Here is a 56,121-nt window from a genome sequence, read left to right on the forward strand (position 1 = left end):
CGTCGTCGCCCGGCTGCCGCACGGCTACGAAACGGAGATGCTGCCGGGGAATACCTTTTTCTCTGCCGGGGAGATGCAGCGTCTGGTTCTGGCGCGCGCCCTGTACAGCCAGCCTAAGCTGCTGCTCTGCGACGAAGTGACGGCGAACCTGGATAAAACGACCGCGCAGAAGGTGCTGGCGAACCTGCGTAGCCTGGGGATTGGCCTGGTGTTTGTCACCCACTCGCCGGACGTGGTGGGCTGCCAGGGGCGTCTCTATACCATGGAAAACGGCACCCTGCGGGAGAATGCGCCATGATGTTTCTGCCGCGTCTCTATGCTCGCCTCTGCGCGCGCCAGAACCAGACGCTGCATCTCCCCGGCAGAGAAAAAGGTATTCCCCGGCAGCATCTCCGTTTCGTAGCCGTGCGGCAGCCGGGCGACGACGTGGTCCACCTCCGCCAGCCGACACGCGGCAATGACCTGCTCTTTATCCGGTGCGCTGTCAAAGCAGGCGATGTTGTCCAGAATCGAGCCGGTGAAGAGAATATCGTCCGCATGGACGATGCGGATGTGCTGACGCAGCGAGGAAAGATCGCACTCCTCAATGGGGATCTTATTGATCCGCAGCGTGCCAGACGATGCCAGCAGCATGCCGGAGATCAGACGCAGCAGCGTGGTTTTTCCCGACCCGCTCTGGCCCACAATCACCGCCTCTTCGCCCTGCTTCAGGGTCATGTTGATATGCTGTAGCGTGGCCTCCCGGCCAGGATAGGCAAATGAGACATCCTCAAATTGCAGACAGACCGGCGAGGTGACAATCCGCTTCCCAAACTGGCTGGTTTCCGAGGGGGCAAACAGCAGATCGCCCACGCGATCCAGCGGCCCCTTGAGGGCATTTTTGTCCAGCAGCTTCTGCGCCACCTGCACCATGGCATCGGAAAAATAGCGCTTATAGCTGATATAGGCGTAAAGCATCCCGATGCTCATCTGCCCTTCCAGGATCAGCCACGCGCCAAAGCAGACCACCAGCAGCTGCTCGGCATTGATCACCAGCAGTGAAGCCACGTCAAAACGGGCCAGCAGCCGCTCTTTACGCATCAGCCCGGCGATGTGTTCGCGCTGGGATTTGTCCATCACCGCGTCCCGGGCCTGCTCCATGTTGTTCGCCTTGAGCGTAATGATCCCTTTCTGTGTCTCTACCAGCAGAGATTCATACTGGGCGGTGCGCTCGATGGAGTCATCCACGGCGCGTTGATAGGGGCCGATCAGCGAAAAGCGGATCAGGAAGAACACGCCCATCAGCAGCATCGTCAGCAGCGCAATTTTGACGTTATACAGCAGCATAAACAGCAGGCTGGTGACGGCGATCAGGCTGGAAAAGAGAATTTGCACGTAACCATTGCTGATGAACTCCGCGCAGGCGTGGAGCGATTTCTCAATAGCCAGCACGATGCCCGGCGGGCGCGAGCGGAACCAGCTGGTCTGGGTGCGCAGCATGTAGTGGCGCACGGACTGGCTTAAATCGTCATAGGCAATGTTACGCATCAGGATCTCAAGCAGTTGCTTGAGAAATTTACCGATGACTTCAAAGATAAAGACGATAGCGAAGATCGCGGTGAGCAGGATCACCAGATCGCTGTCGCTGCGGGAAATGGCCTCATCCATAATCAGCTGCACGTAGGTGGGGCTCGCCAGCATGGTGATGAGGGTAAAAATACAGAGCACAAACAGCAGCAGCTGGCGCTGGAACAGGCTCGGGGATTTATTGGCTAACCGGCCAAGCGTGAGCTTTTCATCCGGGGATTTCTTTTCGAAACACGGCGTGGGCTTAAGCTCAAGCACATAGCCGGAAAAGAGTTTTTCCGCCTCTTTCAGACGGTAACGGCGCACGCCACTGGCCGGGTCGTGAACGGTCACGCTGCGGCTGTCGATCTTCACGATGACCACGAAATGGTTGCCGCGCCAGAAGGCGATGAGCGGCAGCTCAGACGTTTCTATTTCAGTGATTTCGCCTTTAAGCACCCGGCCAGACATATTTTTATCGCTGGCAAGGGTCATCAATTCCGCCATTGAGGTTCCCGCATCGGCGGAAACGGAAATCTCCCGGCGCAGCTGGCTGACGGAGACATGGTGGTCGTAGTGCCCCAACACCATCGCCAGGCAGGCCAGTCCACATTCGGTAAATTCATGCTGGCGAATAACAGGGGTCTTACCCTGTTTTTTATACTGAAAGAGCGAAAACATAATGATCCGTGGCTGAAATAAAAAAATGGCCCGGCAATGCGGGCCATGCGTACAACGTGCTTCTCGCTTAGGCGCTGAAGAAACCGCCGATGAAGCCGCCCACCAGGCCGAACACGCCGCCGATGGTGCCGCCCAGCGCGCCTAACATCTGGCTGCCCGCGTTATAGCCCGCGCTTGCGCCCTGAATAGCGGCAGCAAACGGATCCCAACCACCGATGATGGCCTGTGCTTTTTTGAAATCGATAACTTGCATGAGTCTTTTCCTGTTAACGTGAATTAGTTGTAGCTACCAACCAGCGCGCCCAGGAAGCCCATTGCGCCACCCAGAACTCCGCCAACCACACCGCCAACCATGCCCATGATGCTTGCGCCGGTGTCGTAACCCAGCTGTGCACCTTTAACCAGACCAGCGAACGGGTTTAACGCGCCGCCAATAATGTCTTTCGCTTCTGTGAATGAAATCGCTTTCATTTTTTTCTCCTGTAGTGATGGATCTTTAGCATGATGCTAAAGGCTAATTTCCTTTTATGAAGGAAAGCGGTTGCTACGGGCAGGTGGTCAGCGGAATGATTTTATTGCCATAAATAATCATTCGCCTTGCAGCCTGCCCGGCATTATCTATTTCCAGCCGTTGCCCCGGTGGAATATATTTTGAATTGTTGTATTGCGTACTGCACCCGACCGAGGAAACATATTTAAAATAGGTATTCCCGGTATTACTCACCACCCCGTTGCTAAACGCATAATCAAAATGTCGTGTCCATGGTCGGACAATCAAAATAGCCTCAAGCGAGACCACCACATCCGACTGGATGCGCTGGCCTTTGCGCGTGATAACCTTTGCCTGGAGCGGCGTCTCGGTGAATTTTACGCGATAGTATCGCTCTTTGTTGTCATGCGGGCCGGTATAATAAAATTTAAAACCCGCGCGTTCACCGCTCCCCAGCGTTAATTGCTTAGGCGAATACATGACTTCGCCGTCTTTTATTTCGGTTTCTTTTCCCTTCTCTTTAGGAACGTCTACCTGAATAAGCGAAACGGTATAATTCTGACGCTCGCTGGTATCGTTTTTTATCGGCTGAAAAACAACTTCTTTCTCAGGCAAAAAATCAATATTCAGACTTTCGATAATTAAAGCATTTGCCCCTGTGGAAATGAAGCAATTTATTGCAAAAATAGCCAGGAATTTTCCAGTCATGGTTGATTAATTCCAGGATGCGCTAACATCTATTCTTCCCTGCGCGGTCACTTCACCAAACCAGCTATTTCCGTCATAGGTGGTTTTCGATACCGGATTATCCATAACGAACTGGAGGATCAGCGGCGTTTTCCAGAGCCACATATCGGTCACGCCGGAACTCATTTTGTCCCACTCTTCCGCATGGGTGGCCGGCGCCGGGATCGACAGTACTTCGCCTTTACAGTTATGCGCCATCAGCGTCTGGCTTTTCCCCACCAGCACGTTGCCCGGAATCGGAACCGTGAAGCCGTTACCGCTAAAGGCGCAGTAGTCCACCCCATTCAGGCTTTGGGTAGGCCCGGTGACTTTTACCGTGACCGCAATCGCCGCATCTTTTTGCGCCCCGCTGTAGGTGATGGTGTAGGGGATCTCAATGGGCGCTTCGCCGATAATGCCTTTCCCGGAGCCGCCCAGACCGTCAGGATCGAGGGTGTAATCCGGGTTGTCTGGCACAATCTCCAGCCCGGGCTCGATAGGGTTAATCACCAGGCCGCCCCCCGGCTGGAAGCAGAAATCCGCCGCCAGCGAGCTGTTGCCGGGCGTCAGACACAGGCTGACGATATTGCCAATGCTGCTGCTGTCCCCCGCCTGCGCCACGCTCAGAATTAACGCTTTCGGCAAAAAGATTTTAAGGGACGCTTTGCCGCCATTTTTCTGCGGCGCTGCAAGGAAGGTGTTCGCCAGGACACGCGTATCGCTCAGGATACCGCCGGAGATACTGTACCAGGTGTTTTCATCGAAGGTCAGCTCGGCGGCAAGCCCGGTGCCGCCGCTCATGTGCGATTGCAGCACGCTGTTGACGCGGGAAGAGGTGAGCGCCAGCCCCCCGTTGTAACCGGAGATATCTTCCCCAACAAACGTGTATTCGAGCAGGTCGCACAGGACGCCAGAGACCGTGTTGCGGGTGTATTTGGTGCAGGTGGCCCCCGTTGATTCATCGACAATCGTCACCTCACCGCTGATCGGGTCAATCCCCAGGTTAAGCGCCCTGGCGTTGGTCATGGTCAGCGTGCCCACCTTGTGAAGCGTATTGGTGGTGGTCACTTTGTTGATGGAGCTGATTTGCGGCGTGGAGGTGATGGTCACTTCATCCCCTGGCGCGGCGTTGAGCAGATAGTTAAAGAACGGATCGCCCAGGACCCAGCGCCCGTATGACGTGCCGGGCTCCATCACCGGCGGCTTGACCACCATCGACGTGTCGGTATAACTGGTCGTCGGGGTGTACCCCGTGTTGCCACAGGACGAGGAACACGCCGTCCCTTTGAAGAACGGAGAGGCGCTGGAACCGGTCACCGAAAAGTCGATGGTCAGCGCGCTGCCTGCCGGACCGCTGTAGCTGTTGTCCGGGATGTAAGTGGCGATACCGTTATTCGTTTTCGCACTCAGGGTCGGCCACTCGCGCGAACCGTGTAAAAACGCGGTCGACGTGCTGTTCAGACTAAACAGCCCCGCGCTGTTTCCCGTCCCGTTATTGTCCGGGTTATTGATGGCGAAATAGGGTAGCTCCTGCGCCTGGACCGCCGCGCTCATCAGCAGTAAATTAAGAGCGAATATCTTTTTCATCGTCACGTTCCTGCGTTCCTTTTGCTTCCTGCCAGACGAAATCGCCTTTGTCGCAGGAGATGTCCCCGAGCCACAGCGCACCGCGGTTAGACTCAATGTCCAGGCGCACTTCGCAGACGCTGTCGTCCGGCGTGGCGATACTCAGGACAGGGTTGTTCTTATCAACGTCGATCACGAAGCGTCCGTCGCTTTCCGTCCGGGTCAGCCCGACGTGGTTTTTGATCTGCATGGCGCCAACCGGGGCCCCGTTTGCATCCACAAGACGACCAAACAGGGTGACGATTTTCTTCACCTGCGGCTTCATCACCACGGTATTGCCCGGATAAACCGTGATATGGCGACGCGCATTCGCGCCAATCTCATAGCTTTCCGTACCGGTTTCACTGTTCATCACTTCCAGGTCATAGGCCTGGTATGCCGGCAGCGACAGCCAGGTTTTATCCCCTTTGATGCGTTCCGCCCGACCGTTAAGCTTCAGGGTCAACGCTTCATCAGATTTGAGACCGGTACTGACAATCACCCCTGCGCTTTCAGTGCCTTTCCCGGCGGCGATGGCCTCTTTGGACCAGCCCACGCTGCCGTCACTGGTTAGCGTGGAGTTCCAGCCTTTGCTCATGCCGCTCTGGACGCTGAGGATGTTGCTGTTCCACGGCGTGTCGAAGTTCACGCTGCCGCCGCCGCTTACGCTGCGATCCTGGCGGCTGTTAAAGGCTTTCGAGACGTTGGCGGTAGCCGATTTCAGGTAATCGCCCTCAAACTGGCGGCTGGCGCTGACGTTCAACGCCGTGCCGGTATCGCGATTGTGGGAAACGCCAACCGACACGGTATTGCCGAGCGGTATGGCGAAATCGAGCATTACGTAACGATCTTTCTCTTCGTAATACCCGTCGTATTTGTTGCGCGACATCCCCACCCGCAGGCGCGCCGTACCGTAGCGACCGGCGTATAACCCCTGGGAGTAGTCCAGCTGATAGCGTTTATAGCGATAGAGGTCGTCTTCCTGACGCATCAGGCTCAGGTTGCCTGCCGAGGGCAGGCCGAATGACGGCAGGCTAAAGGAAGCGCCCCAGGTGTTGCCCTTGCTCTCATAGATATCCAGGAACTTGCCGCTGGAGAGCTGTTCATGGGAGTACCACACCGAGCCGATCTGCCACGGCAGGCTGAGATTCGCCCCATAGTTGGCGCGATACGTTCCGTCGGAGGCGGCCATGGTCTGGGTATTCACCGAGAAATAGCCCGTCAGGTTCAGGGAGGCCCACAGCTCGCTGACGATGTGTTCCCGCATCATGTAGGTAGAGGCGTTCCAGTCGACCATCCCGCTGCGCTTGCTGAACGAGGCTCCCACCAGCGACATGGTGTCTTTATGTTTGGTGTCGTAATCGTAGTAGTAGGTGTTATCCTGCTCGTTTTTGCGTTTCGCGTATTTTTTATAATTGACGACGGATTTATCGCGGCTATACATCCCGCCCCACATCTGCCAGCGCAGCGTTTCCGACACGTTGCTGGAGAACGGTTTATTTACGGTGTACATGCTGCGCGACACGGTGCGGCTTCCGCTCACCACTTCAACTTCGACGCTGTAGATCCCGTAGGGCAGGCTGCTGGTGTCAATTTCATGGTTGCCGACGTCAAAGCGCTGAATGCCGATAAGCTGCCCGTCACGACGAATACGGGCCTCGCCCGCCGTGGGGAAATAGACCACCACCGGCGTCAGAGAGAGGGTGTTATCGCGCTTGCGGGAGTTGGCCTGGTTGCCCATGGAAACGCCGTAGACTTCCCCGCCGGAAATCCCGCTGACGCTCGCCAGAGACTGCATCGCCCAGCCGTTCAGCATGCCCGCGGCGTAGCGCATCCCCTGATAGTCGCGCTCCCACATGACCGCGTTCATCTGGGTATCGCTGCTGCTCTCGTTGACGTAGCCAGAGCCGTCGATCAGCACATGATCGACGCCCATTGAGATCCAGTTTCTCGCGTTCAGATAACCCGACGACCAGCTGTCACCGTAGCCGCTCTCGGTATGATACGCCCCGAGGTTGTAGGAGAACGTGCCGCTCAGGTCGTCGGACGTCGGGGCATCAATATCCACCTCACGCGGGCGAATATTCACCCCGTAGTCGCTCTGCGACAGATTCAGCAACAGGCGCATTTTTTTCTGATCCAGCTCGAACGCCGAACCCGCACTTACGGGAATGCGCATCTGGTCATCGAACTGCTTGTCGTTAATGCTCTGCAATAACGTTCGCATCTCTTTTGACAGACGAATGCCGTTATCAGACTCCTGGACCTGAACATCTCTCAGCCCCAGCTTCAGATCTTTTGCAAAGAGCGTCACGTCACCGATACGAACATATTCGCTCGCCGTGCCTTCGTGGTTCCCTTGTTGTGCTGAGTGTGGACGCGTATTCACCAGATAGACGGGAATTTTGATCCCCTGCTCCAGCAGTGCATAAAGCGAGTCGGGAAAACGGTAATTAGCGATAACCACGGAGCTTGAGGCTGCATGCGCAAGCGCGGGCAGCGTGCCGGATGCGCAAGCCATCATCACCGGCAACACTAATTTATTTTTCACCATGCATCCTTACTTAACAGGAATGAACTGTTTCAGGTCCCATATTCCGAGATGAAAATGGTTATCCGTAACGTTGATATCCTCGATAGCGCGCGAGGTCTCTGGCATCAGGTAGAAGTTTTTGCTACACGGCGTGCCGGGGGATTCCGGATTCGGCTTCAGGCAGGTCCCGGTCGCATTGACGCGAAACGAGGTGTTCCCTTTATTGGTTATTTTTCCCGCCACATAGACGAAGTCGATCTTCTTATCCCGGGGCTGAACCACCAGAATGGTGCTCACCACCGCACGCGTCATCCCGGTACCGTTTTTTGGCGAACCGCTGTCCACCTCTTCGCTTACCCCTTCATCCGTGAAGGTAATGCGGTAGTAACGCTCTTTGTTATCGGCGTTCCCGTGATAGTAAAATTTGACGATATTGCTGGTACCGGCGGGCATTACCATGCGCGTGGGCGTCAGCAACAGTTCGTCCACTTTCTCCGGATTAATGACGATCCCTTCATCCATTGGGCTGCTGATCCGCTGTGCGCGAACAGAAACAATACGCACGCTGTCTGCTTCGTTTTTTATTTCCTTGGCGGTAGAGTCAGCATCCGCAGGAATAATGGTGGTGACTTTTCCCACATTAATGGCCAGCGCGGAGGAAGAGATAAATAATAAAAATAAGAAGGCGGATTTGAGGTTAAACATGCTATTTCCCTAAACAGGGGCTTGCGCCCCTGGATCGATCAGGCCTTAGCCCCAGGTTGCGCGGAACGCAACAGACACGGTCCCTTCCCACAGGCTGTTGGTCAGGTCTTTGAACTCTTTCGCCGTACCGGCGTTGTCCTGAGCGGAGTCAACGTAGAAGACGAATTTGTCCTGGCCGGTAATTTCGGTATCTGCCGCCGCGCCTGCGCTGGTGGTCAGGTTCCACAGGCCAGAAGAGACGCCGGTGTTAGAAGAGGAATCAACCAGCGTGGTCCATGCGGTTGATTTTGCCCCCACGGTGCCACCGATAGAGCCCAGGTCGTTACCGCCCCAGCGCGCGCCTACCTTCAGTTTGGTCGCTTCACCACCCACGCTGAACAGCGTGTTGTTTGAATCGTCGAGGATAGCTTCGAGTTTGAAGCTGGTCGCCGTAGAGTGATCGCCACGGATAGCCACATCAAACAGACCGGTATCGGTGTTGAAAGATTTGGTATTGGCGCTGTAAACGAAGTTCAAAGCACGCGTTGGCGTAACAACCAGATCGGATTCGCTGTCTTTGGTCGCGGTTGCCTGCCAGGTGGCAGAAGCCGTCGTTTCAGCTGCATTAACTGCGCTCAGGGCAGAAACAGACAGCAGGGAGCCCAGAACGATAGCGTTCAGTTTGTTCATTTATTTAGTCCTTCAAAAAAGAATCCACGTGTATAAAAAGGGGAGCCCCTTTTTCGAGGCGGAGTATAGACAGCCGCAAAATAACGAGGCAATACAGAAAAATTCACTCGACGGAGAGCAACAATAAAAATATAAATAAATTTCTCGTATCTTATTGTTACGTATTGAGTAAATTACTCAATTTCCCGAGTAATAGATAAATATCGATTTTTCAATAAAGAGAAATATCAGGACGTCGGGACAGCCACACACATCATTACAGGCAACACCAGCCCCTTAATTAACCACGCATGTTTTTTTACGCTGGTTATATAGAAGAAGTTGATATTATCAAGTAACATTTCGTTTACAACGCCATCCGGCGCCGCATCATCTTCAGATTTATTCAGCTTTTTATCCTTAATATAAAAGATATTGCTTCCGTCGACTTTTTCCACGCTGAGCGTGTAATTTCGGTCAATCAGGTAGCTTTTGCCCTCTTTCTTGAGTACGCCTTTATGAATAACCGTCACAACATCTTTGTTGTTAAACAAGAATAGCGTGGTTAGCGACATATCGGTTAACTCACCCGTGGAATAGGTTTTCCAGGAAACGGTATCTGACTGGCAGCCAAACCCCTCATCCTGCGTTCTGGTAAAATAGATCCACAACAACGCGATGACAGACAGCGCCAGTACGATACTGAACAGTACACTCATTTTAGTCCTTGACATATTTTAACTCCCGGTCAGGCTTCTGTAAGAAATGCAGTTCTTATAATCGTCGATACTGTCCTGCTGATAACAGATGGCCAGGAAATAATTTTCTATCTGCGACTTTTTAAACCTGGAATAGTAAGCATCTGCAACCTGGTGTTGACAGTCGATATGTTGACTGGCAATGACCTCTTTTACGTGATTAAAGTAGTGCTGTCGCGGCTGATACATATTCTTATCGATCAGGTATACCGTACACCGGTCCACTTTACCGAGCAGATGCATATCAGAATCTTTCAGGCTCTCGGCATAGGAATCCCTTTGGTGCAACAGTAAAACAGCGGTGCCGATAACGGTAATCAGTAATAACGTGCAGAGAGAAATAAAGAGTCTGTGCAGCGATATTATTTGTTTAGGCGGATCGGCATCTTTCTTATGCGCCAGCGTATCGAATGCGTCAGAGGCAGATTGTTCACTAACCGTTGAAACAACCGGCGGCCTGACCGTGTGATGTTCAATATGCGCGGCAAGGCTAAATCCCTTGCCACGTATCGTTTTTATCAGTAAAGGGTCGCATCCTAATGTACGAAATGCTTTTCTGATTTCACTTATGGCAACATTCAGACTCACCGAAGAACCAGAGAAACCATGATCCTCCCAGACCTTCTTTATCAGGTCATCTCTGTCGAGTGTTTTACCATTATTGATGATAAGTTCATAAAGCAGACGACCCGCCTGGTTAGATAACTTAATGGATGACTCTTCCTCTCCATTAATCATGATCATACCGGTGTCGACTTCATAAAGCATTGTGAGATCAATGAGATACTTCATATTATTATTACGCCATTGTTAAAATTTTGTGCATTTGCCAGGCAATAATAAGTCTAAAGTTTGTGTGGTCAAGTCGCGTGATATTAATTAAGAGATGAATTTATAAAGCTTCATTAATTAACGATTATTAAATCATTAATAAAAATCTTCGAACTTCTGCATTTAGGTTAAAACATTAAAAAAAACGCCACCGCAAGATTATAATCTTAAACTTTCGAAGTTGTTGGAATAATGTTTTGTTATGTACTTTTTTAGTGCAACATAATATCGTCAAAGCATTCTCCCGAGTCGCCATGCATCTAGCCGGTACATCAGGGACATGTGTAGCCGTATAACATTCATTTTAAATAACACAAATCTTTATGGAGTTTATCATGTTCAAATCGATCATGACCGTATCACTGCTGGCCGCCGCTATTGCTTCTACCAGCGCAGTGGCCGCAGACAATTCGGCGGGTGGTATCATTAACTTTACCGGCGCAATTACCGATACAACCTGTACCATTAACGGCGGTAAAAGCGCGGACTTTACCGTTGCGCTTTCCCCTATTTCGGTAAAAGATGCAGGCACCACGGTTGGCCTGATCACTAAGAATAAAAAATCTATTGCGCTGACGTTCTCTGGTTGTTCACCAGCAGCCGGAACAACCGGTACTCCGCTGAAAGTGTATTTCTCCAGCGCGGATAATATTTCCACTGACGGTAAATACCTGCTGAATAACAGCGTGAACGAAAGCGATGCCAGCGTGGCACGTAATGTCGGCTTTGCGTTAGTGGAGCCAGGTTCGTCTACGCCTATTACCCTGAACCAGCCTTACACGACAAATATTATGGGTACAGCGACCGCGCCAGATTCCGAAACGCTGACGCTGGATGTTTATTACTATAAAACGAACGCCGCTGCCGCCACCGTGGGCGAGTTAAGCTCCAACGTAACGTATACCATTTCCTACCTGTAATAGTGATTATTCAGGCTCTGTTTTCGCAGAGCCTGTATTTAAGGTTGCAATCATGCGCAAGGCAATTTTGCTGGCAGGCTTACTGCTAAGCACGGGTCACTCATGGGCCAATATTGTCATTAATGGCACCCGTGTCCTTTATCCTGAAAATAACAAAGAGGTGATCGTCCAGTTAATGAATACGGGCGATGCGCCCGCTCTGGTGCAATCCTGGATAGATGACGGTGATATTAATTCCACGCCGGAAACAGCCAATGTGCCGTTTCTGCTGTCGCCGCCGGTGATAAAGGTTAACGAACATAATGGTCAACAGCTTCGTATTAAAAAGCTGCCGTCCAGCTTGCCTGCGGATCGCGAATCCGTCTTTTTCCTGAATGTCCTCGACATTCCGCCCAGACCTGAAAATCTGCAAAACCAGAATACCGTCCAGCTGGCGATTAAATCCCGTATCAAACTTTTTTACCGGCCCGCTGCGCTGAAAGGCACGCTGGATGACGCGGTGGCGAAACTGACGCTCGCCGCCGACGGCGATCGCTTTCGCATTACAAATATCAGTCCGTTCCATATTACGGTCGCCAATATTTCGCTGGGTAAAACGAAATTGCTCCAGGAGTCCCCGATGGTTTCCCCGTTTGGGCAGCTGACGGTCGCCGCCAAAAATACGGTTAAGCGCGGACAGACCTTCCAGCTGATGTATGTGGACGATCTTGGCGCGTATAAAACCCGGACTTTCACCAGTCAGTGATCGGAAAGACTCACCATGAAAATGAAACAAAACAGACTCTGTCTGCTGGCAGTCTGCACGCTTCTGCTTTCGCATAAATCAGGGGCCGTCTCGTTTGATCCCTCCCTGCTTGCTGGCGCATCCGGTGAGTCCGATCTGTCTCGCTTTTCCGAAAACAACGCCATGCCTGCCGGCAGTCAGGAGATGGATATCTACGTAAACGGCAGCTGGAAGGGACGTTATACCGTCATCTACGGCGAGCAGCGTGACGACATCCGCCTTGCCTGGAAAGATGCCCGGTCGCTGGGCATCAACACCACGTCCGTGCCTGCGCCCGCCATTGCGCACGGGCAGGTCCAGCTGCGCGATCTGGTTCAGGGCGGTGAAGTCAAAACCGATACCAGCACCCTGAGTCTGGCGCTTACCGTTCCGCAGGCGGCCGTGCTGCGTACTGAAGAAGGTTACATTGCCCCCCAGTTCTGGGACGAGGGGATACCGGCGCTGATGCTCTCGTGGAACACGACCTGGTATAACACCCGCGCGAAAGGCACTGTGAAAGACACAAATGATGATTTTTATGCCGGGCTGGATTCCGGCGCCAACCTGTTCGGCTGGCAGTTTCGCGACAGCAGCGCCTGGCGGAAAACCGCCAGCGGAGAGAGTAGCTGGCAGAATAATACCCGCTACCTGCGCCGTCCCCTGGCCTCGCTGAAATCCAACCTGACGCTGGGTGACTTTTATATTCCTGGCGATCTGTTTGATTCCCTGCGCGTGCGCGGCGTGTCGCTGGCGTCGGACATGAAGATGCGCCCAAATTCACAGCAGGGTTTTTCACCGGTGGTTCACGGCGTGGCGCGGACGAACGCCCTGGTGAAAGTTATCCAGAATGGCAACGTGATCTATCAGGAGAACGTGCCGCCGGGCCAGTTTACCCTCGACAGCATTCAGCCTACCGGCTCCGCGGGCGATTTGCTGGTGGTGGTGCGTGAAGCGGACGGTTCACAGCAGTCCTTCACGGTGCCGTTTTCCGCCGTGCCCGGGATGCTAAAAGAAGGGGTGAGTCAGTACAGCGTGGTGGCGGGTAAAGTGCACCAGAACACGCTCGATGCCGAACCCGCATTCATGCAGGCCACGCTGCGCTACGGGTTTAATAACCTCATCACCGGGTATACCGGGACGATTATTAGCGATAACTACCAGGCCGGGCTTGTCGGTACCGGGTGGAACCTTCCCTTTGGCGCGGTCTCGTTTGATGTCACCCACGCCAAAACCACCCTACAGGATCGCACCAGCAGCGGTCAGAGTTATCGCGTGTCGTACAGCAAATTTATCGATACCACCGCCACCAACTTCACCCTGGCAGCCTATCGCTATTCCACTAAAGGCTATTACAGCTTCAGCGACGCGCTCTATTCGCGCGAAGGGTATCAGCGCCTGAGAGCGCAGTACGACGACTATGAAGATCGGTTTGGCGTCGCGCCTGACATGTCGCTAAGCACCTGGGACGCCCTGCGCGCGGCGCAGCCCAAGAATACCTTTACGCTTAACCTTAATCAGCGCCTGCTCGATAACTGGGGCACGGTGTTTGTCTCCGGCACACAGCGCGATTACTGGAACTCACAGCAAACCACGCGCGAATATCAGATGGGCTATTCCAACGCCATCGGCCGCGCCAGCTATACCCTGTCGGCCAGCCGGGTACGGAACAGGGACAGTGAAGAAGAGACGCGCCTTTACCTCTCCCTCAGCCTGCCGTTCTCGCTGTTTGATAATAATGCGTGGATCACCTCCAGCCTGACGGCCAGCGATTCGCATTACGAACAGAGCAATATCAGCATGAGCGGAAACGCGCTGGCGTCGAACCGCCTGAGCTACACCCTCTCCGGCAGTAATGCGCGGGGGGGTAAAAATGCGGCAAGCGTTAACGCCGCGTACCGTTCGAACTTCGCGACACTCGGTGGCTCTTACAGCGAATCCTCCGACTACCGCCAGACCGGGCTCAGCGGACGCGGAAGCCTGGTGGCCTACCCGTGGCACGTTCTCGCCTCAAACGAAACCGGCACAACCATGACTATCGTCGATGCGCCAAAGGCGGAGGGGCTGATGGTGAACGGCGATGAAAGTATTATGACGAACCGCGATGGCGTGGCGCTGGTGCCTTACGCCACCCCGTATCGCAAAAACGCCATTACGTTAACCGAAACGGAAAACAGCGCAGGCGCGGAGGTGATCGGCAATATGGCTAACGTGGCGCCTTACGACGGGGCGGTGAGCTATATCCGCTTCGAAACCGACAAGCGCCAGTCATGGGTACTTCATGCGACGCGCGCCGACGGCAAACCGCTGCCCTTTGGCACCGAAGTGCTGGATGAACACGGTGGATCTGTCGGGTATGTCGGCCAGGCCAGCGTACTGTATATCCGCGCTGAACAGCCGCCACGCACGCTCAACGTGCATCTCCGCGGCGGGAAGTGCGAAATCTCCTCCCCGGCCTGGGGGCTGAACAGCCCCTCATCGGTTTGCCATTAATTACGGATTATCAAAATGTTACGATCATTCATGTTCCTGCTCCTCACCAGCGTTAGCGGGATGAGCTATGCCACCTGCTCCGGCAGCAGCATCGTTTATGGCACACCGATTACTATTGATTTATCGGATAAGCTGAGCCCGGCCACGCCCACATGGACCGGCAGCTTCACCACCCAGTACAGCGGCTCGTTCAACTGTACGACGGGTAACAGTGAATTTTCTTACACGCCGATCCTCTCGACCGACAGCAAATACGCCACCATCCTCGGGTTCAGCAACAACAAGTATATGGTGCGGGCGGAGATCACCAATCCCCCGGCCAATAAAACCCTGTCTGCCAGCGGTAGCCATACGGCGTCTGAGCTGAACACACCGTTTACGGTTCGCTTCACCCTCGTTAACCAGAGCGGCACCACCCTGACGGGGGATACGGCCAACATGAGCGACGTTCTGTTCGTCAGCGACATGAGCGGATTGTCGATTTTGGAAATCATCCTCTGGCCAATTAATCAGGTCATCAAAATCGCCCAGTGGTTATTCAGCGGGTTCAAGTGGCCTTACGACAACCGTGATATGTTTGGTCAGCCGATGATCATCAAATACGCGCCAAAACTGACTACCTGTTCCTTTGATAATGCGGGGCTGACCGTGGCGCTGCCGACGCTCGGCATTCCCCAGCTCAGTGCATCCTCACAGCCGGGGCTGACGCCTTTTTCACTGAATATGAGCTGTCAGAACGTCGGGGTTAACGGCAATTCCGATCGGTCAATTGAGATGTTTTTGTCCAGCACGCAGCTGCTTTCGACCGACAGCTCGGTGCTGATCGACAGCAGCAGTAGCGCGGCGCAGGGCGTGGGGCTACGCCTGATAAAACGTGACGCCCCGCAAACGCCGGTGACCTTCTCTACCTCGACCACCAGCCGTGGCAACGCCACAATGATTTTCAGCGTGGCGGCTGGCGCGGCGCTGGACGAACATTTCACCCTTCCGATGGCGGCGTACTATTACGTGTGGGCGCCCGCCCAGGTGAGCCAGGGTAAGATCAATACATCGGCTACGCTGAATATTATCTACCCCTGATGTGGACTATTCCTCCATCTTTCCAACCGTTTGCACATACTTAATCAGTTCGCTGTGGTTGGAAAGATTCAGCTTTTTCATCGCATTGTGTTTCTGTGTCGCAATGGTACTGACCGAACGGTTTCGATGACGGGCAATCTCCGTCGTTGAAAATCCTTCCACAATAAGATGAAGCACCTCCCACTCTCTGGCCGAGAGGATGGAGCGCGCCCGGGAGCCGGACCGCATTACCCGCCTGAGCCACGAAGAGATCGACGGTTTTTGCCCGTCCGCCATGAGCAACGCGGGTAATTCCTTTTTCAGTTCAGTCAATTCATCCTGCTGACTGATGGTTAATTCAAATTTCATCTCCAGAACTTTTTTTAACAGCCCGTAAGGCAGCTCGGGCACCAACAGAACACGCCTGACGTGATGGGTTTTACATAAAGATGTAAAACGGCTGCTGACCTCCGCACTCCACTCTTTATGATTAAGCAGATAATTAAATTCAGTGAAGAAAACATCCACGTTATTATCCGCCACCGCCGCCAGCGCCTGTTCAGTGGAATCGACCTGAGTAATGTTCAGTACGTAATCGGGTAAAAGATCATGGAGCGCCCGGAATATTATCTCTTTAAATATATTTATTTTGTAAAACACCATTACCCTTACGATACGTTCAGTATTATTCATGTCTTTTCTAAGTTCTCGTGACCGGAGGAAAATGATAATAGTTTATGTACTCACCACTCACAACCTCTTCGCGCCAGGATTTTATCCTTCTCAGGCCTAAAAATCTGAACAAGGACATTAAATTTATAGAAAAAATTCTATTTTATTCTGCACGTCGTTTCCTCTCGCAGATTAAGCCCTGTCGATAATCCTGCCACGATCACAACTTTTCTTACAGAAACAGCAGTAAACTACTGAAAATGCGGTGGATTAACCCCATTAATCAACTACCTGACACTTAATATCCACTCCTTTACAGAATAAAAACCTGTCATGAATATTATTAGAAGATTAAAACAATTACATATACCATTAAAACCATTTTTCAATTTTATCTTCCTCTAATAATTGGCATCAGCTTTACTCGACGGTTTGTATTGGCTTACATTGATGCCATCGCATCGCGTTATTTAAAAAGTGCTCGCTATTCTTTTAATAAGAGAGTGCGAACCGCCATTTTCTCTTATATGGACTGTTTACTCAGCGAAAGGAGAATGCCAATGCAAAATAAAAAAACAATTCACGTTGCCGTTGTTGACAGCTGCGAATTCACGATGATTGGCCTGCAATCGCTTGGAAAGCGTGAGCCTGATGAAAAACATGACATTATTTTCCATGGGTTTACCCATATCGAAGAACTTGCTTTGAGTGAACAACTCTTTGATATCATCATTTATGATCCGTTGAATACGCGCCATTTCCGGGTGACGACGAATGACGACATTCTCTGCATTAAACAGAAACAAGTGACGGCGAAGATCTATATCTATTCGTTATCCGCTGGCTATTTGAAATTCAAACATGTTGATGGGGTAATCAGCAAAAGAGTCTCCCTGGGGGATATCAAAGCGCTGTGGCAAATACTGATGAGCCAGACGCCGCAGGAGTCTGGCCGTTACAACGTAGGCATGACGACCCGCTTACGCACCCCGGCGAGGCTGTCCAGCGAGGAGGCCAGCGTATTGCGCGGCTATTCCTGTAATCTCAAAACCAAGCAAATCGCCCGTCAGCTGGGGTGTAACGTCAGGCTGGTTTACTTTTATAAGAACAACGCCATGAACAAGCTTAAGGCCGTGCGTGGCCCCTCGTTTTACCAGAGCATTCGCTGGATCCTGAATTAAGAATTTGACCGTGTGTCGTTTGCCTTTTGTTCCCGTGTCCGCGGGAACCTTTTTTCATTTCCTGAAGGCTGTTCCATGTATACCGTTCTTCCCTCTCCCCTGTTGCAACGTATCTCAGGGCTGCGATTCCAGCCGCTTGTCGATCTTCATTCGGGCCAGGTGTTCGCGCATGAAGTTCTCGTGGAGATCCATAACGTCAATCTTGAGGTGCTGTTTGCCTCGCTGCCCTCGCGCAGCGCGCTGCAAATCTTCTTCTGGCAGGCCAACACCCTGTTACAGATACCCGCCCGGGACGCTTACTGGCTAAACCTTCCGGCAGAGCACCTTCTCGACGAACGCGCTATCCGGTTGTTGCTGGCGTTACGCCATCAGCAACGGTTAACGATTGAAATTCAGGATCCCCTCACCATCACACGGCTGAGTGAGGCTGAGCAACGTCGTCTTCATGCCACGCTTGTTCGGTTAAAAGAGGCGGGATGGCAAATCTGGCTGGACGATTTAACCCGGGAGTTGGCTGAGGCGTTCGCGCGGCTTGCGCTGCCGCTGGATGGGGTAAAAATTGACCGCTCAGCGCTGCGGGAACGCGCGCCGCTTGCCCCGTTTGTGCAGGAGGTCAGGGCAGGTATCGCGCAATCAATTCTTATCGAAGGCATCGAGAATTCGCGGGATCTGGCGCGCGCCCGCGCGTCCGGCGCACAGTCTGGTCAGGGTTTTCTGTGGCCCGAAAGCCGAACCGATGCCCGCGTAACGCTTTGACGGCCAGCGGAGCGCTGGCCTTTTTACCGGGACTTACCAGCCCGGCACCGCGCCACCGTTAAAAAGGGTCTCTGCCGCTTTCGCCACTTCCGGCGACTGATAGGACTGGATAAATTCCTTCACGTTTTCGGCGTCTTTGTTGTCCTCACGCGTGACCACAATATTCACGTAGGGTGAGTTTTTGTCTTCGATAAAGACGCTGTCGTGTACCGGAGAAAGCCCCGTTTGCTGGAGATAGGTGGTACTGATAATGGCCACATCCACTTTCGGATCGTCCAGCACGCGCGGCAGCTGCGCCCCTTCCAGCTCCATAATCTGTAAGTTTTTCGGGTTCGCAGTAATATCCAGCGCCGTTGGCAGCAGGCCAACATCCGGTTTAAGGGTAATCAGCTTCTCTTTTTGCAGCAGCAACAGCGCGCGACCAAGGTTGGTGGGATCGTTTGGAATCGCAATGGTTGCGCCGTCCTTCAGCTCAGACACCGATTTAATCTTTCGGGAGTAACCCGCCATCGGGAAGACGAAGGTATTGGCCACGGCGACCAGCTTGTAATTGTGCGCCTTGTTATCTTCCGCGAGGAATGGGCGATGCTGGAAGACGTTGGCGTCCAGTTCGCCCTGGTTGGTGGCATCGTTGGGTAGCAGCGAGCCGCTAAAGCCCACCAGCTCAACATCCAGACCGTATTTCTCTTTTGCCACCTTTTTGGCGACTTCCGCCACGTCCTGCTCAGCGCCATTGATCACGCCGACTTTAATGTGTCTGGCATCATTGCCGCCCTGGTCACAGCCTGCGAGCAGCAGGCCAGTCAGGAGAAGCGCACCCAATCGAAGTTTCACGAGACAGTTCCTTTTGATAGACGTTTTGAAGACTATATCGACAACGAGACGGCAGGCTAAAAAACGAAAAGGAATCAGTAAGACGGATAGGTTATATGCGGCCTGTTACCGGGTGGCGCTGCGCTTACCCGGCCTACGTGACGGGGGAAGTGTAGGCCCGGTAAGCGTAGCGCCACCGGGCGATGGGCATCAGGCGACGGTAGTCCAGTCCTCAACCGTAAGATCCTGTACCATCCCGAACGCATGATCGTTCGTGACAATCGTCGTGCCCCGGCTGATAGCATGTGCGGCAATCAACTGATCGAGATCCCCCATCACGTTCCCTTTCTTTTCCATTGCCGCACGCAGTTCACCGTAGGTGGCTGCGGCTTCGCTATCCCAGGCGCAGACAGTGATGGTTTTAAGAAATTCCATTATGGTTTCGTGCAGCTTGTTGTTTTGCTTTTTGGCTACGCCGTAAAGCAATTCCGCTTCCGTTACGCTTGAAATACACATCTTTTCAGGCGTAATTTGCGAATATCGGTTTACTACTTCAGGATGCTGCCTCACCAGATGGCTTACGATGTTAGTGTCCAGCATATGCAGCATCTTCTACAGCCCTTCCAGAGGGTTTCTTGTCGTATAGCTCTGATTGCGCTCCTCTTTACTTAGAAAGGTATCAGGCACATGCGTTTCTTTTAACATGCGCAAAAAGTTATCCCTGTGCCGTGCTTTCTCGGACCTTGCCGTCAAAACCACATTCCCCTCGTCATCCCGGCGGATATAAACACTCTCCGTTTCAAACGCAAATTCCGCAGGCAAGACCACGGCCTGGTTTCGTCCTTTTTTGAATAGTTTCGCTGTGCGTTCCATGGCAACCTCTGTCGGTTTATTGACCAGCCCACAGCATGCGCTAACGCCCCGGAAAGCGACAAGAGAGACATTGAAAAATCAGAAAGCGACTCGCAATAAATAGCAGAACCGCTAACCTCACGCCTGCCGACGCAGCGGCGCTTCGCGCAAAAACCACGACAGCACAAACGCCAGCACCATAATCCCCGCCGCCAGCATGAATACCGCATGGATCGCCGAGCCGAACGCATCCAGATAGTCCAGACGCAGGGCATCAGGCAGATGGTGTATGGCAACGGGATTAAGTTCGCGCGGCAGTTCCGCCCCTTCCGGCAGCCTGTCGATCAGGCCTGATTGCAGAATATGGGTGAACACCGCGCCAAACAGCGCAACGCCAATCGCCCCGCCAATGGAACGGAACAGCGTCACCCCAGACGTCGCGACGCCGTATTGATCGGCTGACACGCTGTTCTGCACCGCCAGCACCAGCACCTGCATCACCAGTCCCAGCCCCATGCCCAGCACGCCGGTAAACAGGTACAGCTGCCAGGTTGGGGAGGTGATTGAAATGCGCGTCAGTAATACCATCCCCACCACGCCGAGCAGCGTGCCGAGGATCGGGAACAGACGATATTTCCCGGTACGGCTGATGATGCGCCCGCTGATAATGGAGGTGAGCAACAGCCCCCCCATCAGGGGGATCAGCTGCAAACCGGCCTGCGTCGGCGTGGCGTCTTTTACCACCTGTAAATAGAGCGGCAGGAAAGTGACGGAGCCAAACAGCGACATGCCGATAATAAAACCGATCAGGCTACAGAGCAGGAAGCTGCGGTCGCGGAAGAGCGACAGCGGGATAATCGGCTCCCACGCCAGCCGCTCTTCGTAGATAAACCCGGCGATCCCCGTCAGGCCGAAGGCCAGAATGCACCACAGCTGCGGGTCGCTCCATTGGCGGATCGTCCCGCCCTCGGTGGTAAACAGAATGATGCACAGCAACGCCATGCTGAGGTAAATCGCCCCCAGGTAGTCAATCTCATGCTTGCTGCGCCGCGCGCTGCCGTGGAAAACCGCGCCAATCACCAGCAGGGCAAACAGCCCCAGCGGCAGGTTGATGTAGAAAATCCAGCGCCAGGATGCGTGCTGAACGATAAACCCGCCGATCAGCGGCCCTATCACCGTCGCCAGGCCAAACACGCCGCCAAACAACCCCTGATAGCGACCCCGATCGGCTGGCGGGATCACGTCCGCCACGGCAGCCATGCTGATCACCATCAGACCGCCGCCCCCCAGCCCTTGCAGGGCGCGCATCAGCACCAGCTGGGTCATGTTCTGCGCCAGACCGCACAGCGCGGACCCTACAAGAAACAGCACAATCGCGATTTGCAGAACGATTTTTCGGCCAAACAGATCGCCGAATTTGCCGTACAGCGGCACCACGATGGTCGAACTGAGGATATAGGCCGTTACCACCCACGAGAGTTTATCCAGCCCGCCCAGCTCACCCACAATGGTCGGCAGCGCGGTGGAGACAATGGTCTGATCCAGCGCAGAGAGCAGCATCACCAGCAGGAGTGCGCTGAACAGCAGCTTAATCGACGGCGCCTTTTTCGCAGGTTGAGTCATTACGTCGGACTCCATAAGACATCACTTGAAATTAATTAATCGTATAATTAATATTTGTGGAAGTGATGAATAAGATCAAGAGATACGGTGACCATGCCAGCACAAAAGGACAATTCTGAACCCCGCCGCCCCGGTCGGCCACGCGGCGGCAAGCGCGTTACCGCCAGCCGTGAACAGCTGCTGGACATCGCCCTGAACCTCTTTTCCCGCCAGGGGATCGCCAATACGTCGTTGAACGCCATCGCCCGCGAAGCAGGCGTGACGCCCGCCATGCTGCACTACTACTTCAACTCCAGAGAACAGTTACTGGATGCGATGATTGAGGAGCGCTTCCTGCCGTTACGCGAGCGGATCGGGGCGATTTTCGCCGACAACCGGGATTCGCCGGTGGATGCCCTGACGGAAATGATCAGGGTGCTGGCCGAACTGGCGGAAAAGTATCGCTGGTTTGCCCCGCTGTGGATGCAGGAGGTGATTGGCGAGATGCCGGTACTGCGCACCCATTTGCAGGCACGCTTTGGCGATGAGAAATATCACACCACGCTGGCAACCATCAAAGGCTGGCAGCAGGAAGGAAAGCTGAATCCGGCGCTGGCCCCCGAACTGCTGTTCACAACGCTGCTGAGCCTGGTGCTGGTGCCGTTCTCCCGCATGCGCAATGACGAGAGGCTTAGCGCCCTCTCGCCGGAGATCGTGGTGCGCCACGTGTTAGCCGTGATAGGCACCGGGATCGGCGGTTAAAGATTTTTGGACAGATAGTGTCTCTGCATTCCCTGATAAGGGTAATCCTGCAAGGACATCTGCACCTGATAACCCTGCTTTTCATAGAACGGACGCGCCTGGAAGCTGACCGTATCCACCAGCGCGTGACGACAGCCTTTGCGACGGGCCTCCTCTTCAGCCGTTTTGATAAGCTGGCTTCCCACGCCCGTTCCCCGCACGCTGTCGCTGACCCACAGATAGTCGATGTTCAGCCAGTCGCCTTTCCGTACGCCGATTAACCCGCCCAGCATGACGCCATTGTCGTCTCGCATATATACGCCAATATCGCCGCCAAACGTCGCCAGATCTAAAAACTGCGCGTTATAGGCTCTTAGCCCCGTTAATAATTCTTCTTTTTCTTCGGCTGTGACATTATCTGTAATGCTCAGATGCATAATTCTCTCCTTATTTTCAGCGCAATCTGAATATCTCACAGCTTAACCTTCATAAAAACTCCTTATTTTCTCCATTGTTTATAGCTGGAAATATTCATTCAATATGTAAATAAAAAAAGCCTTTCCAATAGGCTCCGAAAACGTATAATGAGAACGATCATTCTCACTTTTTACGGTAGCCGACAATGAGTACAAAGCTGGAAGAACGACAAAAACTGCGGCAGGACGAAATCATCACCGCCGCGCGCCGCTGCTTTCGCGCCAGTGGATTTCACGCTGCCAGCATGTCGCAGATCGCCAGCGAAGCCAGGCTCAGCGTCGGACAAATCTATCGCTATTTCAGTAACAAAGACGCGATTATTGAAGAGATGATCCGGCGCATTATCGACTCACGTATCGAGGAGATGCAGGGCAAAACCCTGGTTGAAGGGATGCCGCAGGCGCTTGCCTGGCGCCAGACGCTTAACGAAGACGATGACGCGCTGATGCTCGAAATGTCCGCAGAGGCCACGCGCAATCCGCTGGTGGCAAACATGCTGATCGAAGCCGAAGCCCGCATGTTCGCCAACGCCTGTGAGCACCTGAAAAAGCAGTTCCCTCACCTGAGCGATGAGCATATTCGCTGCTGCGTGGAGATTACCGCCGTGATGATCGAAGGCACGATTTACCGTCGACTCACGCCTTTAAAAGTACCGTCAGAACAATTAGAGCCTATATACCAGAATATTTTAAATATGATTTTCTCTGCGAAGTAATCGCATGTGAATAATTAGCGGAAATAAGTAATTTCCCTTTTTTCATTTCTGGCTCAGCCAGAGATGCAGGATCGCTGTGCTTTTAATTAACCCTCCTCCCTGTTAAGCAATTAACAGGGCAGGCTTCGTTCACCCTGGAAAAAGATTATGAAAACCATAACAACCTCCATCGCGGCATTACTCCTCCTGACAGGGTGCGATAATGCGCAAACATCTGCTCCCCAGCGTCCTCTTCCGGAAGTGGGGATTGTCACACTCATGAGCCAGCCGGTGTCCGTTGTCAGCGAGCTGACCGGACGCACCGCCGCCGCGATGAGCGCCGAAGTGCGCCCCCAGGTAGGCGGCATTATCCAGAAGCGCCTGTTCACCGAAGGCGATACGGTCAAGGCCGGGCAGGCGCTGTATCAGATCGATCCTTCCAGCTACCGCGCCGCGTATGATGAAGCCGCCGCCGCACTGAAACAGGCGCAGGCGCTGGTGCAGGCCGACTGCCAGAAAGCCCGGCGCTATGCGCAGCTGGTGAAGGACGACGGCGTATCACGTCAGGATGCGGAAGACGCGAAGTCCACCTGTGCGCAGGACAAGGCCAGCGTCGAGTCAAAGAAAGCCGCGCTGGAAAGCGCCCGCATTAACCTCAACTGGACCACCGTCACCGCGCCGATTGCCGGACGTATCGGCATCTCCTCTGTGACCCCCGGCGCGCTGGTGACCGCCCAGCAGGATACCGCGCTGGCCACCATTCGCGGGCTGGACAGTATGTACGTCGATTTAACCCGTTCCAGCGCCGATCTGCTGCGATTACGCAAGCAAACCCTCGCCAGCAACAGCGATACGCTGAACGTGTCGTTGATCCTCGAAGACGGCAGCAGCTACAGCGAAAAAGGCCGCCTGGCGCTGACCGAAGTGGCGGTGGATGAGTCTACCGGCTCCGTCACCCTGCGCGCCGTCTTCCCGAACCCGCAGCATCAGCTTCTGCCGGGCATGTTCGTCCGCGCCAGAGTGGATGAAGGCATCATGAATGACGCGATCCTCGCCCCGCAGCAGGGCATCACCCGCGACGCCAAAGGCACCGCCACCGCGCTGGTGGTGAACGCCAGCAACAAGGTCGAACAGCGTCAGCTGGAGACGGGCGACACCTACGGCGACAAATGGCTGGTGCTGAGCGGCCTGAAGGCGGGCGATAAGCTGATTGTGGAAGGCACCGATAAAGTCACCGCCGGGCAGGAAGTGAAAGCTGAAGAGATGAAAACCAACGGAGGAAACGCCTGATGTTTTCCCGTTTCTTCGTGCGTCGCCCGGTCTTTGCCTGGGTTATCGCCATTCTCATCATGCTCGCCGGGATGCTGGCGATCCGCACGCTGCCCGTTGCGCAGTACCCGGACGTGGCTCCGCCGTCGATCAAAATCTCCGCCACCTATACCGGCGCTTCTGCGCAGACGCTGGAAAACAGCGTGACGCAGGTGATCGAGCAGCAGCTCACCGGGCTGGATAACCTGCTCTACTTCACCTCCACCAGCAGCTCGGACGGGTCGGTGAGCATTACCGTCACGTTTGAACAGGGCACCGATCCGGACACCGCTCAGGTGCAGGTGCAGAACAAAGTCCAGCAGGCGGAATCGCGCCTGCCAACCGAGGTGCAGCAGTCCGGGATCACCGTTGAAAAATCCCAGAGCAACTTCCTGCTGATCATGGGCGTATATGACAAAACCGACACCGCCAGCAGCTCGGATATCGCCGACTGGCTGGTGAGTAATATGCAGGACCCGCTGGCGCGCGTGGATGGCGTCGGTAGCCTACAGGTGTTCGGCGCGGAATACGCGATGCGCATCTGGCTCGACCCGGCGAAGCTGGCGTCGTACTCGCTGATGCCCTCCGACGTGCAGAGCGCGATTGAAGCCCAGAACGTGCAGGTCTCCGCCGGTAAAATCGGCGCACTGCCCTCGTCGAACGCCCAACAGCTGACCGCCACCGTCCGCGCTCAGTCGCGTCTGCAAACGGTCGATGAGTTCAAAAAGATCATCGTCAAGAGCGAGTCCAACGGTGCGGTGGTGCGCATCAGCGACGTCGCGCGCGTGGAGATGGGCAGCGAAGATTACACCGCAACGGCGAAGCTGAACGGCCACCCGGCGGCGGGTATGGCGGTGATGCTCTCACCGGGCGCCAACGCGCTTAATACCGCCACGGCGGTAAAAGACAAGATCGCCGAGTTCAAAAAGTCGATGCCGGAAGGCTACGACGTGGCCTACCCGAAAGACAGCACCGAGTTCATCAAGATCTCCGTTGAGGACGTGATTCAGACCCTGTTCGAAGCCATTATCCTCGTGGTGGTGGTGATGTACCTGTTCCTGCAAAACATCCGCGCGACGCTGATCCCGGCGCTGGCGGTGCCGGTGGTGCTGCTGGGCACCTTCGGCGTGCTGGCGCTGTTCGGTTACTCCATCAACACCCTGACGCTGTTTGCGATGGTGCTGGCGATAGGGCTTTTGGTGGATGACGCCATCGTGGTGGTGGAAAACGTCGAGCGTATTATGCGCGACGAAGGGCTGCCCGCCCGGGAAGCGACCGAAAAATCGATGGGCGAAATTTCCGGCGCGCTGATCGCCATTGCGCTGGTGCTCTCTGCGGTATTTCTGCCGATGGCCTTCTTCGGCGGCTCCACCGGGGTGATTTACCGTCAGTTCTCGGTCACCATTATTTCGGCGATGTTCCTCTCCGTGGTGGTGGCGCTGACCCTGACGCCCGCGCTGTGCGGCTCGATCCTGAATCACACCGCTCCGCACAAAAAAGGTTTCTTCGGCGCGTTTAACCGCTTCTACAGTAAGACCGAGCACGGCTATCAGAATAAGGTTCTGCGCGCCCTGCGCCGTTCCGGTGGCATGCTGGTGATCTACGCCCTGCTCTGCGGCGCGATGGGGTTCGCCATGCTAAAACTGCCGGGCAGCTTCCTGCCAACCGAAGACCAGGGTGAAATCATGGTGCAGTACACCCTGCCCGCCGGCGCAACCGCGGTGCGTACTGCCGAGGTAAGCCGCCAGGTACGCGAGTGGTTCCTCACCAAAGAGAAAGCCAATACCGACGTGATCTTCACCATTGAAGGCTTCAGCTTCAGCGGCAGTGGCCAGAACGCCGGGATGGCGTTCGTCTCCCTGAAAAACTGGTCAGAGCGCAAAGGCGATGAGAATACCGCTCAGGCCATTGCCCTGCGCGCCACGCAGGAGCTGAGCACCATTCGGGATGCCACAATTTTCGCCATGACGCCCCCGGCGGTGGATGGTTTAGGCCAGAGCAACGGCTTTACCTTTGAGCTGATGGCCAGCGGCGGCACCGACCGCGACGCGCTGCTGAAACTGCGTAACCAGCTGATTGGCGAAGCCAACCAGGACAACTCGCTGCACGCCGTGCGCGCCAACGATCTGCCGCAGATGCCGCAGCTTCAGGTGGATATCGATAACAACAAAGCCGTGTCGCTGGGGCTCTCCCTGAGCGATGTTACCGACACCCTCTCCAGCGCCTGGGGCGGCACCTACGTGAACGACTTCATTGACCGTGGCCGCGTGAAAAAGGTCTACATCCAGGGCGACAGCGACTATCGCGCGGTGCCATCGGATCTTAACAAATGGTATGTGCGCGGCAGCGACAGCACCATGACCCCGTTCTCCGCCTTCGCCACCACCCGCTGGGAGTATGGCCCGGAAAGCCTGGTGCGCTACAACGGCTCGGCGGCGTATGAGATTCAGGGCGAGAACGCCAGCGGCGCCAGCTCCGGTACGGCGATGAGCAAAATGGAGCAACTGGCGAATAACCTGCCGTCCGGCAGCACCTGGGCATGGAGCGGTTTGTCGTTGCAGGAAAAACTGGCGAGCGGTCAGGCGATGAGCCTCTATGCCCTCTCCATCCTCGTGGTGTTCCTGTGTCTGGCGGCGCTGTATGAGAGCTGGTCGGTGCCCATTTCGGTCATCCTCGTGATCCCGCTTGGGGTGCTGGGCGCAGCCATTGCCGCCTCCCTGCGTGGCCTGAGCAACGACGTCTACTTCCAGGTGGCGCTGCTGACCACCATCGGTCTGTCGTCGAAGAATGCCATTCTGATTGTCGAGTTTGCCGAAGCCAAAGTCGCCGAAGGCTACTCCCTGACGCGCGCCGCCCTGCGGGCCGCCCAGACGCGTCTGCGTCCGATCATCATGACCTCGCTGGCGTTTATCGCAGGCGTGACGCCGCTGGCGATTGCCACCGGCGCCGGGGCCAACAGCCGCGTGGCGATCGGTACCGGCATTATCGGCGGGACGCTGGCCGCGACGCTGCTGGCCATCTTCTTTGTTCCTTTATTCTTTGTACTGGTGAAACGTCTGTTCTCCGGTAAGCACGCAAACCGGAGGTCATAATGTTTCGTGTAACTGTTTTAGCGTTAGCCCTGCTGAGCGCAGGCTGTGTGTCATTAGATCCCACGTATCAGCGCCCGGACGCGCCCGTTCCGGCCACCCTGCCCGGCGCGCACGGCGAAGCCAACGCCGTGGTGAGCCAGTGGCAGCAGGTGATGAATGATGCGCGGTTGAAAAGCGTGGTGACGATGGCGCTCAACAGCAACCGCGACGTGCAGAAAGCGATAGCGGATATCGACGCCGCCCGTGCCCAGTATGGCGAAACGCGCTCGTCCCTGTTCCCGACGGTGGACGCGGAACTGAGCCACACCCGCAGCCGCACGCTGGCGAGCGGCGTCGCGACAAGTGACGAAGCCAACGGCGCGGTCTCCAGCTTCGAGCTGGATCTGTTTGGCCGCAACCAGAGCCTGTCGCGCGCCGCGCGTGAAACCTGGCTTGCCAGCGAATTCACCGCGCAGAACACGCGCCTGACGATGGTCAGCGAGCTGACCACGGCCTGGGTGACGCTGGCGGCGGATAACAGCAATCTGGCGCTGGCGAAGTCCACCCTGGAGAGCGCCGCAAACTCGCTCAAGATTGTGAAGCGCCAGCAGGAAGTGGGCGTGGCGGCGGCAACGGACGTCAGTGAAGCGATGGCGGTTTACCAGCAGGCGCGCGCCAGCGTGGCGAGCTACCAGACGCTGGTGATGCAGGACAAAAACGCTCTCAACCTGCTGGCGGGCGATACGGTGCCCGAGAACCTGCTGCCCGGCACGCTGGAGAGCCTGAGCGACAACGCCATCACGCTGATCCCGGCGGGCGTCAGCTCCAGCGCGCTGCTGCGTCGTCCGGACATTCAGGAGGCGGAACATAACCTGCTGAGCGCTAACGCCAACATCGGGGCGGCGCGCGCCAACTTCTTCCCGACCATCTCGCTCACCGCCAGCGCGGGCGTCGGCAGCGATTCGCTGTCGTCCCTGTTCAGCCACGGGATGAAGGTCTGGTCGTTTGCGCCGTCCATCACCCTGCCGCTGTTCAGCGGCGGCAACAATATGGCGCAGCTGCGCTATGCGGAAGCCGAGAAAAAAGGGTTAATTGCGACCTATGAGAAAACCATCCAGAGCGCGTTTAAGGACGTGGCCGACGCGCTGGCCCGGCGCGAAACGTTGAGTGAACAGCTTGATGCCCAGCGTGAATACGTGGCGGCGGAGCAAAAAACGCTGGATGTGGCGACGCGCAGTTACAAGGCTGGCGCGGGCGATTATCTGACGGTGCTCACCGCGCAGCGGTCGCTGTGGTCGGCGCAGGCATCACTGATTGCCTTGCAGCAAACCGACCTGGAAAACCGCATCACGCTGTGGCAGTCGCTGGGCGGCGGGATTCAGTAACATCACTGCCGGGCGGCGCAACGTTGCCCGGCCAACAGAGTAAATACCTATGGCAAAACTCTCTTTTTCTTTCGCGGCCATCCTTGGCCTGCTGACGGCGATCGGGCCGCTGTGTTCCGATTTTTATCTTCCGGCGCTGCCGGAGATCGCCTCCCAACTCAATACCTCCACAACGCTGACGCAGCTTTCTCTTACCTCGGCGCTGATTGGCCTGGGGCTGGGACAACTCTTTTTCGGCCCGCTAAGCGATCGCATCGGACGTAAAACGCCGCTGCTGTTCTCACTTTTGCTGTTTGTACTGGCTTCAGTGCTTTGTGCCAGCACGCAGAATATTTACGCCCTGATCGGCTGGCGATTTGTGCAGGGCGTTGCCGGGGCGGGCGGCTCCGTACTTGCCCGCTCCATCGCCCGTGATAACTATCATGGCACGATGCTAACGCAGTTTTTTGCCCTACTGATGACGGTCAACGGCATCGCGCCCGTGGTGTCTCCGGTACTCGGTGGCTATATCGCGTCGCATTTCGACTGGCGGATGCTGTTCTGGGTAATGGCAGGGGCGGGTCTGGCGCTGCTGATCGCCAGCCAGCTTTTTATCCGCGAGTCCCTCACAGAGAAACAGGGCGGGGGATCGCTGACGCAAACCGCCAGGACGGTACTTAATAATCGTCGCTTTATGCGCTACTGCCTGATCCAGGCCTTCATGCTGGCAGGGCTGTTCGCCTATATCGGGGCATCCTCCTTTGTGATGCAAAACGAGTATGGCCTGAGCGCCATGCAGTTCAGCCTGCTGTTCGGTGTGAACGGTATCGGCCTGATCGTCTCAGCGCTGATTTTCTCCCGTCTGGCACGCCGCCATCTGGCGGAAAGATTGATGCGAACAGGCCTCGTTCTGGCGGTGTCCTGCGCGGGGCTGACGTTGCTCTTTGCGTGGATGCAGCTTTCCGTTCCGGCACTGGTTGCACTCTTTTTCACCGTCGCCTTTAACAGCGGGATCAGCACCCTTGCGGGTTCAGAAGCGATGAGCGCAGTCGACACGAAGGAGTCCGGCACAGCGTCAGCCATTCTGGGCATGCTGATGTTTTTATTCGGCGGGATCGCAGCGCCTCTCGCGGGTATCGGCGGAGAAACGATGCTGAAAATGAGTCTCGCGGTGTTAGTAAGCTATGGCATTGCACTGGCGATCGGATCCCGCACGCAGAATGCGTAAATTCATACTTTTGGCTTGAATCGCGCTGATGAATGTAACGATATATTTCAGGGGAAGCATGTGACGTTCAAAGGAGGTTTCGATGAAATCTGCACACCTGGTTTGCCTGCTCGTTTGCCTGATTTTCGCTGCGTTTGTTCACGCGCAGGAGAAGAGCGCTCCGGAGAAAGAGGCGCAAATAAAACAGCAGGTCCTGAAAGATGTGAAGAAAACCTGTACCCCGCAGAAAAAGCAGAGCGATAAGGCCTGGCAGGCGATGATTTTGTCGTCTGAGGCCAATCAGCTGCTGATCAAAAACGCCATCACCGCCGTGAAGCGTGACAACCTGGACGCCTACTGGGATGCAGTAAGCCAGGTGGATTGTATGGAAGATTACTGAGGGCTGAGCGCCGGGTGGCGCTGCGCCTTACCCGGCCTACATCACACATTTAACGCTTCCGCACATCCGGAATAATCAAATCCCCGCGCAGAACGTAGGACCCGAGCATCTGCGTTTTCTCCGTCAGCCAGCTCACGATGCGCGCCGCCATGGCGTCCATGGAATACTCAATGGCCGGGATCACCGGAACACCCGGCAGATGCAGCGAACCGCCGAGGCTAAAGACCATGATGTCTTCCGGTACCGATTTATTAAACGCCTGTAACTGCGGGATCACCCGCTGGGCTTCCTGCTCGTCCGCCACCAGCAGCGCGTTGAAGTTCAGCGTGGACGCGTTGTTGAGTAATTCCTGAAGCGCAACGGACGATGAAGTCGCGTCTATAAACACGAGGTTGCGATTAAAGGGCAGGAAGTTTTTCTCCAGCGCGTGTTTGTAGCCCAGCAGCACCTGATCGGCAAAGCCGCTGCCTTGCGGGTGGATCAGCGCTATCTGGCGACGCCCCTGGCTGGTGAGATAGTTACAGGCCGTTTCAGCCGCGAACGCGTGATCGAACTGAATGCTATTGGCGTTATCGGCTTCCATACAGTCGACCAGAATCACGTTGTCCATGTCCACGTCCAGCGGGAAACGCGCGCCAATCACCAGAATGTCATCACATAAGCCGCAGGAGAGTTCTTCAAGGGCGTTCATCACTTCTGTTTTTGTGTGTGCGAAACGCAACAGCAGATGTTTTTGATGCTGGCTGAGGTGTTTTTCCAGCGCGTACAGGTAACCGGTGGTCTGGTTAATGTTTTCCTGCGCGCAAATCACCCCAATGCAGCCCGTCGACTGGCTGAGCAGCGACTGGGCGATCACGTTGGGACGATAGTTCAGCTCGTCCACCGCTTTCAGAACAGCCTGGCGGCTGGCTTCCTTCACGCCACGCGACCCGCTCAACACCCGTGATACCGTGGCTTTGGACACCCCGGCCAGACGCGATACATCGTTGATTGTAGACATCTCTCTCCCCTGTCAGACGCAACTGGCGTCTGTAATTTCCATCACCGCTACGGCTCACATTATAGCCAGAACGGAGTATATCCGTTTCCGTTTTCCATGGAAACCGATTTTCCGTTTCCACTCAACTTGATGCCAAAACAGCCAAATTATGTGACCCACATCCGGTTAATTAGCCTCATAAGTAAGGGATCTTGATGGTTGTCACACTTCTGTCTTTTATAAATGGAAACCGGTTTCCGTATCATGTCCAATCATCCTCGCAATAACTTTTTACATTTTGAGGATGGTTGTCGATGTTCAAGATTATGCTGTGCTGCTCTGCCGGGATGTCCACCAGCCTGCTGGTCAGCAAAATGATCGATGTTGCAAAAGAACGGGGCTTGCCCGTGAAGATAGATGCGTATGGCGTATCCGAATTTGATACGCAGTTTCCGCACTACCAGGTGGTGCTTCTCGGACCGCAAGTGAAATACATGTTAAAGACGCTCTCAGACAAGGCAGCGACGCAAGGCATTCCGGTGCAGCCCATCGACATGATGGATTACGGCATGCAGCGTGGCGATAAAGTACTGGACTATGCTCTGTCGCTCATCGAAGCGACACACTAAAAGGTGTTCACATGAGTTCGTTATATCAATCCATGGTCGCGGTGATTGAGCAGTCAATTACGCCGCTGGCCGCAAAGCTCGGTCAGCAAAAGTATGTGATTGCCATCCGCGACGGCTTTACCGCCGCGCTGCCGTTTATGATCATCGGCTCGTTTATGCTGGTGTTTATCTTCCCGCCGTTTTCGGCGGATACCACCAACAGCTTCGCCCGCGGCTGGCTGGATTTCTCCGAGACCTACCGCGAACAGCTGATGCTGCCGTTTAACCTCAGCATGGGCGTGATGACCTTCTTCATCTCGGTGGGGATTGGGGCAAGCCTGGGGCGTCAGTTTAACCTCGATCCGGTGATGTCCGGCCTGCTGGCCTTTATGGCCTTCCTGCTGGTCGCCGCGCCCTATGCCGATGGCAAAATCTCGACCCAGTATCTCTCCGGCCAGGGGATCTTCACTGCGCTTATCACCGCGATCTACTCCACCCGCGTCTATGCGTGGCTGAAGCAGAACAACGTCACCATCCGCCTGCCGAAGGAAGTGCCGACCGGCGTGGCGCGTTCGTTTGAGATCCTGATCCCGGTGATGGTGGTGATTGGTACCCTGCACCCGCTGAACCTGTTCATTGAAGCGCAGACCGGGATGATCATCCCGCAGGCGATTATGCACCTGCTGGAGCCGCTGGTGTCCGCGTCTGACTCGCTGCCCGCCATTCTGCTCTCCGTGCTGCTGTGCCAGATCTTCTGGTTCGCCGGTATCCACGGGTCGCTGATTGTCACCGGCATCATGAACCCGTTCTGGATGGCGAACCTCTCGGCAAACCAGGCGGCGCTGGCGGCGGGCGCGGCGCTGCCGCACGTTTATCTGCAAGGTTTCTGGGATCACTACCTGCTGATTGGCGGCGTAGGCTCCACCCTGCCGCTGGCGTTCCTGCTGCTGCGTAGCCGCGTTACGCACCTGCGCACCATCGGCAAAATGGGCGTGGTGCCAAGCTTCTTTAACATCAACGAACCGATTCTGTTCGGCGCGCCGATCATCATGAACCCGATGCTGTTTATCCCGTTCGTGTTCGTTCCGCTGGTCAACGCCTGCCTGGCGTACGGCGCAACCAAACTCGGCTGGCTGGCTCAGGTGGTTTCGTTAACCCCGTGGACCACCCCCGCGCCGATTGGCGCCTCGTGGGCGGCGAACTGGGCGCTGAGCCCGGTGGTGATGTGCCTGGTCTGCATGGTGATGTCCGCCCTGATGTACCTGCCGTTCCTGCGCGCCTATGAGCGTACGCTCATCAAAAATGAAGAGCAGAAAGCTCAGGCAACCGTCGGCACCGCTGAAACAGTCAGCAATTAAGTCAAAGAGGAAAGGTCATGAAATACGCATTTCCCGATAACTTCTGGTGGGGCAGCGCAAGCTCCGCTCTCCAGACGGAAGGGACACGAGAGGGTGAAACCACGTGGGACTACTGGTTTGACCGCGAGCCGAACCGTTTTCACAACGGCGTGGGGCCGCAGCACACCTCCACGTTTTATCAGCACTGGAAAACGGACATTCAGCTGTTGAAGCAGCTGAACCACAACAGCTTTCGCACCTCGATTAGCTGGGCGCGCCTGATCCCCGACGGTATCGGTGAAGTGAACCCGGACGCGGTCGATTTTTACAATCAGGTCATTGATGAGCTGAATGAACAGGGCATCACGCCGTTTATCACCCTGTTCCATTTCGACATGCCGATGGCGATGCAGGAGATTGGCGGCTGGGAAAACCGTGACGTGGTGGACGCGTACGCCCGCTATGCGCAGATATGCTTCGAGCTGTTCGGCGACCGCGTGCTGCACTGGTTTACCTTCAACGAGCCGATCGTGCCGGTGGAAGGCGGTTATCTGTACGACTTCCACTACCCGAACGTGGTGGATTTTTGTCGGGCGGCCACCGTGGCGTATCACACCGTGCTGGCCCACGCGAAGGCCGTTCAGGCCTACCGCGCCGGACACTACGCGGGTGAGATCGGCATCGTGCTCAACCTGACGCCGTCGTATCCGCGCTCCCGGAACCCGGCGGACGTGAAGGCGGCGCACATTGCGGACTTGATGTTTAACCGCAGCTTCCTCGACCCGGTGCTGCGCGGGGAGTATCCGGCGGACCTGGTGGCATTGCTGAAATCTTACGATCAGCTGCCCGCCTGCAAGCCGGAAGACGGCTTCCTGATTGCGGAAGGGAAAATCGACCTGCTCGGCATTAACTACTATCAGCCGCGTCGCGTGAAGTGTCGCGACAGCGCGGTGAACCCGCAGGCGCCGTTTATGCCGGAGTGGTTCTTTGATAATTACGAGATGCCGGGCCGCAAGATGAACCCGTACCGCGGCTGGGAAATCTACGCGCCGGGTATTTACGATATTCTGGTTAACCTGCGCGATAATTACGACAACCCTCGCTGCTTTATTTCGGAAAACGGCATGGGTGTCGAAAATGAGCAGCGCTTTATTGAAAACGGCCAGATTAACGATCAATACCGCATTGAGTTTATTTCTGAGCATTTAACGTGGCTGCACAAAGGTATTAGCGAAGGCTGCAATTGCCTTGGCTACCATATGTGGACGTTTATTGATAACTGGTCGTGGTGTAATGCGTATAAAAACCGCTACGGTTTTATTCAGCTCGATATTGAGACGCAGCAGCGCACCATCAAAAAAAGCGGAGAGTGGTTTGCCGCCACCGCCTTAAATAATAGTTTTGATAAAGAGTAATGATGATGATCGCACTAGAAGAAGCCGTAATGGAAATTATCGTCAACGCCGGTCAGTCCCGCAGTCTGTGCTTTGAAGCCCTGCACGCGGCGCGCCAGGGCAACCTTGACGAGGCCAAAAGCCTGCTGCGCGAAGCTGACGGCTACGCGCGCCAGGCGCACAAGATGCAGACCAAACTGATCGAGCAGGATGCGGGCGAAGCCCGCCAGCCGATGACCTTAATTATGGTGCACGCCCAGGATCATTTAATGAATTCCTTATTAGCGCGCGAGTTATCCGAAGAAATTATTCATTTATATCAGAGATAGTCTATGGCGAAATAATTACTGTAATACCTCTGTACCCTAAATAGAGATCCACTTGTTCTGATGATAGCGACATACTCTGTCAGATCGGAGCGGGATGGTTATTGTCTGAATAAAATTAAACTATATTGAGATAACCATGAATACGATTAAAAAACTTCCATTAACCATGGCGGTTATCGCCGCGCTTTGCCCAATTTCCGTCCTCGCTCAGGAATTCACTCAGGAGCAAATCGACGCCATTGTGGCGAAAGCGGTGGATAAAGCCCTGGCCGAGCGTCAGGCCAAAATGGATGCGGCGGTCGCGAAAAAAGCGGACGTGGTGACCGAGCCGCAGAGCGCGGCGCAGTCTCCGGACATGGCGATCCCGTTCGGCGTGAAATTTACCGGCTACGCCCGCTACGGCGCGCACTTCCAGGCCGCCGATCAGAAATACGTGGCGGTGGACGGCTCCTACAACGGCGCGTCCGCCATTGGTCGTCTGGGTAACGAAGGCAACGGCGGCGAGTTCCAGCTCTCCAAGGCCTTCAAGGGCGAAAACGGCGCCATCTGGGACATCAACGTGATGATCGACCACTGGGGCGACGAAGTTAACCTCAAAAAAGCCTACGCCGGGGTGACCAACATTATGGCCTCCAACCCGAACGCCTACTTCTGGGCGGGTCGCGACTTCCACCAGCGTCCGCAGCAGGGCATCAACGATTACTTCTGGATGAACCACGACGGTCAGGGCGCCGGGGTGAAGAACTTCGACATCGGCGGCGTGCAGTTTGACGTGGCCGCCGTGGCAGCGGTGGAATCCTGTAGTCCGGAAGTGATGGAAGACGAAGCGAACCCGTCGCGCATCACCTGTACCGGCTGCTCCGGCACGGGCGACAAGGGCAACTACGCCGCCACCTCCAAAATCCACGGCATGAAGCTCGGTCCGCTGGATCTGGAGCTATACGCCAACTACGGCTTTGACTCGAAAGCGGTGGAGAGCGACGAGCGTCTGAACGCCTGGCAGGGCGGCGTGGTGCTGAGTCATACCAACGACAGCGGCGTGAACAAGGTAATTGCCCGCTACTCCGATAACTCGGACAACAGCGTGTTCAACAAAACCGAGGATCTGACCACGGTCTACGCCAGCTTCGAAGGGCTGTACAAATTCACCCAGGCGACGCAGGTGGAGTACCTCCTCGCCTTCCATGACTACGACAACAGCCGCGATAAGACCGACAACCGCAAGAACTACAACGCCATCGTGCGCCCGATGCACTGGTGGAACGACGTTCACTCCACCTGGCTAGAAGCGGGCTGGCAGCACGTGGATTACGACAACGGCGGCGACAACAAGGGCTGGAAGCTGACTCTGTCGCAGAACATGTCCATCGCCATGGGGCCGGAGTTCCGCCCGATGCTGCGCTTCTACGTGACCGGCGGCAAGGTGGATAACGAACGCACCGCGCGCGTGAACAACACCAAAGATGAAACGCTGGACGACTTCAACGTCGGCGCGATGTGGGAGGCGTGGTTCTAAGGTAAAAGCAAAACGGCAACGCGAGTTGCCGTTTTTAGTGTTCGCTCCCTCTCCCCGTGGGAGAGGGCCGGGGTGAGGGCACCAGACCTCACCCTACAAGGTTTTGTAGGCCGGGTAAGCGTAGCGCCACCCGGCAAGATCCCATGTTATGCTACAAAAAAACCAACATAACAGGGGAGAACATGGGTTCCACACGCAAAGGGATGCTCAACGTCCTGATCGCCGCCGTTTTATGGGGCAGTTCCGGGGTTTGCGCGCAGTACATCATGGAGAAAAGCCACATTTCTTCGCCTTACCTGACCATGGTTCGTCTGCTGTTTACCGGCGTGATCCTGCTGACGCTCTCCTTCGTTCACGGCGACAAGATTTTCTCGGTCATCAAAAACCGCAAAGACGCCCTCAGCCTGCTGTTTTTCTCGCAGGCTGGCGCGCTCACCGTGCAGCTCACCTTCCTGCTGACGATTGAAAAATCCAACGCCGCGACGGCCACCGTGCTCCAGTTTCTGTCGCCGACCATTATCGTGGCGTGGTTTGCGCTGGCGCGGAAAACGCGTCCCGGCATATTTGTCTTATCCGCGATTTTCACGTCGCTTGTGGGTACCTTCCTGCTGGTAACCCACGGCGACCCGACGTCGCTCTCCATCTCGCCTGCCGCGCTGTTCTTCGGCATCGCCTCGGCGTTTGCCGCGGCGTTTTACACCACCTATCCATCGACGCTGATTGCCCGCTACGGCACGCTGCCGATTGTCGGCTGGAGTATGTTGATTGCGGGACTAATGCTGACGCCGTTCTACGCCGGACGCGGCACCACCTTCGTGATCGACGGCGGCCTGCTGCTGGCGTTTTTCTACCTGGTGGTGATAGGCACCGCGCTGACGTTCAGCCTGTATCTGAAAGGCGCACAGATGATCGGCGGGCCGAAAGCGAGCATTCTGAGCTGCGCCGAGCCGCTGAGCAGCGCGCTGCTGTCGGTGGTGTTGCTGGGGGTGGCATTCACCCTGCCGGACTGGCTGGGGACGCTGCTGATTGTGTCGTCGGTGGTGTTGATTTCGATGGATTCGCGTAGAAGGGTTAAGGCATCGGCGTAGCCTGATGCCCTCACCCCAACCCTCTCCCACGGGAGAGGGAGAAAAGCACTACTTCGCCTTAACCTTCCCCGCCACCAGCAGCGCGGTCAGCAGCATCAGCGTGCCGGAAATTACCAGCGGCGAGGTCAGCCCCAGATGGTCGAGCGCTACGCCGCCCACCGCCGCGCCGCAGGTATTCGCCAGCTGGATCACCGCCACCTGAATCGACCCGGCTTTTTCCGCCTGATCGGCAAGCGAGCGGGTGATCCACGTCGACCAGCCCACCGGCACCAGCGCAAAGGCAAAGCCCCAGATAATCGCGATCGCCGAAGCCACCCACTTATCGCTGCCCCACAACACCAGCACCGCGGCGCTGATCGCCAGCACCAGCGGGGCACCCGCCAGCGCGACCTTCAGGGAGCGCTTCAGGAACTGGGACGACAGCGAGGTGCCGACAAAACTGGCGATCCCGAAGCTCAGCAGCACCAGCGTCAGGCCGTCCACGTCAAAGCCCGCCATGGTCATATACACCGGACGGATATAGGTGAAGAAGGCAAACTGCCCGGCGAAGGCCATGAAGATGGCGGTCATCCCCGCCAGCACGCCCGGGCGCTTCAGCAGCGCGAACATGTTCTGTTTGTGGTGCGCCGCTTCCCCCGGAAGGGACGGCAGCGCCTTCCACACCCAGATTATGCACAGCACGCCCATCACCGCCGCCGCGTTGAACACGTTACGCCAGCCGATAATCCCGCCGAGGAAACTGCCCAGCGGCGCGGCAATCACCAGCGCGATGGAGACCGCGCCGAAGATGACGGACAAGGCTTTTGGCACCGTACGCGCGGGCACCAGGCGCATGGTCAGCGAGGCGGACATCGCCCAGAAGCCGCCTAATCCCAGCCCCAGGCAGGCACGGCCGAGCAGCAGCAGGGTGAAGCTTTCCGCGAAGGAGACAAGCAGGCAGGAGAGCGTCAGCAGCACGCTGAACAGAATAACCACCTTGCGACGGTCAATGGTGCCGATCGCCTGGGTGATAAACAGGCTGGCGAACATCGCCACAAAAGCGGTGACGGTCACCGACTGCCCCGCCACGCCCTCGGAAATGCCCAGATCCTGAGCCATCGGCGTCAGCAGGCTCACCGGCAGGAACTCGACGGTGATCAGGCAGGCGACGCAAAATGCCACGGAGAAAACCGCCGACCAGTTGGGGCGTGAAACCTCTTTGGCCTGCGGTGTGGTCGTGGGCTGGGTATGTTCTGTCATGGCGTCACCTGAAGATAAAAACGTGCGGAAAAGTCGCGCAGTTTATCATCAAAAGTGTGACGAATTTAACGTTTCGACAACTTTTGTCGTTTTTAATGCCGGGCGGCGCTGCGCTTGCACCGGCCTACGGGCTTGTAGGCCCGGTAAACAAAGCGCCACCGGGCAAAATTACCCGCGAGCCTTAAGAGCGGCATTCGCTAATCCCACGATCCACTCCTGATGCCCGTTAATCATTGGGTTCGGCACGGTGCGCGCTAATTCCTGCGCCGGCACGCCTTTCTGCGACTCCTGAGTCAGAATGCGCACGCGGTTTCCCGGCAGGTCTTCAAACAGCCAGGCGTGGATCACGTCCAGACGCGAATTCGCATCCCCTTCTACCCAGCCGTGCCACGCGATACGCGCGGCTTCGCCCTCCACGGGCGGAACATACTCCGTCACCTGCGCTTCAACCGGGAAGCCGAAGGTGGTGAAGCGAAAGCGGGCGTTGGCGCTCAGCGCCGGGCCGCTGCCGTCGTGAAAACGGATATCCTCGGCGTTGCTGTAGTAGTTCGGCCACAGGGTGGTGTCGTTAAGCTGCGCCCAAATCTCTTTTGCGCTCAGCCCGGCGACGATGATTTCGTTGGATGCAAAGTTATCGGTGGTGCCGGGCAGGTAGTCGTTCGGCCAGATAATGGCGGATTGTTTCATGGTTCACCTCATCGGTTAGTTGATAAGGTGATGGTGCGCCTGCGGGTGATATAAATCTAATGACGATGCTTTATACTCTTCATCACGTTTCGTGATATCAGTGCAGGTAAAACACGCCCTCTTCCGGCAGGAAAAGCTGGTTGTAGCGCAGCTGGAAGGCGTTAAGCTCCTGCGGGTCAGGCTCTATCTCGCGCATAAAGCCGAGCGCGAGGCGGATTTGCGCATCGGTGATCGGCGCGGCCAGACGGGCTTTACGCAGCATGCGGTGCCAGGTATGCAGATTCTCTTCGCTGGCGTCGACGATGCAGACCTGCCAGATCAGCAGCACCTGAGCGGCATTTAGCAGATGCGCCTCGTCGGGGCGTTCAAGATAGCGGATAAACTCATTGCCCGGCGTTTTACCGAACTGGTCAATCATCGACTCGACCGGCATCGGGGTGATCCCCAGCCGCTCGCTTAAACGTTTGATGGCGCGGCGGGAGTCTGAGGTCAGGACACGAAATCCAACCACAAACACCACGGCAAGCGTTGCCAGCATTATCCAGACCATGCGTTCTCCTTAGACTAGCCGCCCATCATAGCGGGAAACGCAGTGCGTCAACAGCGGGCAGCGCCATAATAGTAAACGGAAAAGAGGTGGAAAAACGTCATGAAAGCGGATCTGCGCACGCTGGATCTTAACCTGCTGAAAACGCTGGATGCCCTGCTGGACGAACGCAGCGTCACCCGCGCGGCGGCGCGTCTTGCCCTGACCCAGCCAGCGGTAAGCGGCATGCTTAACCGCCTGCGGGATTACTTTGAAGACCCGCTGTTTATCCGCGCGCCGCACGGCATCGTGCCTACCACCCGGGCGGAAGCGATGGCGGCTCCCGTCAAACGCATTCTGGCAGATATCGACGAGCTGCTTCAGCCGATCGCCTTTGATCCGCTCACCGCAACGTTCACCTTCACGCTTGCCGCGACCGACTACGCCCTGCGCGCGGTCGTCGTGCCGTTTATCGCTGCGCTTAAGGTGCAGGCGCCGGGGATTCGCGTGCGCGTGGTACCTGTGGAATCCGACCGTCTGGTCAGCCAGCTCGAACAAGGCTCTGTCGACGTGGCGCTGATCACCCCGCACACCACGCCAGATGAGCTTCACAGCCGGGCGCTTTATGATGAACGGTACGTTTGCATGATGCGTGCCGACCATCCGGATGCCGGACAGCCCATGACGTTAGACCGGTTTTGCGCCCTGGAGCATGTGCTGGTCTCTTACGAGGGCGACGGTTTTCGCGGCGTAACGGATGGCGCGCTGGAGAAAACTGGCCGAACGCGGCATGTTGGCTTATCGGTGAGTAACTTTTTAGTCCTGCCGGACGTGCTGGCCCTCAGCGATATGATTGCCGTTGTGCCATCACGCATAGCGGAAAAGCAGACGGGGATGTTCGTCTGCGAGACGCCGGTTCCCGTACCCGGCTTTACCAAAAGCATGGCCTGGCACGGCAGAACGCACCGCAACCCCGCGCAGGCGTGGCTGCGCGGGCTGTTGCTGGAGACCAGTCAGCGAGCCTGAAGCCCTTTCAGCAGCGCCTCGTGGAAGCGGGCGGGATCCTGCATCTGCGGCGCGTGGCCCATGTCGTTAAATTCAACCAGCGTCGCGTGCGGGATACGCTTCGCCGTCTCTTTGCCCAGCACCGCGTAGTTACCGAGCGTCTTGCGGATCTCCGGTGGGGCGAGATCTTTCCCGATGGCGGTGTTGTCCTTCGTGCCGATCATCAATAATACCGGCATCTTCAGCTCGCTAAATTCATAGACGACCGGCTGGGTATAAATCATGTCGTAGAGCAGCGCCGAGTTCCACGCCACGCGCGCTTTGCCTGGCCCGTTGTTCAGCCCGGCGAGCATGGTCACCCAGCGCTCGTATTCCGGCTTCCACTCCCCGGCGTAGTAGGTGTTTTTCTCGTACTGACGAATACCGTCGGCGCTGACCTTCAGCTCGCGCTGGTACCACTGGTCGACCGTAATATGCGGCACGCCGCGCGCTTTCCAGTCTTCAAGCCCTATTGGGTTCACCATCACCAGCTGCTCCACCTGCTGCGGCCACATCAGCGCGTAGCGGGTCGCCAGCATGCCGCCGGTCGAATGGCCGATAACCGTGACGCGATCGACGCCCAGCGTTTTCAGCAGCGCGTGGGTGTTATCAGCCAGCTGCTGGAAGGTGTACTGATAATGCTCCGGCTTGGTGGATTTGCAGAAGCCGATCTGGTCAGGTGCAATCACGCGATACCCGCTGGCTGAAAGCGCGCGGATCGTGCCGTCCCAGGTGCCAGCGCAGAAGTTTTTGCCGTGCATCAGCACCACGGTGCGGCCGTTGGGTTTTTCCGGCTTCACGTCCAGGTAAGCCATATCCAGAGGCTGGTTCTGCGAGGTAAAGGTAAAGTGTTTTACCGGCCAGCCGTAGTCAAAACCTTCCAGCTTCTCGCCGTAGGTGGGGGCATCCGCGGCCATTGCGGGGGAGGCCAGTGCCATCAACAGCGCCAGGCAGGACAATCGTCGGGTCAACATGCAAGCTCTCCGTTAGCAAAAGGGGCTAAGGCTGCACGAAAGGCGGCAGCAAAAAAACTGTAGAGCATGGAGAGGGGCGGGTGTGTAAAGCGGGGTAAAGGTGTGGCGTACAAATAAAAAAGCCCGGCATCACACACCGGGCAAAGAAGTTACCTGCACACTCAGGCTACTTTTAATTTCTGCGCACGATTCTCGCGGCGGATCTTACGCTCTTCCAGCACCGCAACCATCGCCATCAGGACGATACAGCCAATCGCTGCCGCATCCAGCGCGGCGAAGGTACCCGCCCAGCCGGTGAGGCCGAAAATTGGCGTGCCGTCGGCGATCATGCCCAGACCGAGCTTGGCGAAGCTGTCGCCGATCAGGTAGGCGAAGGTGCCTTTAATCCCATCGGCGGCGCCGATCGCTTTTTTCGGCACAAAGCCAACTGCCGCCACGCCGATCAGCAGCTGCGGACCGAACACCAGGAAGCCGAGCGCAAACAGCGACGCCAGGTAAACGTACTGGTTGCTGGCGTGCTGGTAAACGCCGAGCGTGGCGATAATCAGCGCCAGCGCGACGCAGGCCACCAGCGCGCGACGTCCGTTGGCGAGATCCGAGAGCCAGCCCCACAGCAGCGTGCCGATCAGCGCGCCCACTTCAAACAGGGTGAAGCCCTGAATCGCCACCTCTTTCGAAAGCTTCAGCTCCTGGAAGGCATACACGGTGGACCACTGGTCGATACCGATACGCACCACGTACAGGAAGATGTTCGAGAAGCAGAGCAGCCAGATCACTTTGTTTTTCAGCACGTACTCAACAAAGATCTGCCATTTGGACATTTCGTTTTCTTCGGTCTCTTTGTCCTCTTCGCTGATCTCCTCGCCGAATAGCTCTTCGGCTTTACCGAGGCCGTAGGATTCCGGGGAGTCGCTGCCGTAGCGCAGGCCAATAAAGCCAACAATCAGGGCGATAATCGACGGGAAGATAAACATGCCGATCACGTGACCGTCGAACAGGTAGTTCGCACCGAACAGCGCCACGCCAGCCGCGCCCGCTCCGCCGAGGTTGTGGGAGATGTTCCACATGCCGAGGTACGAACCCCGCTTGCGGCGCGGCGTCCATTTGGTGATGGTGGAGTAGCTGCATGACCCGCCGGTACTCTGGAAGAAACCGCTCAGGGCGTAGAAGGCGATCATCAGGAACAGGCTGACGGAGCCCGCGCCCATGCTGGCGCTGAAGCCGAGCATACAGATGGCGGAGAGGATCAGCATAAACGGCAGGAACTGCTTGGTATTTTTGCCGTCCGCGTAGTAGGAAACGACTGTTTTCCCCACGCCGTAGGTGATGGAGAAGCCCAGGCCAATCATCCCCAGCTGCGTCATGCTCAGCCCGTAGGTGGAGATCATGTCGTTCTGCGCGATGTTAAAGTTTTTGCGGATCAGGTACATGGTCAGGTAGCCAATGAAGACCACCAGATAGGACTGCATGAACGGTTTGAACCACATCTTGCGCCGCACGTCGAGCGGCAGATCCAGGGTCGGCTTGCGCACCTGATTTAAGAAGGCCAGCATGACTGAGTTACTCCTGAGCTGATTTTTGCAGCATTGTAAAAACCAGCCAGGAGATATGCCTGAGACAGCGTCCAGGTGAAACCGGGAAAATTTCTTAGTTTTGCGCGTCTCGGCAGCAAAAGGTGAGGCGCGTCACGCTTCGCGCGGTGCCTGCGCGTGCAAAAACGGCAGCAGCAGCAGGGCGGAGATGCCCGCCGCGATGGCGATCACCGCGAAGAACCCGCTCCAGTGCCAGATGTCGATCACCCGCGCCAGCGGCCAGCCGGAGAGCGATGCGCCGAGGTAGGCAAACAGCCCGACAAAGCCCGTCGCCGCGCCTGCCGACTCTTTGTGGGAGCACTCCGCCGCCGCCATGCCGATCAGCATCTGCGGGCCAAAGACGAAAAAACCGATGGTGAAGAAGCACGCCGCCTGCATCACGTAGCTGGCGAACGGCATCAGCCACAGCGAGCCGACAGAGAGCAAAATCCCGGCAGCAAAAATCAGGTTCATCGGGCCACGGTTGCCGTTGAACAGCTTGTCCGAGCCCCAGCCCGCCACCAGCGCGCCGATAAACCCGCCCAGTTCAAACATGGTCACCGCCGAGTTGGCGGTCACCAGATCCACGCCGAGCGTCTCGGACATGTACAGGTTGCCCCAGTCGTTGATGGCCGCGCGCACCACGTAGACCAGCACGTAGCAGAGCGACAGCAGCCAGATGTAGGGGTTTTTTAGCACGTATTTGGTGAGGATCTCCTGGCGGGACAGCCCGGCCCCTTCCTGCTGCTGGGCGATCTCCATCTCGTCGTGCCGCCAGTCACCTACCGGTGGAAGGCCGACGGTTTGCGGCCTGTCGCGCAGGCGCCAGCAGAGGAACAGCCCGGCGACAATCGCGAGGCCACCGGCAATCATCATCCCCGCGCGCCAGCCGTAGTGCAGCGCCGCCGCGCCTACCACCATCGGGATCAGCGCCCCGCCGACGTTATGCGCGGTGTTCCAGATTGCCCACCAGCCACCGCGCTCGTTGCGCGAATACCAGGCGGTGAGCAGGCGGGCGCAGACCGGCGCGCCCCAGCCCTGGAAAAAGGCGTTCAGCGCCCACAGCAGGGCGAAGGCCCATAGCGACGTCGAGAAGCCAAACAGGATGTTCACCACCCCGGTGGCGATCAGCCCAACGCCCATAAAATAGCGCGCGTTGGAACGGTCGCTGACGATGCCGGAGAAGAACTTCGACAGGCCGTAGGTGATGTAAAACAGCGTCGCCAGCAGGCCGATATCGGTGCGCGCCATCACGCCGCTGGCGAGAATTTCCGGCGCGGCGGCGTTGAAGCTTTTGCGGGTGAAGTAGAACAGGGCGTAGCCGAGCCAGATGGTGATCAGGATATGGCGACGCCAGTAGCGGTAGCGGGCGTCGATTTCCGCTTTGTTGCTTAGCGGGGCGGCGCTGGCGGGGGTTTTAAACATGGTGCGTCCTTAACGGCAAACTGACGCTGACGCGCGTCCCGTGGGTGCAGGAGATCGTCAGCGTGCCGCCCAGCGCCTTCACGCGCTCGCGCATGCCCGCCAGGCCAAACCCCTGCTGGCCGGAGCCCGGCGGCAGGCCGCAGCCGTCGTCTTCAATCACCAGCATCAGGCGCTCGTCCTGCTGCCAGCCCTGGATCGTCACCGCGCTGGCGCTGGCGTGTTTGACGATGTTGTTCAGTCCTTCCTGGCAGACGCGGAAAAGGGTCACGCGCTGGCCTTCGCTCAGCGCAGGTTCGTTAATGCGCCAGTCGAGATGGCTGACAATCCCACGGCTCTCCAGCTCCATCTCGCGCATCAGAGAGCGTATCGCCTGCTCGAGCGAGAGATCGTCAAGCTGGCGCGGACGCAGCCGCCCTAACAGGCGACGAACGGAATCATAGACGCCCAGCGAAAGCTGTTCGATATGCGCCCCGCCCTGCTTCACGCCCGCGTTTTCTGCCGCCAGGCGCTGAACAATGCCCGCCTGGGTGCGGATGGCGGTGATCGTCTGGCCGATATCATCGTGCAATTCGCGAGCAACCTCCTGGCGCACGCTCTCTTCCGTCTCCAGCAGACGCTCCGCCAGACGGCGGTTGCGCGCCAGCTCGGCTTGCAGAGACTGGTTCAGCTCGCGCAGGCGCTGTATGCCCGCGCCGAGTAGCAGCCCGGTCAGGCTCTGGGCCAGCAGCGAGAGCAGCAGATCTACCGGGTGATCGTGCCAGGTCTGGCTGGCAATCAGCGCGATGGCGTTCATCAGCGTGGCGATCAATGCGCCCTGCCAGCCGTAATGCCAGGCAAGGGCGATGATCGGCAGCGCCAGACAAAACGGCGTGAAGCGTGATAATTCAGCGGGCAGACCAAGCTGCAACCACAGGCTCACCACAAACAACAGCAGATACCAGATCAGGTGCCGGGCGCGCCAGTTCACCGGCTGGGAGACCAGCGCTGGGCCGAGCGGCTGCCAGACGGTGCTGGTGAGGTAATGCCAGATCACAAGGCAGGTCGGGGCCAGCGTCAGGCCGCCGGTGAGGGTCAGCAGCAGAGCGTTGAGCACCTCCTTTTCACCCAGCCACGGCAGGGACTGCAACAGCGCGGCGGCAATCAGCGCCGCCCCCTGACGCAGCAGCGTGCGCCAGTCGCGCTGGTGACGGTAGCGGGAAATCAGGGCGACCGGGATAAGCGTGAGCAGGCTTCCGGTCATCAATAACGGCAGATGCGCCAGCGCCACTTCCTTCGCCAGCCAGATCAGCATCAGCCACTCTGCGCCCAGCAGCACCGGCCAGTAGCCGCGCGGGCATTGCAGCATCAGCCCCAGCCGCAGGCCAAAGGGGAACAGCAGCACCGCCAGCTCCGGGCGCTCGACAAGATGCAGGCTGATACTCCACAGGCAGAACCACGCGGCGGAGAAGATGAAAAAGCTGGCAACAACGGCGATCAGCCGCGAAAACAGGGAGTTCATTGCCAGCTGTCAAACATACGGCGCGCCAGCTCGACATCGTTACTGACGTTGAGTTTTTCCATCAGGTTGGCGCGATGAACGTGAACGGTCTTTGGCGACAGCCCCAGCTCTACGGCAATCTCTTTCACCGACATGCCTTGGGCAAGTTTCTCTGCCACCTGGCGCTCGCGTCTGGTGAGCGGATCCTGCCGTCCCGCCGCCAGCTTGATGGCAATGTCCGGCGTCAGGTAGCAGCCGCCGGTGGAGACGGTGCGCACGGCGGCAATCAGCTCGTCCGGGCTACAGCGTTTAGAGAGAAACCCGCGCGCCCCCGCGTTGAGCGCCTGCTCGACCAGCGCCGGGCTGTCGTGGACCGAGAGCATAATGGTCGCCATTCCTTTTGGCAGCTGGCTTAACAGCTCAAGCCCGGAGAGGTCCGGCATGGAGATATCGCAGATACAGACCTGCACCCCGCGTCCCGGCAGGCCCGCCAGCGCCTCGCGTCCTGAGCCAAACTCGGCCACGACCTGAAAATCCGGTTCGAGGTTGAGAAGCTGGGCAAAGCCAGAGCGAACGATAAGGTGGTCGTCGATAAGGGCGATGGTGGTCATGCGTGTTCCTGCGGTCTGAAATGCCGGATGGCGCTACGCTTATCCGGCCTACTAGAGCGAAAGACGCCTACCTTAAGCCATCTATTCGAAAAACACCGCAATTTTGTTAAACATGGTGGGATCGGACTGGTTGCGTGCCACTTTGGTGACGTCCTCCAGCTTGTCGATCTGCGCCATCATCTGCTCCAGACGCTGGTCGTCGTTCACCAGTAGCCAGATGCGGCTGTGCTCGCTGCCCTGAATCGGCAGGCACAGAATGCCTTCCACGTTAAACGCCCGGCGAGCGAATAGCCCGCAGACGTGGGTCATGACGCCTGGGTGGTTGCGGACGGTGAGTTCCAGAATGACGTTATCACATTGTTTCTGCATGGCTTATTCCCCCACCATCTCAGTATTGGCCGCACCCGGCGGCACCATCGGATAAACTTTTTGTTGCGCGTCGATACGCACGTGGATCAGCGCCGGGCCAGGGCGAGAAATCGCATCCTGCAACGCCGCGTGGGCATCTTCTTCGGCGTTCAGATCGCAGGTGTGCAGGCCAAAACCAGCGGCAATCTGCATGAAGTTGATCATCCCCGGATAGGTCGCCGCAAACACGCCCTGCTTATAGAACAGGCTCTGCTGCTGGTGTACCAGACCCAGCGCCTCGTTGTTCATCAGAATGATTTTAACGTCTAACTGGTTTTCGGCAGCCGTCGCCATCTCCTGAATATTCATCATCAGGCTGCCGTCACCGGAGAAGCAGATCACCTTGCGGTCCGGGTTGGCGAGCGCCGCGCCAACCGCTGCTGGCAGGCCGAAGCCCATGGTGCCAAGGCCGCCGGAGGTCAGCCACTGGCGCGGGCGGTTCAGCGGATACGCCTGGGCGGTCCACATCTGATGCTGGCCGACGTCGGTGGTGATAATCGCGCTGTCATCCACGCAGGCGGCAACGGCGTTGATAAGACCATAGTGGCTCAGCGGGTCGCCCTCGGTTGGGATAGCGCCCGGGAACTCACGTTGCAGATCGGCCACCAGCTGGCGCCAGTCGGCGCGGTCGGTTGCCTCCGTCTGCGGGATCAGCTGCGCCAGCACCTCGGCCACGTCGCCCTGGATCGCCACGTGCGGCTGCTTGATTTTACCCAGCTCGGCGCGGTCGATATCAACGTGAATGATCTTCGCATTTGGGCAGAACTGCTCGGTTTTGCCGATCGCCCGGTCATCAAAACGTGCGCCCATAACGATCAGCAAATCCGCCTCTTGCAGGATGTAGTTGGTGCTGCGTGCACCGTGCATACCCAACATGCCGAGAGAGAGCGGGTGCGCTTTTGGCAGCATACCCAGCGCCATCAGGGTCATGGTGGTGGGCAAATTAGCTTTTTCAGCGAACTGGCGGATTTCATCCGCGGCGTTGATCGCCCCGCCGCCCAGATAGAGCACCGGGCGTTTGGCGGCGTTGATCATTGCCGCCGCATCGCGCACGCTCTCAGCGCTGAATTCCGGCGCGGGGGCACGCTCACCCGGCTCCGGCAGCACGTCGATCTCAATTTCTGCGGTCTGGACATCCTTAGGAATGTCTATCCACACCGGACCCGGGCGGCCAGACTGGGCAATGCGGAACGCATCGCTGATCACCTGAGGCAGCTCGCTGATATCGCGAACTAAATAGTTATGTTTGGTGATGGGGATAGAGATGCCGTAGGTGTCCACTTCCTGGAACGCATCGGTGCCGATCATCGAGGACGGCACCTGGCCGGTAATGCAGATCAGCGGAATGGAGTCGAGGCGCGCGTCGGCGATGGCGGTCACCAGGTTGGTTGCGCCCGGCCCACTACAGGCCATACAGACCGCCGGTTTACCCTGGGTACGCGCCATGCCCTGGGCGATAAAGCCTGCGCCCTGCTCGTGGCGCGCCAGCACGTGACGGATCTGTGTGCTTTGGCTTAACGCATCATACAGCGGAAGCACGGTCCCACCCGGGATGCCCGCAACGGTGGTGATGCCCTGTCGTTCCAGTAAATGAACAATCAGCTGCGCGCCTGTAAAACGCGTCTTAGTGGATGTTGTGCCCGAACTTGCCATGCTCCAGTCCTTTTCTTCTGAGCCAGCCTTCCGGGGAGGGTCCTAAACGAAAAACCCCGCCCGGTTTGCGCCGGCGGGGTTTTGGATTCGTGTGTTGATCCAGTCCCTACGGCGCATTGCCGACGACCACCACCACACGCACGACGACCACTGCGGCAGGTTGCGCAGTTTTTAGTAGGGTCGAAGTGAAGATGGATGAAGTCATTGGGGACCTGTGTTTGGAATCATTGATTGAATTTATACAAACACAGGTTTTCGGATGTGACAATGGAAATATTTTCATCTGCGCAAAAATGCGTCAGGGATCACGTTTCAGTACGTTGCTCGCTCATTCCAGGTGTCACTATAGATGACATTGCCGTCGCAATGCTTCCAGGTGATTTTCTCGTAGCGTATGAGAACCGTTTCAAGGTGTGTTCCGGTGTTTGCGCCGGGATACAGGTCTGGTGTGATTGAGGTTATTTTCACATTCTCCAGGAAGATATTAAAATACTCCTGTTCAAAACCCGCCTCATTAATCTGATACATCTTAATAGTGGCTGACTTGAGCGTTCTTCCCGTACTCAGTGCGCGAAAGAGAAGCGGGGTTACACGATCAAATTCTTTTTGAAACATGATGGGCATGTGTATACGCGTACCCGTCAATTTCCCGGTATTCCCGTCGACCGGGATGTTGACATTATGAGTGAACGATTTAAGTTCAATTGCACCTTCACGCCCTGACACAAGGCAAGGGCCAACCATGGGAGAACCATTTTCATCTGTTAAAAACAAATAAGCTGGGTTTGACATAAAAATCCTTTTAATAACATTTAATCGTATTTATCAAAGCGGCCAAAAATCATCGGGTGAACAATAATAAACACAACGATAGCAATGAATGTTAGTAAGACCCAGTGGTCAGGTACCAACCACAGGAACAAAGAGGCGCACGCAAAAATATAAACAGGGAATAAAATATCCGTTAATAGAATTGATAACAGACTTTTAAACATGCTCCTTGCCCTTTAAGTCTTTATAAATTGCATCGAAATCCTTATAGAATCCCAACTGCACCTTCTTAATGAGTTCAGACAGGAAAGGCTCAAAAAAGTAGTAAAGCATCTCCAGTTGTGCGGCATAGAGGGTGGCGTAATACTTAGGGTCCAATGTTTTCAGGCGACGAGCAGCAAGAGCGCACTTCTGTTCCGTTCCAATCAATTGAAGCGCCATGACTACGTTAGGTACGCGGCGTGCAAGCCGTTCGACGACGATTTCAGACAGCAGGCCAGATTCGGAAAGGGATTTGGCCAGACCCCATGCTATCGCTAAACGCGCGGCCTTGCTGGTCGGTATGTTATTAACAAGCCCGGTTACTTTTGAATCCATCTTACGAACGCGATTGTGTTCATTTCCATTTTCAGAATCGGAAATAACACCTTCAAAATAAAGATATAGCATATGTGCTATTACATCGCGATAACGGTAAAGCGAGAGAATTGAGAGGTACATTCTCTTTTCTTCTGAGAGAAGCTCGTCACACACATCGTGATAGCTGGGGATTAAGCATGATGAGTACCAACTTACACGCTCAATTCCTGAGTAAATATCAGAGCCGATCCCCTGTAATGCTTTCCATGTCCCTGCTACGCCCTGCTGTCCATAAATAGCCAACTGCCTGTCGCTTTGGAACTTCATCTTTAAATAATCAGATGCCTGCATAATGTATCCATACTATGCGCGTGGTTATAGATAGTACAATGAAAAATCGAATAATTCAAATTAGGGAGGGTTAACCCCGCAAATATTTAAGAAAAATATAAATTAGATCGTTATTATTTACTGCAATTATAGTCGATACCATTATTTCACTTTCAGAAGAATATTGATGTCTGGAATGAGTTTATGTATTGAGCGACGTAAACTTGTATAAGTGGCCTAGAACCAGAACCACTGCTTATTAGAACTTATTAAATTAATCATTGAATCATACTGCATGCCAGCCGCACCCATTGCCAATAAGTCAACAAGCACCTTTTCTGGGCTGCCCTGAAAACAAAAAACCCCGCCTAAGCGAGGTTTTTATCAGGGTTTTGCGGTTGGTTGCCGCAGAACACACTGTGTTACGTCAACGCGAAAAGTATACGCGATCGAAGACGAACGCGCAATTCCGGCACGGATTTTGACGTTTTTAAGTATGGATCGCCTTCCAAATTTTGTCCATAAAATACTGTTCATACATACAGTATTTATCTATACTGAGGGTGTTCGCAGTGAGCGAGGGGGCCGCAGTTTACCGGCGCAACGAAGTCCTGGCTGAAACGGGTGGTGCCGTCAGTGCCTTAACCCCTGAAGTGAGCACACTGTGTTACGTCAATCCAGGTGCTGGCCACAGGCGGCGGAAAGGTACGCCAGCATCGTGCTCCTTTTAACCAAAAGGAGACGCGTATGAGCGTCGTGGATATGGTCATACTTGTCCTCAAACTCATTGTTGCTGTATTGCAACTGCTTGATGCTGTCCTGAAATACGTTCGGTGATTCAGGTTCAAGTCGCACCTGAGAGGGGCGGGCAACCGCCCCTCTTTAATAACGAGGGAATGCTATGTCGCGTCTGTTAATTGAGCCTGTCACGCCCGATGAACCCGGGTATATCGCCCTGAAGGCGGAGAGTATCGCGTTGAATTTCAATATGCTGCGCAGGCTGGAAGAGAACTGGCTGCGGGGTGAAAACCGCTTTAACGCGCCGGGTGAAAAACTGCTGGGGGCGTTTCTTAACGGCAGGCTGGTGGGCGTGTGCGGCCTTAATCGCGATCCGTTCAGCCAGCAGCCGCGCGCTGGACGTATTCGTCATCTCTACGTCAGCGAAAAGTGCCGTGGGCAGGGCATAGGCAAACAGCTTTTGACCGTGGTGATGGCGGATGCCAGCATCTGGTTTGATTTTCTTAATACCCATGCGCCGGAAACCGCGTACGGATTTTACCATCGGGCGGGCTTCAGGCTCGTGTCAGACGAACCCCGGGTGACGCACCGCCTTTTTTGCGCAGTGTAAGCGGCTGGCAGCATCGACAGGTGAATGTTACAGTTGGATGACATTTCGCCAACCGATACGCCATGACCATCACCGTTTTCTGCATTTTACTGTTCGCCGCACTGCTGCATGCCAGCTGGAACGCTATCGTTAAAGCCGGAACGGATAAGCTCTACTCGGCGATCGGAGTCAGCGGTTCAGCCGCGCTTATTGCCCTGATTTTTCTGCCCTTCTCTCCTCAGCCAACTGCCGCAAGCTGGCCATATTTGTTCGTCTCCTGTGCGTTACAGGTGGTGTATACGGTACTGGTGGCAAAAACTTATCAGGTCTCCGACATGAGTCAGACCTACCCCCTTATGCGCGGGACGGCCCCTCTGCTGGTGGCGCTGATCAGCGTATTGGTGCTCGGGGATCATCTCTCCTGGCTCGCCTGGTCCGGCATCGGGGTCATTTGCCTGTCGATTCTGGCGATGGCGATGAATGGCCGCATGCAGTCACGCAAGGGGATCTGGCTTGCGCTGCTGAACGCCTGTTTTATCGCCGGGTATACCCTGGTGGACGGCACCGGTGTGCGACTCTCGGACACTGCGCTGGGCTATACGCTCTGGACCTTCTTCATGAACGGCTTCTGCCTGCTGAGCTGGGCAATGGTGGCGCGGCGTCGCGAAGCGTCCAGCTACCTGCGCCTGCACTGGAAAAAAGGGCTGCTCGGCGGCGTCGGGACGATGGGATCTTACGGTCTGGCACTCTGGGCGATGACCCAGGCGCCGCTGGCTGTGGTGGCGGCGCTGCGTGAGACCTCTATTCTCTTCGGCGCCTTAATCGCATTTGTGCTTTTAAAAGAGAAGGTTGCTGGCCTGCGCATCGCGGCGGCACTGGGCATTGCTGCCGGTGCGGTCCTGCTGCGCCTGGCGTAATTCGCTGGCAACATTAGTTGCCGATCTTGTTTACAAATCCTGCCTTCACCTCTTCTGTCATTCATCACAGTAATGCTTAAATTGTCATCTCTCTGTGGTAGATTCCTCGCGCATTTATGGGAATGCGTAGTCACTTATTCTTTATTTATCTCTTTTGGCAAAAGTATTCAGCGACATGAAAAAGCAACGGAACGTGAACTTATTGTTGATGCTGGTGTTACTGGTGGCCGTCGGGCAGATGGCGCAAACCATCTACATTCCGGCGATTGCCGATATGGCAAAAGATCTGAGCGTCCGCGAAGGTGCGGTACAGAGCGTGATGGCAGCCTATCTGCTGACCTATGGCGTTTCACAGCTGGTTTATGGTCCCCTGTCCGATCGCGTCGGGCGTCGTCCGGTCATTCTGGTCGGCATGAGCATTTTCATGGTAGCGACGGTGATTGCCATTACCACGCACAGCCTGACCATACTGATTGCCGCCAGCGCCCTCCAGGGCGTGGGCACCGGCGTTGGCGGGGTTATGGCGCGTACCCTGCCGCGTGATATGTACCAGGGCACACAGCTTCGTCACGCCAACAGTCTGTTAAATATGGGCATTCTGGTCAGCCCGCTGCTGGCCCCGCTGATTGGGGGTCTGCTGGACACCGTCTGGTCCTGGCGCGCCTGTTACGCCTTCCTGCTGGTGCTGTGCATTATTGTCACCTTCAGCATGGCGCGCTGGATGCCGGAAACCCGCCCACAGGACGCGCCGCGCACGAAGCTCATCGCCAGCTACAAAACGCTGTTCGGTAATGGGTCGTTTACCTGTTATCTGTTGATGCTGATCGGCGGCCTGGCGGGCATTGCGGTGTTCGAAGCCTGCTCCGGCGTGCTGCTGGGCGCAGGCCTTGGCCTGAGCAGCATGGTGGTGAGTATTCTGTTTATTCTGCCGATCCCGGCGGCGTTCTTCGGCGCATGGTTCGCCGGACGTCCAAACAAGCGTTTCTCCACGCTGATGTGGCAGTCGGTGATTAGCTGTCTGCTGGCCGGGCTGATGATGTGGATCCCGGGGCTGTTTGACGTGATGTCGGTCTGGACGTTGCTCATCCCGGCAGCGCTGTTCTTCTTCGGCGCGGGCATGCTGTTTCCCCTCGCCACCAGCGGCGCGATGGAGCCGTTCCCGTTCCTCGCAGGCACGGCAGGCGCGCTGGTGGGCGGTTTGCAGAACATCGGTTCCGGCGCGCTGGCCTGGCTTTCGGCTATGATGCCGCAGACCGGGCAGGCGAGTTTAGGCTTACTGATGACCCTGATGGGGCTGCTGATTTTGCTGTGCTGGCTGCCGCTGGCGTCGCGTGCCTCGCATCACGAACAGCCGGTTTAACCGCATGATGGCCCGGCTTCTCGCCGGGCTTTTCACAGACGGGCGCAATCATCGCCTGCAATAGCCGCTCTGGGGCAGGCCGCCACGCCCCCTCTTCCCCGTCATAAAACTGAACATCGGCGTTTATCGCATACGGGATGTTGGCCTGTTGCAGCTCGCACGCCATAAACGTGGCAAACGCCATCTGCGAGGCGGTTGGCGTCAGGCTTTTCGATTCGCCCACGCCCCAGCCGCCAACCCAGCTCACATGCCCGGTTTTTTGCTGCCAGTGCAGCGCGGCGTTGATTCGGTTACGGATAGCCGCTTTCTCAGCCGCGGTTCCGGACGTCCACGGGTATTTGCCGTTCGTTTTCAGCGGACCCCAGGGGAAAATATGCCACTCCGCCAGCAGGTAATTCTGGCTGTGCGCGGGCAGCTTCAGGCTGGATAAATCCTCCGGCGCGGCGCGCAGACGAGGGGCGATAAAAATCATGCGGCTGGCATCAATGGCGTGAATGTCTTTGATCGCTTTCTCATACACCCGGTTGAGCGAAGCAAGGTTGTGGTTGAGCTTGTCCGCCGGTTCGTAGATCAGGTCAAAGCCCAGCAACGGCGAGCGCTGACCAAAATAGTGCGCCACGGCAATCCACCAGTTGATCACCTCTTTTTCGGTATCCGCTTTCGGGTCGTTTTTATATTCATCGGCCTGATAAGCGATGATGGGGATGACGCCGTATTGCTCGCAGGCCTCCACCAGCTTACGCAGGTGAATCAGCCGCGCTTCCGTCGGTTCGCCCGCCACCCGAATACGGACATGACGTATGCCTTTTGCCTGGAAATCACGGACCACCAGCGGGTCAAATTCGCGGATACCGCGCTCGGTGCGGGCCCAGTCGACATCCATTCCGACGCCCAGCATCTGCGCGTAACGGGCAGCCGTCAGCGGCGGCTCAGCGGCACAGGCCCAGCCGGAAGCGATCGCTAACACGGTGACAATCAACGGCTTTAACACGATGCCCCTTGCAAATAATCAAATGCTTTACTCTGTATTTAGCATGCTTTTTCACAATTGGTGTAGAGTCAGAACGAACTAAATTCTG

55 protein-coding genes and 1 pseudogene are annotated in these 56,121 nt (G+C 56.3%); 25 read left to right on the forward strand and 31 right to left on the reverse strand.

Going from position 1 to position 56,121, the window contains the following annotated elements; translation table 11 throughout:
* A partial coding sequence (locus tag ACNQ0W_RS07855; protein ID WP_417933180.1) for an ATP-binding cassette domain-containing protein occupies positions 1–298 on the forward strand: 298 nt, incomplete at its 5' end.
* Here ACNQ0W_RS07855 and ACNQ0W_RS07860 read toward each other — a convergent pair.
* The 10 genes from ACNQ0W_RS07860 to ACNQ0W_RS07905 all read right to left on the reverse strand — a co-directional run bounded on the left by ACNQ0W_RS07860 (position 256) and on the right by ACNQ0W_RS07905 (position 10,483).
* Positions 256–2,226 carry a peptidase domain-containing ABC transporter gene (locus ACNQ0W_RS07860; protein ID WP_417933181.1) on the reverse strand — a complete coding sequence of 657 codons (1,971 nt, stop codon included), beginning with the start codon at positions 2,224–2,226 and terminating at the stop codon, positions 256–258. The two genes, ACNQ0W_RS07855 and ACNQ0W_RS07860, sit on opposite strands and share 43 nt — an antisense overlap.
* Before the next feature lie 67 nt (positions 2,227–2,293).
* Positions 2,294–2,479, reverse strand: coding sequence for a hypothetical protein (locus tag ACNQ0W_RS07865; RefSeq protein WP_001196016.1), 186 nt, complete (start codon positions 2,477–2,479; stop codon positions 2,294–2,296).
* 23 nt (positions 2,480–2,502) lie between these two features.
* Positions 2,503–2,697, reverse strand: a complete 195-nt coding sequence (locus ACNQ0W_RS07870; protein ID WP_000644465.1) for a hypothetical protein — start codon at positions 2,695–2,697, stop codon at positions 2,503–2,505.
* A gap of 73 nt (positions 2,698–2,770) precedes the next feature.
* Complete coding sequence (locus ACNQ0W_RS07875; protein WP_058686465.1) at positions 2,771–3,424, reverse strand: hypothetical protein; 654 nt, start codon at positions 3,422–3,424, stop codon at positions 2,771–2,773.
* A 6-nt stretch (positions 3,425–3,430) separates the two neighbouring features.
* Positions 3,431–5,029: a receptor gene (locus ACNQ0W_RS07880; protein ID WP_116329917.1), complete on the reverse strand. Its 1,599-nt coding sequence runs from the start codon at positions 5,027–5,029 to the stop codon at positions 3,431–3,433.
* Complete coding sequence (locus ACNQ0W_RS07885) at positions 5,007–7,601, reverse strand: CS1-pili formation C-terminal domain-containing protein (RefSeq protein WP_062933095.1); 2,595 nt, start codon at positions 7,599–7,601, stop codon at positions 5,007–5,009. Before ACNQ0W_RS07885 ends, ACNQ0W_RS07880 begins: the two co-directional genes overlap by 23 nt.
* A 6-nt stretch (positions 7,602–7,607) precedes the next feature.
* The gene (locus ACNQ0W_RS07890; protein ID WP_062933094.1) at positions 7,608–8,285 is read right to left on the reverse strand and encodes a fimbria/pilus periplasmic chaperone; all 678 of its coding nucleotides are present in this window, start codon (positions 8,283–8,285) and stop codon (positions 7,608–7,610) included.
* Positions 8,286–8,330: 45 nt separating this feature from the next.
* On the reverse strand, positions 8,331–8,954 hold the full coding sequence (locus ACNQ0W_RS07895) for a common pilus major fimbrillin subunit EcpA (RefSeq protein ID WP_003860995.1): 624 nt from the start codon (positions 8,952–8,954) through the stop codon (positions 8,331–8,333).
* 227 nt (positions 8,955–9,181) lie between these two features.
* Positions 9,182–9,652: a hypothetical protein gene (locus ACNQ0W_RS07900; protein WP_047734923.1), complete on the reverse strand. Its 471-nt coding sequence runs from the start codon at positions 9,650–9,652 to the stop codon at positions 9,182–9,184.
* Between the two features lie 18 nt (positions 9,653–9,670).
* Positions 9,671–10,483 carry a winged helix-turn-helix domain-containing protein gene (locus tag ACNQ0W_RS07905; RefSeq protein ID WP_062933093.1) on the reverse strand — a complete coding sequence of 271 codons (813 nt, stop codon included), beginning with the start codon at positions 10,481–10,483 and terminating at the stop codon, positions 9,671–9,673.
* Positions 10,484–10,857: 374 nt separating this feature from the next.
* On the opposite strand from ACNQ0W_RS07905, the gene ACNQ0W_RS07910 reads away from it, so the two are divergent.
* The 4 genes from ACNQ0W_RS07910 to ACNQ0W_RS07925 are packed head-to-tail and all read left to right on the forward strand — an operon-like array spanning position 10,858 to position 15,775.
* Positions 10,858–11,442, forward strand: coding sequence for a fimbrial protein (locus ACNQ0W_RS07910; RefSeq protein ID WP_062933092.1), 585 nt, complete (start codon positions 10,858–10,860; stop codon positions 11,440–11,442).
* A gap of 52 nt (positions 11,443–11,494) precedes the next feature.
* Complete coding sequence (locus ACNQ0W_RS07915) at positions 11,495–12,187, forward strand: molecular chaperone (protein WP_062933091.1); 693 nt, start codon at positions 11,495–11,497, stop codon at positions 12,185–12,187.
* Positions 12,188–12,202: 15 nt separating this feature from the next.
* On the forward strand, positions 12,203–14,695 hold the full coding sequence (locus ACNQ0W_RS07920; RefSeq protein ID WP_116329916.1) for a fimbria/pilus outer membrane usher protein: 2,493 nt from the start codon (positions 12,203–12,205) through the stop codon (positions 14,693–14,695).
* Between the two features lie 15 nt (positions 14,696–14,710).
* The gene (locus ACNQ0W_RS07925) at positions 14,711–15,775 is read left to right on the forward strand and encodes a fimbrial protein (RefSeq protein ID WP_047050683.1); all 1,065 of its coding nucleotides are present in this window, start codon (positions 14,711–14,713) and stop codon (positions 15,773–15,775) included.
* Between the two features lie 6 nt (positions 15,776–15,781).
* On the opposite strand, the gene ACNQ0W_RS07930 is transcribed toward ACNQ0W_RS07925, so the two are convergent.
* Positions 15,782–16,417, reverse strand: a complete 636-nt coding sequence (locus ACNQ0W_RS07930; protein ID WP_062933089.1) for a LuxR C-terminal-related transcriptional regulator — start codon at positions 16,415–16,417, stop codon at positions 15,782–15,784.
* Positions 16,418–16,863: 446 nt separating this feature from the next.
* Here ACNQ0W_RS07930 and ACNQ0W_RS07935 point away from each other — a divergent pair, with 446 nt between their 5' ends.
* Together ACNQ0W_RS07935 and ACNQ0W_RS07940 are read left to right on the forward strand one after the other, a co-directional pair.
* Positions 16,864–17,607, forward strand: coding sequence for a LuxR C-terminal-related transcriptional regulator (locus tag ACNQ0W_RS07935; protein WP_235143903.1), 744 nt, complete (start codon positions 16,864–16,866; stop codon positions 17,605–17,607).
* 75 nt (positions 17,608–17,682) lie between these two features.
* Positions 17,683–18,363, forward strand: a complete 681-nt coding sequence (locus ACNQ0W_RS07940; protein WP_047364897.1) for an EAL domain-containing protein — start codon at positions 17,683–17,685, stop codon at positions 18,361–18,363.
* A gap of 33 nt (positions 18,364–18,396) precedes the next feature.
* Here the strand turns inward: ACNQ0W_RS07940 and nlpA are convergent, their stop codons facing one another.
* The 4 genes from nlpA to ACNQ0W_RS07960 all read right to left on the reverse strand — a co-directional run bounded on the left by nlpA (position 18,397) and on the right by ACNQ0W_RS07960 (position 21,666).
* The gene (nlpA, locus tag ACNQ0W_RS07945; protein WP_023315104.1) at positions 18,397–19,197 is read right to left on the reverse strand and encodes a lipoprotein NlpA; all 801 of its coding nucleotides are present in this window, start codon (positions 19,195–19,197) and stop codon (positions 18,397–18,399) included.
* A gap of 189 nt (positions 19,198–19,386) precedes the next feature.
* Positions 19,387–19,785, reverse strand: coding sequence for a type II toxin-antitoxin system VapC family toxin (locus ACNQ0W_RS07950; protein WP_080454685.1), 399 nt, complete (start codon positions 19,783–19,785; stop codon positions 19,387–19,389).
* Between the two features lie 3 nt (positions 19,786–19,788).
* A complete protein-coding gene (locus ACNQ0W_RS07955; protein ID WP_047050676.1) occupies positions 19,789–20,049 on the reverse strand; it encodes an antitoxin in 261 nt (86 codons plus the stop codon).
* A gap of 117 nt (positions 20,050–20,166) precedes the next feature.
* The gene (locus tag ACNQ0W_RS07960; protein WP_015570095.1) at positions 20,167–21,666 is read right to left on the reverse strand and encodes an MDR family MFS transporter; all 1,500 of its coding nucleotides are present in this window, start codon (positions 21,664–21,666) and stop codon (positions 20,167–20,169) included.
* Between the two features lie 78 nt (positions 21,667–21,744).
* On the opposite strand from ACNQ0W_RS07960, the gene ACNQ0W_RS07965 reads away from it, so the two are divergent.
* Complete coding sequence (locus ACNQ0W_RS07965) at positions 21,745–22,392, forward strand: TetR/AcrR family transcriptional regulator (RefSeq protein ID WP_062933088.1); 648 nt, start codon at positions 21,745–21,747, stop codon at positions 22,390–22,392.
* On the opposite strand, the gene ACNQ0W_RS07970 is transcribed toward ACNQ0W_RS07965, so the two are convergent.
* Positions 22,389–22,808, reverse strand: coding sequence for a GNAT family N-acetyltransferase (locus tag ACNQ0W_RS07970; protein ID WP_062933087.1), 420 nt, complete (start codon positions 22,806–22,808; stop codon positions 22,389–22,391). The two genes, ACNQ0W_RS07965 and ACNQ0W_RS07970, sit on opposite strands and share 4 nt — an antisense overlap.
* Before the next feature lie 185 nt (positions 22,809–22,993).
* Between ACNQ0W_RS07970 and ACNQ0W_RS07975 the strand changes: the two genes are divergently transcribed.
* The 6 genes from ACNQ0W_RS07975 to ACNQ0W_RS08000 all read left to right on the forward strand — a co-directional run bounded on the left by ACNQ0W_RS07975 (position 22,994) and on the right by ACNQ0W_RS08000 (position 30,892).
* Positions 22,994–23,563 carry a TetR/AcrR family transcriptional regulator gene (locus ACNQ0W_RS07975; protein WP_000104919.1) on the forward strand — a complete coding sequence of 190 codons (570 nt, stop codon included), beginning with the start codon at positions 22,994–22,996 and terminating at the stop codon, positions 23,561–23,563.
* 147 nt (positions 23,564–23,710) lie between these two features.
* Positions 23,711–24,832, forward strand: coding sequence for an efflux RND transporter periplasmic adaptor subunit (locus ACNQ0W_RS07980; protein ID WP_017383665.1), 1,122 nt, complete (start codon positions 23,711–23,713; stop codon positions 24,830–24,832).
* Entirely contained in the window at positions 24,832–27,942 is a 3,111-nt protein-coding gene (locus tag ACNQ0W_RS07985; protein ID WP_062933086.1) for an efflux RND transporter permease subunit, read from the forward strand. Before ACNQ0W_RS07980 ends, ACNQ0W_RS07985 begins: the two co-directional genes overlap by 1 nt.
* On the forward strand, positions 27,942–29,306 hold the full coding sequence (locus tag ACNQ0W_RS07990) for an efflux transporter outer membrane subunit (protein WP_047050667.1): 1,365 nt from the start codon (positions 27,942–27,944) through the stop codon (positions 29,304–29,306). The genes ACNQ0W_RS07985 and ACNQ0W_RS07990 overlap by 1 nt, the downstream gene beginning before the upstream one ends.
* A gap of 49 nt (positions 29,307–29,355) precedes the next feature.
* Complete coding sequence (locus tag ACNQ0W_RS07995; protein ID WP_062933085.1) at positions 29,356–30,513, forward strand: multidrug effflux MFS transporter; 1,158 nt, start codon at positions 29,356–29,358, stop codon at positions 30,511–30,513.
* An 82-nt stretch (positions 30,514–30,595) separates the two neighbouring features.
* Positions 30,596–30,892 carry a YicS family protein gene (locus ACNQ0W_RS08000; protein ID WP_003861030.1) on the forward strand — a complete coding sequence of 99 codons (297 nt, stop codon included), beginning with the start codon at positions 30,596–30,598 and terminating at the stop codon, positions 30,890–30,892.
* A 49-nt stretch (positions 30,893–30,941) separates the two neighbouring features.
* Here ACNQ0W_RS08000 and ACNQ0W_RS08005 read toward each other — a convergent pair whose 3' ends face one another.
* Positions 30,942–31,892, reverse strand: coding sequence for a LacI family DNA-binding transcriptional regulator (locus ACNQ0W_RS08005; protein ID WP_062933084.1), 951 nt, complete (start codon positions 31,890–31,892; stop codon positions 30,942–30,944).
* 293 nt (positions 31,893–32,185) lie between these two features.
* Here ACNQ0W_RS08005 and ACNQ0W_RS08010 point away from each other — a divergent pair, with 293 nt between their 5' ends.
* The 6 genes from ACNQ0W_RS08010 to ACNQ0W_RS08035 all read left to right on the forward strand — a co-directional run bounded on the left by ACNQ0W_RS08010 (position 32,186) and on the right by ACNQ0W_RS08035 (position 38,143).
* Positions 32,186–32,500, forward strand: a complete 315-nt coding sequence (locus ACNQ0W_RS08010; protein ID WP_017694003.1) for a PTS sugar transporter subunit IIB — start codon at positions 32,186–32,188, stop codon at positions 32,498–32,500.
* A gap of 11 nt (positions 32,501–32,511) precedes the next feature.
* Positions 32,512–33,837, forward strand: a complete 1,326-nt coding sequence (locus ACNQ0W_RS08015; protein ID WP_017694004.1) for a PTS cellobiose transporter subunit IIC — start codon at positions 32,512–32,514, stop codon at positions 33,835–33,837.
* 17 nt (positions 33,838–33,854) lie between these two features.
* Complete coding sequence (locus ACNQ0W_RS08020) at positions 33,855–35,231, forward strand: glycoside hydrolase family 1 protein (protein ID WP_062933083.1); 1,377 nt, start codon at positions 33,855–33,857, stop codon at positions 35,229–35,231.
* A 5-nt stretch (positions 35,232–35,236) separates the two neighbouring features.
* A complete protein-coding gene (locus tag ACNQ0W_RS08025) occupies positions 35,237–35,539 on the forward strand; it encodes a PTS lactose/cellobiose transporter subunit IIA (protein ID WP_014168006.1) in 303 nt (100 codons plus the stop codon).
* A 136-nt stretch (positions 35,540–35,675) separates the two neighbouring features.
* On the forward strand, positions 35,676–37,055 hold the full coding sequence (locus ACNQ0W_RS08030; RefSeq protein ID WP_116329915.1) for a carbohydrate porin: 1,380 nt from the start codon (positions 35,676–35,678) through the stop codon (positions 37,053–37,055).
* Positions 37,056–37,237: 182 nt separating this feature from the next.
* Positions 37,238–38,143 (forward strand): EamA family transporter, encoded by a 906-nt coding sequence (locus ACNQ0W_RS08035; protein WP_417933182.1) that lies wholly within the window; start codon positions 37,238–37,240, stop codon positions 38,141–38,143.
* Between the two features lie 48 nt (positions 38,144–38,191).
* On the opposite strand, the gene nepI is transcribed toward ACNQ0W_RS08035, so the two are convergent.
* From nepI to ACNQ0W_RS08050, 3 genes are all read right to left on the reverse strand, one after another.
* Entirely contained in the window at positions 38,192–39,382 is a 1,191-nt protein-coding gene (gene nepI, locus ACNQ0W_RS08040) for a purine ribonucleoside efflux pump NepI (RefSeq protein ID WP_015570108.1), read from the reverse strand.
* 168 nt (positions 39,383–39,550) lie between these two features.
* Complete coding sequence (locus tag ACNQ0W_RS08045) at positions 39,551–40,069, reverse strand: SRPBCC domain-containing protein (protein ID WP_017694007.1); 519 nt, start codon at positions 40,067–40,069, stop codon at positions 39,551–39,553.
* A gap of 97 nt (positions 40,070–40,166) precedes the next feature.
* Positions 40,167–40,619 (reverse strand): DUF1198 domain-containing protein, encoded by a 453-nt coding sequence (locus tag ACNQ0W_RS08050; RefSeq protein ID WP_045333531.1) that lies wholly within the window; start codon positions 40,617–40,619, stop codon positions 40,167–40,169.
* Between the two features lie 99 nt (positions 40,620–40,718).
* Here ACNQ0W_RS08050 and ACNQ0W_RS08055 point away from each other — a divergent pair, with 99 nt between their 5' ends.
* A complete protein-coding gene (locus tag ACNQ0W_RS08055; protein ID WP_045338706.1) occupies positions 40,719–41,621 on the forward strand; it encodes a LysR family transcriptional regulator in 903 nt (300 codons plus the stop codon).
* On the opposite strand, the gene ACNQ0W_RS08060 is transcribed toward ACNQ0W_RS08055, so the two are convergent.
* From ACNQ0W_RS08060 to ACNQ0W_RS08105, 10 genes are all read right to left on the reverse strand, one after another.
* On the reverse strand, positions 41,609–42,613 hold the full coding sequence (locus ACNQ0W_RS08060; RefSeq protein WP_062933082.1) for an alpha/beta fold hydrolase: 1,005 nt from the start codon (positions 42,611–42,613) through the stop codon (positions 41,609–41,611). The two genes, ACNQ0W_RS08055 and ACNQ0W_RS08060, sit on opposite strands and share 13 nt — an antisense overlap.
* Positions 42,614–42,774: 161 nt before the next feature.
* Positions 42,775–44,166, reverse strand: a complete 1,392-nt coding sequence (gene uhpT / locus ACNQ0W_RS08065; protein ID WP_062933081.1) for a hexose-6-phosphate:phosphate antiporter — start codon at positions 44,164–44,166, stop codon at positions 42,775–42,777.
* A gap of 132 nt (positions 44,167–44,298) precedes the next feature.
* A complete protein-coding gene (locus ACNQ0W_RS08070; RefSeq protein ID WP_062933080.1) occupies positions 44,299–45,609 on the reverse strand; it encodes an MFS transporter in 1,311 nt (436 codons plus the stop codon).
* The gene (gene uhpB / locus ACNQ0W_RS08075) at positions 45,602–47,107 is read right to left on the reverse strand and encodes a signal transduction histidine-protein kinase/phosphatase UhpB (protein ID WP_062933079.1); all 1,506 of its coding nucleotides are present in this window, start codon (positions 47,105–47,107) and stop codon (positions 45,602–45,604) included. Before uhpB ends, ACNQ0W_RS08070 begins: the two co-directional genes overlap by 8 nt.
* The gene (gene uhpA, locus ACNQ0W_RS08080; RefSeq protein WP_003861054.1) at positions 47,104–47,697 is read right to left on the reverse strand and encodes a transcriptional regulator UhpA; all 594 of its coding nucleotides are present in this window, start codon (positions 47,695–47,697) and stop codon (positions 47,104–47,106) included. The genes uhpB and uhpA overlap by 4 nt, the downstream gene beginning before the upstream one ends.
* An 81-nt stretch (positions 47,698–47,778) precedes the next feature.
* Complete coding sequence (gene ilvN / locus ACNQ0W_RS08085; protein ID WP_015570113.1) at positions 47,779–48,066, reverse strand: acetolactate synthase small subunit; 288 nt, start codon at positions 48,064–48,066, stop codon at positions 47,779–47,781.
* A gap of 3 nt (positions 48,067–48,069) precedes the next feature.
* Complete coding sequence (ilvB, locus tag ACNQ0W_RS08090; RefSeq protein WP_062933078.1) at positions 48,070–49,758, reverse strand: acetolactate synthase large subunit; 1,689 nt, start codon at positions 49,756–49,758, stop codon at positions 48,070–48,072.
* A gap of 106 nt (positions 49,759–49,864) precedes the next feature.
* The gene (gene ivbL, locus ACNQ0W_RS08095) at positions 49,865–49,963 is read right to left on the reverse strand and encodes an ilvB operon leader peptide IvbL (protein ID WP_057979964.1); all 99 of its coding nucleotides are present in this window, start codon (positions 49,961–49,963) and stop codon (positions 49,865–49,867) included.
* A 107-nt stretch (positions 49,964–50,070) separates the two neighbouring features.
* Positions 50,071–50,550, reverse strand: a complete 480-nt coding sequence (locus ACNQ0W_RS08100; protein ID WP_062933077.1) for an Hcp family type VI secretion system effector — start codon at positions 50,548–50,550, stop codon at positions 50,071–50,073.
* Positions 50,551–50,745: 195 nt separating this feature from the next.
* The gene (locus tag ACNQ0W_RS08105) at positions 50,746–51,459 is read right to left on the reverse strand and encodes a hypothetical protein (protein ID WP_062933076.1); all 714 of its coding nucleotides are present in this window, start codon (positions 51,457–51,459) and stop codon (positions 50,746–50,748) included.
* A 726-nt stretch (positions 51,460–52,185) separates the two neighbouring features.
* Here ACNQ0W_RS08105 and tisB point away from each other — a divergent pair.
* From tisB to emrD, 4 genes are all read left to right on the forward strand, one after another.
* Positions 52,186–52,275 carry a type I toxin-antitoxin system toxin TisB gene (tisB, locus tag ACNQ0W_RS08110; RefSeq protein WP_017383683.1) on the forward strand — a complete coding sequence of 30 codons (90 nt, stop codon included), beginning with the start codon at positions 52,186–52,188 and terminating at the stop codon, positions 52,273–52,275.
* 64 nt (positions 52,276–52,339) lie between these two features.
* Positions 52,340–52,786 carry a GNAT family N-acetyltransferase gene (locus ACNQ0W_RS08115; RefSeq protein ID WP_033487022.1) on the forward strand — a complete coding sequence of 149 codons (447 nt, stop codon included), beginning with the start codon at positions 52,340–52,342 and terminating at the stop codon, positions 52,784–52,786.
* Positions 52,787–52,848: 62 nt separating this feature from the next.
* Positions 52,849–53,682 carry a DMT family transporter gene (locus ACNQ0W_RS08120; RefSeq protein ID WP_062933075.1) on the forward strand — a complete coding sequence of 278 codons (834 nt, stop codon included), beginning with the start codon at positions 52,849–52,851 and terminating at the stop codon, positions 53,680–53,682.
* A 175-nt stretch (positions 53,683–53,857) separates the two neighbouring features.
* Positions 53,858–55,042, forward strand: coding sequence for a multidrug efflux MFS transporter EmrD (gene emrD / locus ACNQ0W_RS08125; RefSeq protein ID WP_062933157.1), 1,185 nt, complete (start codon positions 53,858–53,860; stop codon positions 55,040–55,042).
* Here the strand turns inward: emrD and ACNQ0W_RS08130 are convergent.
* A pseudogene (locus tag ACNQ0W_RS08130) lies at positions 54,948–56,033 on the reverse strand (cellulase family glycosylhydrolase); the annotation flags it as partial. The gene emrD and the pseudogene ACNQ0W_RS08130 overlap by 95 nt on opposite strands.
* Positions 56,034–56,121: the final 88 nt, after the last annotated feature.

This window comes from Enterobacter cloacae complex sp. 6730903 (genome assembly GCF_048283985.1).
In the GTDB taxonomy this organism is placed as follows: domain Bacteria; phylum Pseudomonadota; class Gammaproteobacteria; order Enterobacterales; family Enterobacteriaceae; genus Enterobacter; species Enterobacter hormaechei_C.

Coding starts and splice junctions, on each gene's coding strand:
- ACNQ0W_RS07860 (WP_417933181.1), bottom strand. CDS start 2,226: ATGTTTTCGCTCTTTCAGTATAAAAAACAGGGTAAGACCCCTGTTATT.
- ACNQ0W_RS07865 (WP_001196016.1), bottom strand. CDS start 2,479: ATGCAAGTTATCGATTTCAAAAAAGCACAGGCCATCATCGGTGGTTGG.
- ACNQ0W_RS07870 (WP_000644465.1), bottom strand. CDS start 2,697: ATGAAAGCGATTTCATTCACAGAAGCGAAAGACATTATTGGCGGCGCG.
- ACNQ0W_RS07875 (WP_058686465.1), bottom strand. CDS start 3,424: ATGACTGGAAAATTCCTGGCTATTTTTGCAATAAATTGCTTCATTTCC.
- ACNQ0W_RS07880 (WP_116329917.1), bottom strand. CDS start 5,029: ATGAAAAAGATATTCGCTCTTAATTTACTGCTGATGAGCGCGGCGGTC.
- ACNQ0W_RS07885 (WP_062933095.1), bottom strand. CDS start 7,601: ATGGTGAAAAATAAATTAGTGTTGCCGGTGATGATGGCTTGCGCATCC.
- ACNQ0W_RS07890 (WP_062933094.1), bottom strand. CDS start 8,285: ATGTTTAACCTCAAATCCGCCTTCTTATTTTTATTATTTATCTCTTCC.
- ACNQ0W_RS07895 (WP_003860995.1), bottom strand. CDS start 8,954: ATGAACAAACTGAACGCTATCGTTCTGGGCTCCCTGCTGTCTGTTTCT.
- ACNQ0W_RS07900 (WP_047734923.1), bottom strand. CDS start 9,652: ATGAGTGTACTGTTCAGTATCGTACTGGCGCTGTCTGTCATCGCGTTG.
- ACNQ0W_RS07905 (WP_062933093.1), bottom strand. CDS start 10,483: ATGAAGTATCTCATTGATCTCACAATGCTTTATGAAGTCGACACCGGT.
- ACNQ0W_RS07910 (WP_062933092.1), top strand. CDS start 10,858: ATGTTCAAATCGATCATGACCGTATCACTGCTGGCCGCCGCTATTGCT.
- ACNQ0W_RS07915 (WP_062933091.1), top strand. CDS start 11,495: ATGCGCAAGGCAATTTTGCTGGCAGGCTTACTGCTAAGCACGGGTCAC.
- ACNQ0W_RS07920 (WP_116329916.1), top strand. CDS start 12,203: ATGAAAATGAAACAAAACAGACTCTGTCTGCTGGCAGTCTGCACGCTT.
- ACNQ0W_RS07925 (WP_047050683.1), top strand. CDS start 14,711: ATGTTACGATCATTCATGTTCCTGCTCCTCACCAGCGTTAGCGGGATG.
- ACNQ0W_RS07930 (WP_062933089.1), bottom strand. CDS start 16,417: ATGGTGTTTTACAAAATAAATATATTTAAAGAGATAATATTCCGGGCG.
- ACNQ0W_RS07940 (WP_047364897.1), top strand. CDS start 17,683: ATGTATACCGTTCTTCCCTCTCCCCTGTTGCAACGTATCTCAGGGCTG.
- ACNQ0W_RS07950 (WP_080454685.1), bottom strand. CDS start 19,785: ATGCTGCATATGCTGGACACTAACATCGTAAGCCATCTGGTGAGGCAG.
- ACNQ0W_RS07955 (WP_047050676.1), bottom strand. CDS start 20,049: ATGGAACGCACAGCGAAACTATTCAAAAAAGGACGAAACCAGGCCGTG.
- ACNQ0W_RS07960 (WP_015570095.1), bottom strand. CDS start 21,666: ATGGAGTCCGACGTAATGACTCAACCTGCGAAAAAGGCGCCGTCGATT.
- ACNQ0W_RS07965 (WP_062933088.1), top strand. CDS start 21,745: ATGCCAGCACAAAAGGACAATTCTGAACCCCGCCGCCCCGGTCGGCCA.
- ACNQ0W_RS07970 (WP_062933087.1), bottom strand. CDS start 22,808: ATGCATCTGAGCATTACAGATAATGTCACAGCCGAAGAAAAAGAAGAA.
- ACNQ0W_RS07975 (WP_000104919.1), top strand. CDS start 22,994: ATGAGTACAAAGCTGGAAGAACGACAAAAACTGCGGCAGGACGAAATC.
- ACNQ0W_RS07980 (WP_017383665.1), top strand. CDS start 23,711: ATGAAAACCATAACAACCTCCATCGCGGCATTACTCCTCCTGACAGGG.
- ACNQ0W_RS07985 (WP_062933086.1), top strand. CDS start 24,832: ATGTTTTCCCGTTTCTTCGTGCGTCGCCCGGTCTTTGCCTGGGTTATC.
- ACNQ0W_RS07990 (WP_047050667.1), top strand. CDS start 27,942: ATGTTTCGTGTAACTGTTTTAGCGTTAGCCCTGCTGAGCGCAGGCTGT.
- ACNQ0W_RS07995 (WP_062933085.1), top strand. CDS start 29,356: ATGGCAAAACTCTCTTTTTCTTTCGCGGCCATCCTTGGCCTGCTGACG.
- ACNQ0W_RS08000 (WP_003861030.1), top strand. CDS start 30,596: ATGAAATCTGCACACCTGGTTTGCCTGCTCGTTTGCCTGATTTTCGCT.
- ACNQ0W_RS08005 (WP_062933084.1), bottom strand. CDS start 31,892: ATGTCTACAATCAACGATGTATCGCGTCTGGCCGGGGTGTCCAAAGCC.
- ACNQ0W_RS08010 (WP_017694003.1), top strand. CDS start 32,186: ATGTTCAAGATTATGCTGTGCTGCTCTGCCGGGATGTCCACCAGCCTG.
- ACNQ0W_RS08015 (WP_017694004.1), top strand. CDS start 32,512: ATGAGTTCGTTATATCAATCCATGGTCGCGGTGATTGAGCAGTCAATT.
- ACNQ0W_RS08020 (WP_062933083.1), top strand. CDS start 33,855: ATGAAATACGCATTTCCCGATAACTTCTGGTGGGGCAGCGCAAGCTCC.
- ACNQ0W_RS08025 (WP_014168006.1), top strand. CDS start 35,237: ATGATCGCACTAGAAGAAGCCGTAATGGAAATTATCGTCAACGCCGGT.
- ACNQ0W_RS08030 (WP_116329915.1), top strand. CDS start 35,676: ATGAATACGATTAAAAAACTTCCATTAACCATGGCGGTTATCGCCGCG.
- ACNQ0W_RS08035 (WP_417933182.1), top strand. CDS start 37,238: ATGGGTTCCACACGCAAAGGGATGCTCAACGTCCTGATCGCCGCCGTT.
- nepI (WP_015570108.1), bottom strand. CDS start 39,382: ATGACAGAACATACCCAGCCCACGACCACACCGCAGGCCAAAGAGGTT.
- ACNQ0W_RS08045 (WP_017694007.1), bottom strand. CDS start 40,069: ATGAAACAATCCGCCATTATCTGGCCGAACGACTACCTGCCCGGCACC.
- ACNQ0W_RS08050 (WP_045333531.1), bottom strand. CDS start 40,619: ATGGTCTGGATAATGCTGGCAACGCTTGCCGTGGTGTTTGTGGTTGGA.
- ACNQ0W_RS08055 (WP_045338706.1), top strand. CDS start 40,719: ATGAAAGCGGATCTGCGCACGCTGGATCTTAACCTGCTGAAAACGCTG.
- ACNQ0W_RS08060 (WP_062933082.1), bottom strand. CDS start 42,613: ATGTTGACCCGACGATTGTCCTGCCTGGCGCTGTTGATGGCACTGGCC.
- uhpT (WP_062933081.1), bottom strand. CDS start 44,166: ATGCTGGCCTTCTTAAATCAGGTGCGCAAGCCGACCCTGGATCTGCCG.
- ACNQ0W_RS08070 (WP_062933080.1), bottom strand. CDS start 45,609: ATGTTTAAAACCCCCGCCAGCGCCGCCCCGCTAAGCAACAAAGCGGAA.
- uhpB (WP_062933079.1), bottom strand. CDS start 47,107: ATGAACTCCCTGTTTTCGCGGCTGATCGCCGTTGTTGCCAGCTTTTTC.
- uhpA (WP_003861054.1), bottom strand. CDS start 47,697: ATGACCACCATCGCCCTTATCGACGACCACCTTATCGTTCGCTCTGGC.
- ilvN (WP_015570113.1), bottom strand. CDS start 48,066: ATGCAGAAACAATGTGATAACGTCATTCTGGAACTCACCGTCCGCAAC.
- ilvB (WP_062933078.1), bottom strand. CDS start 49,758: ATGGCAAGTTCGGGCACAACATCCACTAAGACGCGTTTTACAGGCGCG.
- ivbL (WP_057979964.1), bottom strand. CDS start 49,963: ATGACTTCATCCATCTTCACTTCGACCCTACTAAAAACTGCGCAACCT.
- ACNQ0W_RS08100 (WP_062933077.1), bottom strand. CDS start 50,550: ATGTCAAACCCAGCTTATTTGTTTTTAACAGATGAAAATGGTTCTCCC.
- ACNQ0W_RS08105 (WP_062933076.1), bottom strand. CDS start 51,459: ATGCAGGCATCTGATTATTTAAAGATGAAGTTCCAAAGCGACAGGCAG.
- tisB (WP_017383683.1), top strand. CDS start 52,186: ATGAGCGTCGTGGATATGGTCATACTTGTCCTCAAACTCATTGTTGCT.
- ACNQ0W_RS08115 (WP_033487022.1), top strand. CDS start 52,340: ATGTCGCGTCTGTTAATTGAGCCTGTCACGCCCGATGAACCCGGGTAT.
- ACNQ0W_RS08120 (WP_062933075.1), top strand. CDS start 52,849: ATGACCATCACCGTTTTCTGCATTTTACTGTTCGCCGCACTGCTGCAT.
- emrD (WP_062933157.1), top strand. CDS start 53,858: ATGAAAAAGCAACGGAACGTGAACTTATTGTTGATGCTGGTGTTACTG.